Origin of the sequence: Aquimarina sp. RZ0 (assembly GCF_008370685.1) — a bacterium.
Lineage (GTDB): Bacteria > Bacteroidota > Bacteroidia > Flavobacteriales > Flavobacteriaceae > Aquimarina.
The window spans coordinates 173,015-230,685 of record NZ_VTZU01000003.1 but is presented as its reverse complement, the minus strand read 5'-3'; the positions used below and the strand labels follow the sequence as shown (position 1 = coordinate 230,685).

Sequence of the window (57,671 nt, the reverse complement as noted above, 5' to 3'; positions counted from 1 at the left end):
ATAATATTGACCAGTGGAGTATAATCCATAATAGTAGCTGCAGGCATACTACTTGTATTTACCATATTAACTGGTAATATTGTCAATGTGGAAGGTGCAGACCCAAAAGAGCAGGATATAATCGCTCCACTGCATACTTGATTTGCCATATTCTTCTATTTTTTTTAATTAAACGTTTTATTGCTTTTACTATATTCTCTTTTAATACCTTTCATAATCGTATTTAACATTATTCTTTTTTCTCCGCGACTCGCTGCCTTTATAGCGCAGTATCTTACCACATTAATCATTTCCCCTCCAGATAGCTCATATTCTTTTGCTATGGTATCAAGCACATCAGCTCCTTCTTCTATTTCAAAAATGCTTCCTACCATATTTTGCCATAATAGCTTTCGTTCTTTATATGTTGGTTTTGGGAAATCAATTGTAATCTGAAAACGTCTTAAAAAAGCTTCGTCTATATTACTTTGTAAATTAGTAGCCAATATTACCAACCCATCAAAATCCTCTATCCGTTGTAACAAATATGCTACTTCCTGATTGGCATGACGGTCATTAGAGCTGTTGGTTTGTGTACGTTTACTAAACAAAGCATCGGCTTCATCAAAAAACAAAATCCAATCTTTTGATGCAGCTTCATCGAATAAATGTCCCAGGTTTTTTTCTGTCTCTCCAATATATTTAGACACAATCATCGAGAGATCTATTCTAAAAACAGGAGTGTTAGTTGTTTTTCCCAATAATGTAGCTGCTAATGTTTTTCCGGTTCCCGGAGATCCATAAAACAATACCCGAAATCCGGGTTTCAGACTTCTATTGAGCCCCCATTGTCTCAATATAAGATCACTATGTTGCAACCACTGCTGGATTTCATCTAATTGTTCCCTAACACTTGGAGCTACGATAAGATCTTCCCAACTTAACTTTGTGGTGATTGATTGCGCAGGAAATCGCGAACTATATGTAGGTACATATTCTTTTCCGGTAATAATCGTATGTAATGATTCTTCAGAGAGTTCTAATTTTTCCTGTAATCTGATCGGATATTTTTCTGCTTGTAAAATACGGTCGCGATACAGGAAATGATCTTTATGAATCTTTTTCATAAATCTTAGTCTAATAGCCATATCATCAGCTCCTCCCACAATAAAACATGCTGTTTCGATAGTTGGTATAAAACCAACGTGTTTTGAGTCCTTTAGCCCTCCAAATTCTGAAAATTCTGTATCTATATTTTTATTTTTTATAAGAAATACATCCAGACACTGTGGTTTTATATGTGGAATTAGTGCCAAAATGAGTATTACGCGTTCTTCAAAACTAAGATCATATTTTCTTAATAACTGGGCATACCCAGCCTCTTCATTTTCTATAGGAGGAGGTTTTATTTCTTGTACAGAACCATATGGACTTTCATTTTTAAAATACAATGTTACTGAAGTATCGATAATAGTTTCGAGCCAGGCAATCTCTTGTAACAACTGTATTGTTATATTCTTCTCTGTTATTGTCTCCATAGTACTTCTAATAATTTTTGCATCCAACTCAATTTTAATTTAGCAATACTCCATGGGATTTGATCCAGCAACATATCAAATGATTTTTGCTCGACTGTAAGTATATAACTATCTTCTTCAATCACAATTCGCGCATCTCTACGCAAAAATGATTCTCTAAGCCCTTCAATTGACGTATTCTTAAGAATACTCCAATTCGTAATAATAGCTTGTAGTAATCCTTTTACCAATTCTTTTTCTTCCGGGGCGATATCTACATATTTTTGAACTGGGGTATGGATATCTATCCCACATATAATTTTATTTAATGCCAATTGTTGCTCTTCTTCATATGCCCTGCCTGTAACCGCATATTGCAGTATGTGTATTCCTTTTTGTATACAATCTTCATTTTTGAATTTCCCGTTTTCTGTAAATTTCAACCGATCAAATAACATGGGAATATACGGTCCCAAAATGACCATTCCTGCATTTTTGATATATATGGCATCGCCAATGATTTCTTCTGGTGTTTCCTGAAACACTACCTCCTCTTCTATTAGAAAAACTTCTTCTTTCTTTTGTACTATTCCTTCCCGTGTTTGCAACAGCACATTCTGTATCGCTCCCGCAGTCTCCGCTGCTATTGTCAAAAGAATAGTTTCTGGATCTATCGCATCTTTTAGCATCCAGACTGATTGTGTCAGTAGCATACACCATCTTTTTACAGACCAATCTGCAGGTTTGTCTATTGCGATGGTCAATAATACTGTTTCTATAAAATATGCCCAAATTTTTTGATATTGAGATCCTGTGATGTGCCTGCGTAATTTCTCGAAAACAGTCATCATATCTGTAAACTTAGATTGATTTGGTATATCCATAAATAATTGTACCAATACTAGCTGTTCTTTATGACTTAATGTGCTTATTAACTGCTTTCTGAAAGCCATCCGTTTTAGATTAAAAAGCAATCCTGCCGGCTTCGTTTTTTGAATGGTTTTGAGAATGAACAATACCTCTTTTCTGGGAGTGAATCTGATGACACTTTCCCAATCCTTTTGCTCCTCAATAAGTTTTTTTACTTCTATTACCTCATCCTGAGATGCTATTCTTTTTACCTGGGAATCCAGCCACGAAAAAACTTCGTCACAAAACTCGGTTGTTTTGTTATCTTTTATTTGTTCATTTAATAATATGTTGATGCTATCTTCTTCAATAGTAAATACTCTTGCAATCGCATTGATCAGATATCTAGTAAAATCCAACGTATGTATGCTCCCGTTTTTGAAAGCATAGCTAACTATCATATGCCGTATGTGATGAATATGATCCTGTGTAACTTGTCTGATCTGCTTAATTTTTTTTGTCAGTAGCTGTTCTATATATTCTTTAATCTGAAATACCTGACGACTAACAGATGAATTTATTTGCCCTAGAAAAGTATCATAAGTATGTTCTTTCATGATACCAATCAACAGGTATTGGTTTTTTGCCATTCTATACCAGTGCAAGAAGCGTTCTGGAAACTCGGTTATTACCTCTGCCAAGTATTCTTGTACTACTGATCGCTGTGTGTCTTTTGCCCACCAGGGTAATGTAGCCGTATCAGAGAAATACTGTATAACATCCAGCTTATATTGGATATTTATCACCTTTTGTTGTACTGTTATTGTACTCTCGGATGAAATATCTTCTATAATTCTTTTTATCAATTGTACATCTTTCCGATTAGCAATTTGTTTCTTTAATCCTTCTTTTAGGTAAGTAACTGATACTTTATATGTATTTGAAAATTCAAGAAACAGCGTAGTAATGCGCTCATGTAGGTTCTGCTCTGTTTGTTTATAAAATTGATCATAGATCTGTTCTATGAGTATTTTATAGATAGTATCCGGAATATTTCGGGATATTTCATCAGAAGATTTTATCGCTGGCAGCTGTTTGTTTTTTCTTTTCTGCAGAATCGTTAATGCTCCTTCTACACCCATAACTATGGTTTCGGGTATTCCTAATTGCCTTAATAACTTAAGGATTTCTCTTATCACAGAAGTATGATTAGCATATTTTCCTTGAGTTTTTAATTCTTCAACTCTTTTTACTACCCATTCGCTAATTTCTGTAGTAGTATACGTCTTGCTCTTAGCACAAAGCTCTAATAAAGTGTATACTATTTTTATGGTTTTCTCAATATGTATTTCTTTTTCTAAAAATACCTTAAATTCTTCTACACTACTTCTTTCTCTCTGATTATAAACATGATATAATCTTTCTGAAACCCCAACCTGAGAGAGAACCTTCTCTGAAACCTGAACCTCCTCTATTCCTGTTACTTCTATCCTATTAATTATTAATTCTGAGTACAGCATCTCAATCTCATTTTCTTGAGATGGAAGTAGGCTTTCTGTTTTTTTTAATACCTCAAGAAGTTCTGTATCGATAGTTATATGAAGTATGATCTGAAATAAGAATTCTCTCCACTCACTACCTGATGCATGGAGTATTTTTTTATAGGTTTTGAGAAGAATCATTCCCTGTATTTTTTTCAGAGAATTTGCTTCTATCAGTCTTTGTTCAGCTATTTTATGTACTAAGGACATAAAAGCTGTAAGTTTTAGTATTATGGTATTTTTTGAACGACTGAGTATTTTATAGAGTATTGCATCCGGAAATTGCTTAATTAACCGATCTATTTTTGATGATTGTTGTATCCAACCATCAATAAAGTCTGTAAATATTCTGGGATGATTATCGATATAAGACACTACTTTTTTATAAAACTCTTGAAAAGAAGAAATATCAATTCCCACAGGTAATGAACCGTAGTTCATAAAATATTGAAGGGTTTTTATAAAATCCTGTTCTTCTTTTTTTAGTCCCTTTTTCTGATAATCATTTCTTGTTTTTCCTTCTTTTTCTGCCTCTTCCTGAAGGGTGATCAGCAGTTTTTCAAAATCCAAAACCTTTCTTCCCTTGTCATGTCTATCTTTTATCCCCAATATAATTGTTCTGAGAAGGCTCTTATAGGTCAATCTATATTTTTGTGCAATTTTATAGATCAAAAGTTTTAGAAAGCTCTTTCTATTATAATATCCATTGGCTTCTACAAAAATATATGTCAGTACTATTTCCCAGGTAGCTTTTCTAAAATCAGCTGTTGCCGTTTCTATTAGTTTTTCACTCTTTTGCTTCCTGATAATATCCTGTCGGTATTGATTGATATAAATCCCTTCATTACCCGCAACTCCTTCTACTATTTGTTCTAAAAAAGAGTCTTTTAATTGTGCAATCATACGTGTGCGTATGACCTCTTTTTGACCTTGCTCTTTTACTAGTTTAATAAGTGCCTCTTTATTATTCGCTATCAGCTCCAGAAATAATTGTTCTGGTCTTTCTGTAGTGACAACCTGCCAATTTACATACCCATTTTTTAGAAAAAATGCAAACTGATCTATCTTTTTGTTATAGATCTGTACTCGTTTTCCTGTTTTTAAGGTTCCGTTATCAAAAGAATTGTTTTCTAAAAAAGTAGTTAGTGCTTCTTCTACCCTATAAAATATTTCTTTTTCAAAATTTGAAGGCGAAACTGTTCCTAAATCCAAGACAATTTCTTCAAATTGATCCAGAAATTCTTCTGAGCTATATTTATCCATTATTTTTTGCAACAATGACTGTATCTGATAGGTTTGCAGGTAGCTTATTTTAGATTGATAGCTATAGGCCTCAGATGATTGCTCCAATACTACTTCATAGCGCTGACTCTTAATAATATGTGTTTGCTCATTTTTCAAAATTCATCATATTGTTGCTCTAATTCCTGTAACATAGTTATCAACTGATATGCCTGATACACGCGGTCTTCATGACCCTGATCATCTATCATTAGTTCCTGCCATCTAAAATAATAGGCTTCAAATAAATGAACTACTTTATAGTCCAGCCAATATACCTTGGCTACTAAATGGATTGGCAGGTGTTCATATACAATATTTTCAAACATCATTCTGAAACTCTCATTCTGAAAACGTACCGGCCAGGATGGTAAAATAAAACTCATCCTGAAGGAAAAAAAATCTTCTTTTACCGCATGTGCCCCATAATATACATAGCACTGAACGATATCTGACAATTGTTCTTTATCCACAAGAGATAATTCATTTTGTAATTCTTTGATCACATCCTGCCATTCTTTTTCAGAATCGTACCTGTCTTTTGATATAGCCAGTATTTCTCCTTCTGAACTGACAATTTCTATTGTATAACAGTCATTCCTCAAGATTCCTTTATACTGCAATTCATCCAGATATAGTTGTTCTAATAGTGTATTTATTTTTCGATTTCGGTAGTTACATGAAGTTTGCTCATGATGCTGTATTCGTAAATTCACTTTTGTCATGAGTAAAGAAAAATCAAGATAAAAGCCAAAATAATCTCCGTGATATGGAGGTAGTAATAATAGGTGTTCTAATACAAAAAATCCTTCGCTTTTATGACTAAGCGCTACCAAATAATTAATCGCTTTCTTAATAGATGCAACCGCGTGTTCCCTGCTGTCACAGATGTGTGCTATATTGGAAGTCGTAATTCCTCTTTTATATAAAATATAATACTTATCATCAGTATTAGGATCTTTTTTAATGGTATAATTTTGTGATAACACTCCATTTTTTAATATTTCACTTAGAATACTATCTTCTGTCCCTACGTAGTGCATTGCCTTATACAAGTCTTCTTCTATCACTTCATTAACAACTACATCTTCTATAGTGACAATTGCAATATCTTCTTCTGGTGTATGGATATCTATTTCTCTAACCTTAAGTTCTATTTCTACAGCCTTGGGATGCACTATAACTCCAGAATCTTCCAGAATTTTAGTGAGCGACTGTATTCTAAAATCATTCATCCCTGTAAGAATTGCAATTTTTCTAAACAATCCTGGAATTAATTGTTTCTGATTTTTCTGTACACCTGTTTCTGATAAGGCATGATAATTAAAAGCACGTGCCCGGGTATAACTTATTGAATCATATGATGCTATAAAAGCCCTTTTCATTGCTAACGCTTCTTTCTCGAATCGATCAGATGTAAGAGCTTCTCCATAACTATTACTATTAATTTTGCGTAATGCGTAGGTTCTAAATTCTTCATTATATCTAGCTAATAATTGATCTGCAATGGCATCAAAACGTTCTAAAACACCTACATCAAAATGTGTATTAAGTGCTTTTACCAGGGTATCCCAATAGGATTTTACAACAGAGATATCGTCGTAATTTTCTGGAGGTCTAATCAGTTCTATCAAATCGTCTAAATCTGGTAATTCTTTTGTAAAATATGACCGTTCTATTGTATTATGAACATCATATAATGTGTATAGATTGCTTAATTGACTTAAAAAATTAACCATCAGCTGATCGATTGGCATCAGATATGCTTGTAATTGTTTTACCTGTGCTTTTCGTAATGGGGTAGCATTTGCACTAATACCAACATCTCCTATTCCGTATAGTTCTGGAAACTGTTTCCTGATTGGGTAATGATAGTTTATATCTTTATAAGTTCCTTGTGGTATAGGTATTCTATTTAAAGAAGTAGAAGCTGCTCTGTAATTTCCATAATCCAATGCCTGAATGAATGACAATTGTTTTTTTGTTTCTGCTAAATCAGGCTGAAAAAAAATCCCGGAATTCTCAAAAATCAATTTTTCGTTTGCCGCTGGAAAACTAACTACTGGTGCAGTATTTACCGGGATATTCAGACGATTTCTTATAGATACTTCTTTTCCGCTTTTTTTATCGGTATACTTTAGACAAAAATTAGCAATGCTCAGGATTCCATCAATTCTAGCTATAATTTTTATGATATCCGAAATAATAATCTCTTTTAAAGGGTCTTTTAGATCTTCATCCAGAATAAATCCATTGGATAATCGCGGACCATTAAAAATTTCATTGGCAGACATTCCTTTTTCCTGCAATTTCCATAATGGATAGTAGTTGACTTCTGGAGTCAGATAATTATTTATTTTGTTCAGTATTGTTGCCAATATTTCTTCTCCATCGACTTTCTCTGATAAAGATACTTCTAATTCAAGCGTGAGGAATAAAGGTTCATATATTTCTACTTTATAAATATCTTCACATAAATTTCTATGATCATTATATAAGGCTATTACTTCTTTAATAATGCGTTGATTCTCTATGAGTTCTTCCTCAGGCTCCTGTGCATATACATATTTCTCTACATAGACATACATGAATCCTTTAGCATTATTAACTGATGATGATTCAACATCCACAGGATGTATCCATACATTTTTTACATTTGTTATTTGATCAATCCATATTTTTCTGTAATCATTAAAGGTAATAGGATCTGTCGTTAGAATATCTGATGCTACAAATAGCCCATTATCCCCAGAACGTAATTCTTCTCCTTCTTTTTGTATAAGAAGATCTTGTATGGGCAGCTCTGTTTTATGTATTAATTCTGTAAGTGCGTAGGATATATTTTCTAATAAGGTAACCCCGGGATCATGTTCATTATAGTCTGTCCATACGGCACCACTCAACTTCTGAAGAACTTCTAATCCCTCCAGATGAAGATCTTCGTATAGACCTGTCCCTTTCTTCTTTTTCTTTATATATCCTTTTCTATCCACTCGTGTAAAAAGCTTACTGCTTATTTAAAAAGTTCCATGATCTTTGTATCCCACATTTTTGAAACGTGAAAATTAATTTTTTTACCCGACCCATAGTTTGATCGGGTCTTAAGCTGTAGTTTATAATTATAGGTACTACCTGTAAATCGTATGGCTATTTTATTCCAAAACCAGCCGTAATGTGCCTGCGTCTTTCTGATTTTATGGTGAGATTTACCAAAAGTACTTATTGCATGCGCGTGCAGCAAAGCATATTTACCTGTTTTTTCTTTTCCTACCTGCGCGACTATCTCAAAGGCGACACATCCATCCAATCCTGTAATGATATCATGCCACTCGCCGTCTGCAGGAACTGTATCCAGGATATAAGTTCCTACGCGTGCTGTCGTTCCCAAAATTCCATCAACCTCCAGGGCCGTTCTTGGTTTACTGGTTCCGATACCAATCGCTCCTGTTTTCTGTAAATGCATTACTTGCGTGACTTCCTTATCAGATACAGGAGAAACGATAGACAAGCCCTTGTCATCTTCTTGATTAAGTTCTATGCTCCAATGGGGTAATTCATCTTCTACGTTTTCATAAAAGCTAATCACCTTATCGGATTCTTTTCCTTGTGGAGCCAATACTAATCCATCTTCTGTATTTTTAGAAATACCATCATCGATCTTATTTATCATAGAATCAATAAGACTAGAGAAATTACTTTCTTTGGGTCGAGCTCCTGCACTAAAAAGTGCTTTAAGACTCTGTCTGTTTAATAGCTTTATTTTCACTTTGATCTTATTTAGGTAATGAGTATCCGTTCGTTATTTTTGAAGTCTTTGGGGATATGATATTGTATAGTTTCTAATTACTATTTCTCAATTGTAAATGTCAGTACCGTATTATATTTGTCATAAGGCACTATTTCTTTTTTGGGTTTTACTTCTGTTGTTGTATCTAGTACTGAGGACTCAGATTTCTCTAGTTCCTGTTTGCTTTCTTTTTCATCTGCTTCGATAATATAATCTATGCCTACCTGTAAGTTTAGCATTTCTTCTTCTGTGGCTTCTCCATGAGTTTCTTCTATTGCAGCGTGAGAATTGATATGATGTTTATGCATCGGGGCTAAAATTGAAAAAGGTTTTGTAGGGCGTATCATTTCACTTTCTTCATATACCTTCAATGTAAAATCATTCATCTCTTTTTTGACAATATGTTCTATATTTAATTTTTCAACTCCCTGTATATAAGGCAGGTCTTCTATATAGCTCACTAACATCCGCGGCTCTACGGTAGCTCCAATACCCTCAATATTAGTATTACCTAATGGCATTGGGCATAAGTATTCACTAATTACCTTATTTAATTCATTGATATAATATCCACCATCATCTTCTTCATAAAAGGTTACTATACAATTTACCAATAACCATTCTACTTCTGGGTTCTGGACTTTTACCTTTATAAATGAGTTTGATTTTTTCTGGATGAATTCTGCTATTTGTGATAATTCGTTTCCATTAAAGTAATGATGATGTTCATTTTCCCATTTGGCACTTAATACGATCAATCGTACATAGCCTGCCTGCGGTTTAAAATTATCGTTAAGATTGGTGCATTTTGCCGCAATTACTTCGTGAAAGTACTGCAATGTTAATCGCTCATAATCCCAAAGAGTAACTGCCCTATCTTTATGCCGTATTCGTTCACTTACTTCTGTGTACAGCATATCTGGTGTTCCCGGAAGCTTTCCTCCATAAGAAGGTGCTGGTTGTAGCACCTGTTTTATTCCAGGTATTTTCTTTACTATTTTAGTAATCCTATTAGCGGCTATCTGCTTACCAACAATATCAATATTTTCGGTTGTACAAGAGGCGGTTACAGCATTTACATAGATTCCTCTTATAGTGGGATATGTATAGGCTTGTTTTTTTGCTATGCATCGTATCTCGAATATATCTTCTTTGTTGATTGTAATATGGCTTGGTAATCTGAATTCTATAATACCTGATTTTGTCAGTTGATTGGTGCTATCAGAGATCATATATTTTTCTGTAAGTACTGTCCAACTATCTGATGTTTTGAATTGAAATACAATATTATTTTTTATTGAATTATAAGCTGTTGTTTGGTTTTGCAAATCAAAAAACAAAGAAAACCCAACACCTGTACTAAGCCCATCTAATCTTATATAAAAATATCCTTCTCCATCATAATCCGTGACTATTGTATTTTTATACACTTTACTATCACTTATTATTTTCTGGATGCTAAAAGGTGTTATATGCAGATAATCGCCTGCTATTACACCGGTACTATCATCATTAGAAAAAGAATTATTAAAATAAAGTACATCTTTTGCCTTATACGCCAGGGTTACTCCCTTTACCTTGGGTATAAAGGGTTTATTAGGTAATGGTAATTCTTCTTCATTCTTAGCATTATATGTGGCTATTTCTGTATAATTCTTCTGATATAGATCTTTCCCAAAAGCATATACCGGAGAATCCAGTGTAAGTTTTATAAATCCGCTTTGGGTATGTATTGTATATTTCAGAGGATCCTGAAGCCTGTAATCTCTGGAAAACTCATACTTCCCTAGGTTATTTAATGAAAAAGATTTTTTGGACGACACCAAGGTGCTATCATACCCTTCTGGAGTAAGACAATCCTCTGTTTCAAAAAGATTATGTTCTTCTACTAATGCTTCTTCTCTGGGAAACCAATATCCATTGCATAGTGTCTGTATTTTTACCTTAAAAAAATCATTTGCAAATGCTTCTGTATATTCCTGGTAATAAGTATCAAAACCTCCGTATTCTGCCGGTACTGCTTCCCAATCAATATCGATATCTATATGGGTTATTTCTTTTTTAAATAATTCACTTTTGCCTATCATGAGGTATCCTCCTTTTGCCGGTAGTGGCCCAAAAAGGTCAAATGCTTTAGTTAATGGCATTTTACCTATGTTATTATATACAGCCAGGTTTTTGATTTCTGTGACCTCAATATCAATAGTTATATCTTCGAGAATGACTCCTTTAAAGAAGGAATAGACATACACTGGAGCATACTCATCAAATATCACCCTGATCATTGGCCAAACAGAATGCTCTTTTTCTGAGGCTAATGCAGTAACTGGGGCTTCTGTATTCTGAAGAACAAAGTGTATTATAAATGTATTTTCTTCTTTGTTAAACGATACCTCATAAGAAGAAACTGTCTCCCAACTCTTTATGGATGTATATGATATTATAAATGCTTCTTCAAAAACTCTGGCACATACGACATCAAATGGTAATTTTTCATTGATTGTCATTTGCTCCAATAATTTCCAAAATATATGACTTGCAGAATTTTCTTCTAATGTACAGCTTAGGGTAACTTCTCTCTTTCCTTCTTCCAGAAATAACACGGGAGATCCTATCATAAATCCAACATCTGTAGTAATTATGGGGGCTATTTCAGAATTAATTAATGTATTTTGATCTGCTCCAAATAATGCCCAATTATTAGTTTCGGGATTCTTTTTAGCATTGAGTATTAATTGATTTTTTAGAATACTGGATATAATTGGAAGATCTGTGCCTACTTTTATAAAGGAACTTTTATTAAAAAATAATGTTTCTATAGATTGTATACTAATAGGATTTATTAATATGGCTTTATTGGTTTTAAAAAGAATTTCTTTTTTACTGCCAAATAATTTACCCGCAGAAAGCTCTGTCCCTTCAGGGATTGGAGTACTTTTTGATTTTGGGGTTGCCTCAAAACATACAATCGCAGTAGTGGGAATCGCTCTACTTATTGTCTGTTGCAGTATCTCTTTGTAATAAAAATCAAGGTGCTTTTTTGATAACTGGTTGATATGACCTTGCAATTTTTCATAAAGCATTACAAAAGTGATATACATGGCATTATTAGGCAAGTGGTCATCTCTTTTAAAAATATACGTCCTTAGATATTTTTTTGTAAAATCCTGAATATGGAGGATAATCTTCTTTAATGTCTCTACTACCTCGGGTAGATCTACCTCCCTTTTCTTTGGTGGTGGTTTAGAATATCGCTGAATTGCCTCAGAAAATGATTTGGGCTCTGGCTTTTCTTTTTCTTCAATACTATTGAGGTATTCTGACAAGTTTTCTCTCTGATATTGTAATACATCAGATACAATGTTTCCGATTTTGTTTGCTAAAATATCTTCATGAAAACCTATCAAATCTTTTTTCCATTTTTCTATTTTATCATACCACTTTAATATATCCTGAACTGTTTTCTTGTTATCGTCAATACTTGTGAGATTAACAACGGGTTCCTGTATAATTGTTACCATATACAAGATTGGATCATGTTCTAAAAGAACCTTCCAGTTACCATCAATATGATTGTCTATATTATAAAAATTAATGTATTCTGCATATGATATAAGATACCCCAACAAATCCTCAAAAGATCTATCATCTATTTTAAAATCCTGCCTAATCAGGTTTTCATTTTTTCTCTGATGCTGTATGGTTCCCTTCCGTCTTTCGATCATTACTGTTGTTACTTTAAAAAAAATGTACTTATCGATTAGGTAATATCTTCTAATGTTTTAGGCAAAACTTCTGATTTTTGTAATTGCTTTTTATATAATAAAGGTATATCTGTTCCCTCTACTTTATAGTATGGAAACACTAGATTAAATCTTGTATTCGTCAAAGGAATTATATAATCTAAATTTATTCTTATAATTCCGTCCAGATAATCAGACTCGTCTAATGCTATTTTTATTAATTTAATCCTAGGTTCGAATTTTACAATAGCAGTTCTGAGCATTTCCTTAATAAGATGTACTCTGGAGTTAGAAATAGATTCAAACAAATAACTATATAAATCAGTCCCATATTTAGGTAACATTATACGTTCTCCTATGGTCGTATTTAATAGAATCTCAAGAGATTGCTCTATATCCTTCTCATCAGATACCATAACGACACCTAATTCTTTTTCTTTATGAAATGTTGGAGGAAATCCCCATCCGGTTCCTAAAAATGATGTTTTATACTTCATATTAATTAAGGTTTACCATAGATCCGCTAATATTTGTTTCTCCGCTACTACTAATATCACATCCGCTACTACCGCTAATGGTCATTGATTGATCTGCTGATGCTGATACCGAACTACCACTCACTGTCAAATCATTATCTGCTGTAATCGTTACCGATGATCCTTGTATGGTAAGATCATCAGCAGCCTGAATAGTCATACTGGATTGACTTTGGATAGTAATCCCATCTGCATTCATCTGGATTTGATTACTATTCTCATCTGTAATTGTAATCCCCTGATCCTGATCACTAATAACAATCGTATTATTGTTTGGTGTTACTATGGTCATCACAATATTCTCATCGTCAAACTGTAGTTGCAACTGACTCTTGGTCATCAACGTTTTTATATAATTATTGGCATCTGCAATATCTACGGGAGGTGTCAATGCACTACTATATACACTTCCCAAAATTATTGGAAATCTGGGATCTTCATTCATAAACCCCAGTATAACTTCGTCTCCTACTTCGGGATAAAAAAATGCTCCAACACTACTACTGGCATAAAAAGTAGACATTCTCGCCCAGACAGTAGCTGTATCATCGTCTAATACAGGAATCTGTACCTCTACCCTATATTCTCCACCAGTATCTTCATAAATTTGTTTTACTGTTCCGGTTTGTAATCCTTTTACTCCCTGTAATAAGCCAGAGGCTATGGGGCCAGAGGTATTTGCTTTCTCACTAAACCATTCTGGAGACATTCCTATTTTTACTTCTGTATGCCATTGTCCATCATCTATAGAGTGTGTAACACCAGAGATGTATGCATCTCCATTAAAACGATCTCCCAGACCATTTAATGTAATTGTTCCATTTACCTTAGCCAAAGCTGAACCCTGGAAAGTAATACTTCCTCTGTATCTGGACATTCTGGATTTTAACAATACAGCATCTGCCCAGGCCTGAACAGCATCGGATGTAATAGGTACCGAGGCATTCAATACATTGGTAGCTGATAATACTTCGCCTAATGTTGACCCTGATAAATTACCCTGATCGTTAACCGTAGGTTCACTTGCTGTAGCATTGGTCAATGCCTGATTCGCCATGTCCCAGGAGTTACCTTCTACACTACTGTATTGACTTGTTGCATCAATCTCTGCATCCAATTCTATAATATCATATCCGTATTGTACCGTTAAATCAGCTGTTTCACTAACTCCGGGAGTTGCAACTGTCAATGTACCGCTATCCGTAAAAACCACCATCCCGTTTACCTCTGCCCTATTTACAATAAAATCCCAATCTGTAGCATAAAACTGAACTACTTCTTCGTGTGTAACAGTGGTAGCGTCAACAGCATTTTCAAAACTATAATTTCCTGCAATTTGTTCTATAATATCACTATCTGTAGCTGATAAAAACACAGCATTTTTTCTGGCAATAGTAGACTGCACCACTGTATCTTTACAAGTGATCAATAATATAGACCCAGAAGCATCTATTTTTATAGATTGCTTGGTCACAATCCCTGTAAACACGCTATCATTTTGATTTTCATAACCTAGTTTTATCTCTATTTCTGCTCCAGGCACAAAAGTATCTGCATCAGTAATTTCAAAAGTTTGTTCTGATGCACTGCCATCTCTGATTGTAATTTCGGCTTCTGCTATTTTATTGATTTCTTGTATTACTTTTATGTCCAGTACCTGGTATGTATCTGGAATATCCGAACCGCCGGAGGTAATGGTAAAAGTTACTAAGTGATTCCCTTCAACTATTGGTGAACTCGCCATGAGATAATTTATTTAATTGGTGGTAAATATATTTTTGTCCCTGGAGGGATATCTCTAAAATTGAGTAAATTATTATATTTTGCAACTTCCATATAATAACTGGTATCACCATACATTCTATAACAGATAAGAGGCAAGGTGTCTCCATCTTTTACTTCTACCAAATGTGTAAGATCAGGAGATAAATTACCCGCATCTTTAGCGATCAAATCAGCATCGATAGCTTCTTCAAAAGACACTGATAATTTAGCTCTTAATGGAGTACCATCACTCTGAAATAATGTATAAGATATGTTTAGAGAGGTTAGCTTGCATTTAAAAACTAATGTCCCCCAGGACACAATTAGATAATTAGGTTCATGGATATCTCCATTATAAGTGAAGCATACGTCTTTAAAAGTTTGTATCTGATCATCCACAGCTACTTGCGAATCTAGAATACTTGCGGTACTCACCGCTCCTGTAGCATCAAAATAAATATCAAAAGATATTTTTTCCGGCGAGATTCCTTTGAATTTTAAGGTTGCACCAGGTGCTCCCTGAGACACTGTGTTATTATACGATGTCCTATGTTCATGAGAGTAGGATGCAGGATTGATTTGAACCGTACAGCTTGAGGTGCCCGATCCAGAATATTCATTATCTGAATATGCTATAATCTCCATCAAATCTTTTGACATCTATCGTTCTTTATGTTTCTCCAATTGTTTCTTTACTTCTTTTTTACAAATAGAAGTGATCGATTTTCGCACCTCATCCATATCCAAAAGCTCTTGAGAAGTATTCATTTTCTCTTCTACTTTAACTTTGATAACAAGTTCTCTTATTTCTATTGGCATATTATAGTACTAAGGAATAATCATAGGTTAACTCAAGTGTTTCTATAACAATCTCATTATTCATGGAATTTAATGGCGAAAACTCCCATTTTACAGGCCAGGCGTTTACAAAGCTCCAGTTTTTAATAGGTAAAGAATTTTCGTCCATAAGACTCACAATAACGGTTTGCTTTATAATCGTAGAGGATAAACCACCTGCTAAGGTAGCCTCGCACCATAATGAAAGTGCCGATACACTGGTGGTCAATCCTCGTTTAAGAACCAGGTTTTGGTATTTTGCTCCAGTAGGAACCCGGTGCTTAAACCGGTTCTCCCCACCTTCTGCAATTTCTTCGATTCCCATTTCCATCGCCATCCCCGACACCTCTTTAAATGAAGTATCCAGTAATCCTAATTCCAAAGGAAAAGTTAGTCTAAAATAAAAACCTGTAATGGGATAATCACTACTCATAGTTACTCATTCGCAATTGTTAAGCCTTCATGCGCTAATTCTAGCGTCTCCACTGCTACCTCATTTGCTTCTGATTTTAAATCTGTCGCCGTAATTTTTGTTGGCCAGGCATTGGTTAATGTCCAGGTCATAGTAGGAGCTCCAGTCTGATCTAATAATTGAATGACTACTGTTTCTCTTTTGATCGTATTCATTTTTATAGCATCATACCATTTCCAGAAATTATTATCTTTTACAAACACTCCTTTTTTAAGCGTCACATTACCTGTTTTAGCAATTCCAGGCATTTTTATGGTGCTAAATGTTTTGCTATCTCCATGTCTGTATTCTACAATCTGTGTTTCTGTTTCTAATCCAGAAACTTCCTGAAAAGAAGCCGTGCTATCTTGTGAACCTAAACTTACTGTAAAATAAAACTTAGTCAACGGCCAAATTGCACCTTGTGCTGATCCATCATCTGCCATAATTGTATGTTTTTAAATATTAGTTTATTTTTTATTTTCTTTAATATACCTCCTTACCCTTTCTGCATTTCCTGCTGAAAAGTAATCTCAATAAATTCTGCAGGATGTGATACTGCAACTTTTACTGCTACAATCATTCTTCCATTAAGAACATCATCACCTGTCATAGTGCTTCCTAATCCAACCGTTACAGAAAATGCATCTGCAGGTTTAGGTCCGACCAGGCCTCCCTGATTCCATAATCCTATAAGAAAGTTACTGATCATACTTTTTACAGCTACCCAGGTTACGGCATCATTAGGCGCAAAAACATAAGCACTTGCTGCTTCTTTTACAGATTGTTCTATATATATGAGTGTTCTTCTCACATTGATATATCGCCAATCATTAGAATTACCATCCAATGTTCTTGCTCCCCATACTAAAACTCCTTTACCGGGAAAAGCCCTGATGGCACAAATTGATTTACCATCTAATGGCATATTAAGATCTTCCTGCGCCTGATGATCTACTTTTACAGCCGGCGTGATTACTCCTTGTACTCCTACATTGGCTGGTGCAATCCATACACCTTCATTATTATCTACTGTGGTATATATTCCTGCCATGGCAGCACTGGGAGGCATTAAATTAAGTTTCTCAAGCATGTGTTTTAACAATAACTTATAAGACGCACTTAAATTTTTAAGTACTCCATCTGCTTTATCTTGAGTAATACCATCTGCAGCAGGTTTTGCTGCAAATAATGCTGTTATATACTTAGTAATGGGATTAGGTACAGCACTTTTAGTCTTAGGATCTGTTACTGCCGGAAATTCTGATGTTAATAATGTTTTTACAGCAGCATAACTTCCTGGTGCAATATTTTTATAAGATACATCTCCTAATTGATTCACTGTAGTGTGTAGCCACGGATAATATGCAGCAGCATAACTATTAAACTTAGGAAGTGTAGGTTCTACTGCATTTCTGAATCCTTCTATACTAGTGGTTCCTACTAATGGCTCACTATATCCCCCTGGAATGTCTATAAGCGCCACTCTACTTGCCAATTCTCCACAATGATTGATCATCTCTCCCTGTAATGTATAACACAAAGCATACTTATTAGCCAGTTCAGCCTCTGTTGGATCCATTAATTCCACTGCATCCGGAATTACAATCATCGTTGGCTCTGTTTCTTTTGTCAGCACGGTTAATGCATCTTCAAAGGGTTTTGTAGATGATAATCCTGTCAACGAATAATCGTATCCTCCCGTAGATACAATATAACAGGTTCCTCCTCCATTTTCATAAAAGAATCGAACAGCACTATACAATCGATAATTTACAGTAGATGTTGCTAATGAATATCCATTAGTTCCCATTAGAAAATCAGGAACCGCAGAGGCTGTACTCGTATCTCCAGCTGGTTTTGAAGCTGCATCAGCTGGTTTCTTTTTTGGATCTGTTGCTGCCGGAGTAGCGGGTTTCGGTGGTTTGGCAGAAATTGCAGTGACACTAAATTGAATTAGAGGAGGTTTGCTCCCAAAAATTGCATTAAACTCTGCCAAAGAGGTTACTTTAACCGCTTTATTGACCAGGTCTTTACCATTATAGTTGGTCTGCGCCGTAAATCCGATAAAAGCCGGAATTGCCGTAGGCACAGGTACAACTGCATTTCCAAAGGCATCCAGCTCCTGGATATAGACCCCTGGGGTTTTCATTGCTGTTACTGACATTCTTTTTAATTTAAGAGTTATACATAGATTATAGTTTGAGAATAAAATAAATTCTCGTTATTCTGCTTTTTGGAAACAACCTTTGATGCATTCGGTACGGGCATTTTTAGATCTAATTCTAATACAGTATCAGAAAAATCATTATTATATTTTATTTTTAACAAAGGATGTTCTTTTACTTTTTGCTGAAACTTTATCATTTTTAATGAAGTAAATATTTTTGATGCTACTCCTCCAGCGATTTCTTTTTCTTCCGGACCGGTATACTGTACTTTATCCGACCCCTCAAGTAATAGTTCCCGAATGGTTATCTTTTTATCATCAGGAACTACCACAGCATATTGCCAATAGGTAGCTCTTGCAGGGAAATTAATTTTTAATGACGGCACTCTGTTTTCTTTTAAAGATTCTATAACAGATCTCATCTGTGTATGCAAAATCCCGTAACAGTTCTCATCCATTCTCTCAGAGGTACCAAAAAATGTTTTTATGAGTTTATCATCAATCCAAATCTCATAGATACCTGTCCCAAAAACCTCAATATCTACAAAAACACGGGATTTTTTTTCTTTAGAAACCTGTGTTTGTATACGCTCTCCTTTACTATTTTTAATACGTACGGTAACGAGTTTGTCTGATGGTACTGAAACATTAAATCGTAAAGGTTGTGCAGGTAAATAAGTATCTGGAACAATGGATTCTTGCTCCTGTACTCTATTGGCAACTATAGAATTTGTGATATAAAGTAAGGTATCTTCTTTTTTAGTAGTAGAAACATCGGTATAATTAGCAAAATTAGAATCCGTATGAATCAATTGAAAATATAAATCCTCTACGCCTTTTAATTCTTGCCACGTAGCTTTGGTATCTGAGACTCCCACATATCCTTTATAAACATTACCCAGTTGTTGTATATGAATAGTATAATTCTTCATCAATTGCTGAGTTGATGCAAAAGGCTTTACCTTAAAAACAGGACACAAGTGCATCTCAAAATACTCGTGTAGTATTTCCAGTTGAAACCATTCTTGAAGATCTTTATTCATCTAGTGTTATTTTTTAATATTGGTTCCCAGCCCGCTTACCGCCGATACTTCTTCTTTTATTATTCCTTTCTGGAAACAGATCATTCTTATCTTATATACCATTGATGGTACATACTTGGCACCAATACCACTCCATATGTGGCTTAATTCCTGGATAGGAATATTATAAATTTCAAAAGTCAATCGCTCGATTAAAGGATCAAGTTCGGGATGCGTTTTTGGCGTAAAAATGATCGAGGATTGAAAAAGACCTATAACAGCGGATAACATTTTTAGAGATTCCAGATAATTTTCAGAATTATAATTTGCCGAAACCAATAAATATAAATTAAGATATACCGGAGGATCTACTTTACCAAAAGAACCTTGTTGATTCGGTATATACCCTCCCATATTTTTTACGGTCTTCTCGTGTTCTAAATTAATAATGGAGAGTATGACTTTATTTTCGATATTTTTAGTAATGCTACCATCTAGATTTACTAGGCTTCCTAAAACTGCTACATCCTCATTCAACCCAAAAGTCATTTTTAGATTTTGGTTGAGATAGGATGCTATGAATGTTAAAGCCTTATCTAACATTTACCCTTTTTTTAAAGTTTCTAATTGCGTCTTAATGGCATTGGCAATAATTCTTGATATATAAATCCCAATAGCACAGATTGCATAAATCACCATAAATGTTGGTTGATCACCGGCTACAATTGCAAATATTTCTAGCACCTCATCAGACCCGTAGGTATGAATTACATATGAAATTATCAAGGCAATCGGAATAGATACAATAGCAACCAGCAGAAACCAAAGCAATTCTTTGGATACTAATTTCTTAACTGTAGCAAGTATTTTTTTAAACTTGCCTTCTTCAGCTTTCAGCTTTTTTTCACTTACCGTTATTGTACTACTCATGGTAATTCTTTTTTCTTTCTTTCAATAATCTTATTAGCCAGATAAAAAGCCAATATCCCTAGTAAAAAACCTACTGTAAGCATCACAGTATTATCTTCTATCCATCCTATCATTCTAAAAACAACAATAGCCAACAGTAACATCAGACCTATATAATATCCTTTTAAAGAAGCGTCATTGAAAAAACTCGCCCGGGTATTAGGTGTACACATCGCTCCCAAAAAACCTACACAGGCAAAAAATAATATGAATGACATGGTATATAGTAGAATATTTTTATAATTCGTTATAGATATCAGTTTCTTCTCTACAGTATTAATTTTGCTATCAGGATCTGTAAGTCCTAATTTTTTGGTAATGCCTGAAAAAATAGAATTACTATCATTGTTACCAATGGAGTCATTAGTAGCAACTGCCGTTTCTTCATCTATTGATTTTTTAGCAGGTTTAGACATTTCTGCACTGATAACTTTCCATATATCGTTATAGCCTTTGTCATACCCTAAAGCCCATAAGCCTATTCCTGCTAACTTTTTATCTTTGATAAGCTTCGTTTTATATACAAAACTGGAGTCATTCTCGAACCAACATTGCCTATATTGTTTTTTATTGCCTTTAATGCTATAGGTACTATAGGCACTTTTACTAAGAGGTTCTATATAAATTTGTTCATTTTTTTCTATTTCAGTTTTGATATAACTAAATGTTCGATTTCCTATAAATGCCTTTGCTTTAGACTGTAAACTCTGAGTTTTAGTTTCCCAGATGCTCCCGTAAGTAGGTAATGCCAAAAGAAGTTTTTCACCTGGTATTTTGTTTTCTAAATAATAATCTACAGAAGTTGTAAGATTATAGGGCTCCCATTCCTTACCACTTTCTAAAGGAGATACAGGACCAGCTACAGTACTGGTTTTTCCATAATAATCGTACCCCATGATCACAAACTTATCTACCGATTGATTTATTGATGCAAATTCTAATGCTTCACTCCAATTGACACTAGGTAATGTTATGTATACCAGATAGTCTTTATTTGCTTTTTTTAGTTCATTAGATAGTGTGAGCAAAAAAGAGGTATATTCTTCTTTTTCTTTCTTGGCAACTCCTTCAAAATCAATACAGATTCCATTTCCCTTTCGATCAGCTAATAACTTTATCAGATTTTTTACCAATTGATCAACTGCCTTGGTATTATTAAGAAAGCTTCTATTATTCTTCTGTCCAAAATTACTTACAGTAAGTAATATTTTTTTATCAGAATATTGTTGAATAGAATCAATCAGAGGTGTTGTTGACCAATCGTGCGTAGTTATAGCATTTCCTGTTTTAGGGTTCACCTCATATGAAAAATATGCTACTGTAGACAATAATGAAAAGTTAAGATATTTGTAGTAATCCTTTTCCCAATAAGGATACCAGCCAAATACTTCGTATCCTAATTCAAAATCTTTTCTGGTTTTAAAAACAGAATCTTTATGAAGTATCTTTTTAATACCTGTAGCAAAAGTAGATTTCTTAGTATCTTTTAATAATTTATGATGCTGATGTATAAATTTCTTAGCTAATTTAGACGAATCATTGTGATGAAATAGCTTCTTAATAAATCCCAAAGCTCCTTTGGTTTTCTTTGTAACCTCAGAAGTATCTTGCACAAAAGAATACGCTTCTATCAAAGTCAACGAATACACGCTACTCTGAAATAAAAGAAAAAAAAACATTGCAATAAAAGCCCTTTTACTACTCATTTAAGACTTGTGTGATCTATATTAATAGGGTTCGCATACTATGTTATGTATACCTTTACTTGTCTATAGTCAAAACTACTTATATCACTTAAAATCCTAAATAAGTAAAAACACCTGTTTATGAAGGGAATATTATGAATTTACCAACTAATCACGTAATTTTTTATCTTATAGGCTGTGTATATAAATAGAATAAATTCACTTATTACAAATTGAGTGAAAATTTCTGACAATTTTATACGGTATAACCACAGTATTTATACTTTGTTTATACAAAAAAACAAGTGTAACCACTTAATTAATTGTGCTTCTAATTTTATAGCTTTAGCAAATCAATACTATTTAGTATCTGGTCAGAAATACAGCAACATCAAATGTGTGTCTTTTTGCGAAATTTAGAATTTATTTTTACTTGTTTGATGCATAGCATCTACTTCAAAAAATAAATTCTAAATTTCATCAAAAATCTTTCAAATTATGAAAATCGTCTATTTCTGACCAGACACTATGTATAAAAACTATATAATGACAACTCCAAGTAATACAGACGTACAGCCCGAAAAAATTTCAAAAAAAACAATTATAAAAACAGAAACATCACCTGGTATTTCTAAGAAAATAATTGATGAATTAAGTCATGAAATTAATAATATGTTATCCTTTGCGGTATATAATGGTATCCTTATTAATACAGAAATAAATGCCCTTGTACAGAACAGTTCTGTAGATGATTTGATCAATGCTCATAACCTACTTTGCAAAAATATCGCTCCAGCTACTCCAAAATCGATAGCATACACCAGGGAATTGAATCAAAAAGAAAAAAATAAGTCACTTTTTGGTAAACTTCCCTTAATTAGAAATCTAATACTGCTCACCCTTTTATTTCTGATTACATTTGTTCTTACAGGGATCTCGCCAGATGTAAATAATGATTCTCTTGATAAAGGCGTCATGGATAATAATGGAATGCCGCTATTACTTAATATGGGATATCTATCATCTGTAGCAGGATTAGGTGTATTGTTTTATTTACTAAAAAATGTAAGCACTTCTGTAAAAAACAGCACACTCGTGCCAGAAGATACTGTATACTATATCGCCGTTATTATATTAGGTGTTATCGCAGGACTCATTAGTTCTGAAATAATTTCTTTCTACAAAATCGATCCCCAAGGAATCAACTTATTTAATAAAAGTATATTGGCACTTATCGGCGGTTTTTCTTCTGATGCAATTTTTAGTATTTTACAAGGTATTATCGACAGAATAAAAACTATTTTTATTCCTGCAAGTTAGTCGAATTAGCATATGTATCAGGTTAATCACACCTTATAACAAATCATTTTGATCAGTTATTTGAATATTTTTTGAGATTCTCTGATTACAATCATATTTTTGTAACAAGAACTTTTTTACATTTACTACGTACTGAGGTGATCTACATTTTTTTCAATTCTTTATACCCATAAAAATGTTCCTTTTCACTCAGTTTTTGTATTTTTCTTACTTCGTAGCACTGTTGTGAAGTCAAAAAACAACTATTTTTCGTCAGAATAAAAAAAAACTTACATCACTTCACTTTTAAAATATCAATGAATTCTTCAATGAAAATACTGCACTTAGATAAAAACCATCCTTTATTGCTTACACAGCTAAGAAATTTAAAATTCGAAAACCTGGAAAACTATACCGATACCAAACAAGAAATAGAAACGATTATAAGCGATTATGACGGCATTATAATCCGAAGTCGTTTTGAGATAGATAAAACATTTCTCGACAAGGCTGAAAAACTAAAATTTATTGGTCGCGTAGGGGCGGGCTTAGAAAATATTGATGTTGCATATGCTTTAAAAAAAGAAATCAAGCTTTTCTCTGCTCCAGAAGGGAATCGCAATGCTGTAGGAGAACACGCTTTAGGAATGGTTTTGTCACTATTCAACAAACTTAACACCGCAGATCAAGAGGTAAGAATAGGAAAATGGCATCGAGAAAAAAATCGAGGCATTGAACTTGATCTAAAAACTGTTGGCATCATTGGTTACGGAAATATGGGACGTGCTTTTGCAAGAAAATTAAGAGGTTTTGATGTAGAAGTAATCTGTTATGATATCAAAGAAGATGTAGAAAATAGCGATGCTACTCAGGTAGCATTAGAAGAGCTTTTTGAAAAAACAGATGTCCTAAGCCTTCATACTCCCTGGACACCTCAAACTGATAAAATGATTAATACACAATTCATCAATAAGTTTAAGAAACCATTCTGGTTTATTAATACTGCCCGAGGAAAAAGTGTTGTAACCAAAGATCTGGTAGAAGCTCTCAAAACAAAAAAGATTCTGGGGGCTGGATTAGATGTACTGGAATATGAAAAATCTTCTTTTGAAGATTTATTCACCTCAGAGAAAGAAATGCCGCTACCGCTAAAAGAATTACTTCAGTTAGAGAATGTGATATTAAGTCCTCATATTGCCGGCTGGACTATGGAGTCTAAGGAAAAATTGGCTCAGACCGTCATAAATAAAATAAAAACCGAGTTTTGCTAGAAGAAGTTTTCTTTTCATTGATTTCTAACTATTCTGAAGATAGTAAATACATCGCATTGCTTTGGGATGAGATCGTCAAAAACCATAGCAAAAAGGGAAAGTTTTATCATACACTGGACCATCTGGAGCATGTATATCAAAACCTACTTCTGGTTAGAAAAGATAGTACCGATTGGGATATGATAGTGTTTTCATTGTTCTATCACGACTATGTGTACAATATTTTGAAACAAAATAATGAAGAAAAAAGTGCGCTAAAAGCTATTGATGTCCTGTCATCATTGCATATAGAAACAAAAAGAATTGAACTTTGTAATCAAATAATTCTCGCTACCAAAGGTCATCATATATCAGAAAACAGCGATGTCAATTATTTTACAGATGCAGATCTTTCTATTTTAGGTAGTAGTTGGAAAGTGTATGAATCTTATTTTAAAAATGTAAGAAAAGAATATAAGTATTATCCGGATTTTGCCTATAACAAAGGCCGGATCAAAGTATTAAAACATTTTATTGATATGCCCAGAATTTTTAAAACTGATTATTTCTATCATAAATTCGAACATCAGGCAAAAAACAATCTCCAAAAAGAGATTAATGTACTTAAATAGTCTGGTCAGAAATAGATGATTTTCATAATTCTAAATTGCGAAAAAAGATACAAATTTGATTTCGCTGTATTACCGACCAGACTAAATAGGTAACTTACAGTTTTATTACTTTTATACCGTGAGAAAAACTGTGTTCATTTTTGGGGCCTTAGCCGTAGCATTACTTATGCTTTTTCAGATAAGTAAGTATAGTTTTATTACTGGTGATACTTCTATAGAACTTATAATATCAGGCATTGCAATTATTTTCTTTATCATAGGAGTTATTATTAATAAGAAAGTACTTCAACTTCATAATAGTAAAACTCCTCGTATAGAAATAGATCATAAAAAAATCGAATCTTTAGGGTTAAGTAAGCGAGAATACGAAGTGTTATGTGAAATAGCATCCGGATTATCTAATAAGGAGATTGCCGATAAGCTTTTTGTTTCAGAAAGCACCATAAAAACCCACGTTTCAAAAATCCTCCTAAAATTAGATGCAAAACGTAGAACACAGGCAATCCAAATTGCCAAAGAGCTCCGGATAATACCATTTTAAGCGATTTAGTCCAAAAGTGTTATACAATTCATACTTTAGTATGAGTTGTTTTTTACTTTTCGAACATACTTTTGGTCTAATACCAGTTGTTGTTTGAATTTACTGTAAAAGAAAATTAAGATTTTTTTTATCTCGGTGAAGAATAAAAATCAAGCATAGCAGCGCTACGGTTTATTTTTATTCTGAAACTGAGGTGAAAAAGGAACATTCTATTCCAGTAAATTCAAATGGCAAATGGTATAATCATTCATTCAAAAACTTATATACATATGAAAAACACAGTATTACGATATGGAATATATAGCGCCATCACCATATCTATATTATTTTTATTAGGTTGGTTAATCGGTAAAAACCTATCCTATGCCACCCAGGAAATTATTGGCTACACCACTATGATTGTTTCTTTGATGTTTGTCTTTTTTGGGATTAAGCAGTACAGAGATAAAGAAAATAATGGTGCTGTTTCTTTTGGAAAAGCATTAATTATAGGAATGCTAATTTCTCTATTTGCCTCGCTGGCTTTTGGGTTGATTGATGTTATTTATATAAAATACATCAATCCTAATTTTGCAACAGAATACTACACACATATCGTTGAAGAAATGGAAAATTCACTTCCCGAAGCTGAGTTTAAAGCTAAACTAGCAGAAATAGAAGCACAAAAAGAATTGTTTTCCAGTCCTGTGATGAACTTTTTATTAATGTCTGCTACCGTTTTTATTATTGGATTTATAATTTCATTAATTTCAGGTTTAATTTTACAACGCAAACCAATAATTACAGATTAATCGATAAAATACTATGCAATACGAAGCAAAAACACCGGATGAATATATTAATGCCATTCCAGAAGAAAGAAAAGATGCGATGAATACCTTAAGAAAGGTAATTAAAGAAAACCTTCCAGAGGGTTTTTCTGAAAAAATAAGTTACGGTATGATAGGATACATAGTACCTCATACAATTTTCCCAGAAGGATACCATTGCGATCCCAAATTACCATTACCTTTTATGAATATTGCGTCACAAAAGAACTTTATTGCAGTATATCATAGCGGAATCTATGCTAGTCAGGAATTAATGGATTGGTTTGTGGCTGAGTATCCAAAATATGTAAAGACAAAACTTGATATGGGAAAAAGCTGTATTCGATTTAAAAAAATTGATCAAATCCCTATGCAACTTATCGGAGAATTAGCTTCTAAAATGACTGTGAATCAATGGATCAATATCTATAAAAGCAATATCAACAAAAAATAAAAAAACAGCAGTATCAATGAAAAATAGAGTCACAGGATTAGGTGGGTTTTTCTTTAAAACCAAAGATCCTAAAACAACAAAAGAATGGTATGGTAAACACCTCGGGTTACCCGTAGATGATTATGGATGTACCTTCTGGTGGAAAGACAAAAAAGGGAATGATTGCTCTACACAATGGAGTCCTTTTAAAGAAGATACTTCCTATTTTCAGCCTAGTAAAAAGGAGTTTATGATGAATTTCAGAGTAGAAAACCTGGTAACATTACTAAAGGTGCTAAAAGAAGAAGGTGTAACGGTTATTGGGGAAATAGAAGAATATGAATACGGTAAATTTGGTTGGATCATAGATCCAGAAGGAAATAAAATTGAACTTTGGGAGCCCTTCGATAAAGCTTTTACATAAAAACCCTACAGAACGTTTTTTTTTGTAACTTTCTACACTATAATCAATTACTATAAATTATAATTTTTATGAGTGAAGAAAACAAAAATTTAGGGGATGATCTAAAAAAAGGAGCTGAAGACGCTATGGACAATGCAAAAGAAGCTACAAAAAACATTGGCGATAAAGCAGAAGATTTTGCAGAAGAAGCAAAAGAAACTGCCAGTGAGTTTGTGGACGAAGTAAAAGAAACATTTGCTTCCAATAGTGGCGAAAACAAAAAAGTACTTGCCGGAATTCTGGGGATTTTATTTGGTGGTCTGGGAATACACAAGTTTATTTTAGGATATCAAAAAGAAGGTTTTATACTGTTAGGTATTACCTTAATTTCAATCCCTATGTTTTGTATTGTAGTTGGAGCGTTCACCATATATATTCCTGCAATTATTGGACTCATAGAAGGAATCATATATCTCACCAAATCAGATGAGGAGTTTTTTCAAACCTATCAGGCTGGTAAAAAACCCTGGTTTTAAATAAACGTATCTGGAGGAATGTTTTTTGCTTGTAAAATTTACATTTTCAGTTTAAAAACCACAACTTCAAATGATTTCAATATATATAATACCATTTTTGTTTTAAAATTACCCAAATAAAATACAGTTGCTTTTTCTTTAGGCAAAAGAAAAGTTAAGCATAGCCTAATCGGTTAATTTTATTTTGAAGCATAAGGGGAAAAGAACAAATTTTAGTCGGTAATTTTAAGGTAGAAATGGAATAAAAGCCGAAAAAAATAGTATTCGGCTTTTTTATTTCATTTTAATATCGTAATATTGCGATATTAAAATATCAATATGGGTATAACCAAAACACAAATATTTGACCAGCAGCAAAATGATCTGGCACAATTTTTTAAAATTTTAGGTCATCCGGCACGCATTGCCATTTTACAGCATATCAGTACACAAGACTCTTGCATATGTAATGACCTGGTAGAAGAAATAGGGCTCGCTCAGCCTACAATTTCGCAACATCTCAAAGAATTAAAAAGCATTGGATTATTAAAAGGTGAGGTAGAAGGCAAGAGCATGTGTTATTGTATCGATATTGAGCGCTGGAATGAGCTACAGCAATCGTTAAATTCGTTTTTTAATACCACTAAACAAAATTGTTGTTAAACAAATACATAAACTAATAAAAACAGAAACATGAATACAACAGAATTTATATCATTATTGGGTGAACATCAAGACAAGTCTTTAGTTTTTGAGTACGCCCCCGGAATGTTGGTAGGCACTAATTATCATATTACAGAAGTTAAGCATGTAGCCATAGACGCTGTAGATTGCGGTTCGGGAACAGATTCCTGGAAAGAGACTATTATCCAGTTATGGGAAAGTCCCTCAGAATTAGGCAAAAAAGAATACCTAAGCACTTATAAAGCGCTGGCAATACTAAAAAAGGTAGGTACGATGAAAACCTATGAGATGGATGCCATTGTGAAAATAGAATACAGTAACGCTATGTTTCATACTGCCCATTTACATATTACCGATTTTGAAATTAAACAAGGCCAGTTACTTATGAAACTTGCTATTCAGCCTACTGATTGCAAAGCCAAAGAAGCTTGTGGGGTTTCTGAAACAAATACAGTTGAAGCCAATGCCTGTGCTCCCGGAAGTGGCTGTTGTTAATCTATCTCAACCCTATTCCGCATATGTAGGTAGAACAAACTTTAAATGAATTTATGAATAACAAAAAATATATCACAAAAGGAAAAGGTCTTCCTAACTGGTCAAATCCTATCAGCCATGCGGTAGTCGTCAATAATATGTGTTTTGTGAGTGGCCAATTATCTGTAAATATTGATGGAAAATATATTTCTGGAACAATCCTGGAAGAAGGAAAACTCGCATTCTCTAACTTTTTTTCTGCGCTAAGTAACGCTGAATTTGAGAAAGATGATGTTGTTTTTATTGATATTGCTTTTGACAACTTAAAAGACCTTCCTGAAATCAATACATTATATATGCAATTATTTCCCAAGGATAAACGACCAGCAAGAACAATATATCAAGCAGAAGCACTACCATTTGGAGGAAAAATTAAAATTACGGGAACTGCCGTTAAAGAATTATTTTAAATTGAGTTTTTTGAGAACGTAATTTTAAAATATGAAGATAAATTTATTAGTCATAAGAACAGTTACTCCCGAAATTCTAAAAAAGCAATATGAGTTATTAGGATTTGAGTTTAATTATCACCAACACGGAAATGGACCTTTTCATTATGCATCTGAACAAAATGAGTTTGTTTTTGAGATTTATCCTTTAACTAAATCTATGAAAAAGGCTGATAATTCAATAAGGCTTGGATTTGATATAGAAAATATAGCGGCCAAAATTATTGAATTAGAGAACTCTGACTGGAAAATACTATCAAAACCTAAACACACTGAATGGGGTTTGACTGCATTGGTTAAGGACTTAGACGGACGAAAAATTGAATTAAAAAATAAATGAAACGCGCTGTAACAACCTTTTCTATAGTTCATTTCTACACCCATAAGATACAAATGTATCATACAAAAATGATCTATTTCTCAATTTGATACTATGAATATTGAAATACAAAATTTTGATCCATCAGACTGGGCAGCAATTCGCCAAATCTATCAGGAAGGTATTGAAACAGGAATGGCAACATTTGAAACACGCATACCAACCTGGGATCAATGGAATCGGTCTCACCTTATTTCTTGCAGATTAAAAGCGACAGTCAAAAAGACACTTATAGGTTGGGCAGCCCTAGCTCCTGTATCCACACGGGATGTATATCGCGGTGTAGCAGAAGTTAGTATTTATATAACATCAAAATATAGAAATTCAGGAATTGGAAAACTACTTTTAACAAAACTTATTGAAGAAAGCGAAAAAGAAGGGTTGTGGACATTGCAGGCAGGAATTTTTAGTACTAATATTGCCAGTATTAACTTGCACAAATCCGTAGGTTTTAGAGAAATTGGTTTTAGAGAAAAAATAGGAAAACTAAATAACACCTGGTATGATAACACCATTCTTGAAAGAAGAAGTAACATAATAATATAATCACATAAACACCACAAATTTCCCTTAGAGTATGTTTAAAAAGAATACAAATTGAAAATCAATAGTTTGAGGTTCTAGGACACTTCAAATGATGAGAATATCGAGATATTTTAATTATTTGAAGTAAGCTCACGGTTCTTAAAATATTTGTTTTCAGGAAGTAAGGTTTTTAAACAAGCTCTTATTAGGAAATACTAAAAACAAAAGGAATGACAAATATTTTAGTACTTTGTACAGGTAACTCTTGCAGAAGTCAAATGGCAGAAGGATACCTTAAACATTTTGCACAAGATACTGCTACTATATATAGTGCAGGAGTAGAAACTCATGGGGTAAATCCCAGAGCCATTGCTATTATGAAAGAAGATGATATCGATATTTCTAATCATACTTCTAATAATCTGGAAGAATATTTAGACATAAACTTCGATTATATCCTGACGGTCTGTGATCATGCGAAAGAAAAATGTCCTTTCTTTCCTGGTAAAGCAGAAAGATTGCATTATAACTTTTTTGACCCTTCCAAAATAGATGGTACCGAGGAAGAAATTCACGCGGCTTTTACCAAAACTAGAAATGAGATTAAAACGTATTGCAAAAACTTTGTAGAAAAAACGGTTCTCAACCTTTCTAATTAAAACATACATAATATAATAAGGGAGTTACTATTCAATGCAACTCCCTTATTATCAATTATCATATTCTCTACTTCTAGCGTCTATAAATTCGAATTATATATACCGAATACGTACTATTTAATTTTTATAAATTTTGTATTTAATTCAATTCCTTTAGCGTTTTCTGGTCTTACCTTTAGGATATACATACCATACTGCAGTTTCTGCACATTAATCAATTCAGAATCATTATGTTTTAGGTCAAAATAACCTTGAGCTACAGTATGTCCTGTTATATTGATAATGGAATATATAATTGATTCATTCATATAATTACTTAAATCGAGTCTAAATTCATATCGAGCAGGGTTTGGAGAAATAACAAGACCTGATTGCGCAGTTCCCAGATCGGTAGCTCTTACACTATTAACAGGTACAAGTTCAAATCCTTGATTAGTATTAGCTGTAGAATACTCCCATAAATGTACATTACCTGAGTTTCCGGAGTTTTTATCCAAGGCAAAATTTTTGCAATGTACTGGTCGTAAATAATAATTGTCGCCTTTTTTAGTCACAAACCATTTTTTATGATTACTATTTGAATCTGTCCAGCTATTAATATTTGCACCTTTCTCACAAAGCCCTCTTTGCACCTCTAAATACCTGGAAGTCCCTATATTTTTAATGGTATGAATATTACCTCCAATATGTGTAAACTCCCATTTCTGATCATTAAACTCCTTTGCTTCATTCATTCTAACATTAAAATTATCCCAACCAGGAGCGATTACATGCTGACTATTAGCCAAACTACGTATATAGTATATTCCAGACATCTGAATATCTCCATCCACTTGTACAGGAATAAGTGTAAACTGTTGATTCCCATTATTGATATTATAGTCCCAGGTATGTACGCTCTTATCGTTTCCACTTCGTTTATCTAATACCTGAGAAGTACAATGCGCAGGTCTAAAGAAGTAATTTTCTCCTATTTTGGTGATGAACCATTGCGTATTTTCATCAGTAGCATGATCAGAAGGTGTAATATCAGCTCCTTTTTCACATTGCGATTCTTTTACAGTAAGATACCTTCCAGTACCTTCATTCTGAACTGTAAATTTTCCTCCTCCTATATCCTCTATTTTCCATCTATGCGGATCAGAAGTATTCTGATCTACCATTAAAATATCATTAGTATTGGCAAACACATATTGGCCAGAAGCAGTAGACTGTATATAATAGGTACCGCTCGATATATCCGAAGAAACGTCACCTACATTAAACTCAACACATTCACTGATAACAGCTGTACCTTTTCCATAAAAAACTTTGATGATCACTTCTTTTTTTCCAGCAGCAGCATTTTCTAACAGGTAATTAAATGGAGTCGTAGTTTTAGTAGCTACCAATTCATCATTGATATAATACTCAACACTTTTTACATTAGTGAAGTTAGATGACATGGTCAATGTTATATCATCTCCTATATCAAATTGTTGTCCTTCTGTAGGTGCTGTAATTGCGATACTAATAGAAGAATCTAATGCCGCTGGAGTGCTATCATCTAATTGTTTTAAATATGCTATCAAATCATTCATATCACTGGCACTTAACTCTGAAATATCCACATGTTTTCCATCAGGATTCTTAGTCGTCAATACGTCCCGTATAGTAGCGGCAGAACCATCATGTAAGTATGGTGCTGTCGCCCATAACCCTTTTAAAGTAGGCACATCAATACCTAATAGTTTTTTGCCAATACGTTTACCACTTGTGGGAGATATGGTCCCTACATCATACAAATAATTTTCTGTACTACTTCTCGTATAGGTTTTACCACTGTGACATTCATAACATTTTAAATTATTAAATACCTGCTGCCCGTTCTGCCCTTGTGTTGTTAAATCACCGTTTGACTTTTTATAGGGACTTTCAGAAAAGGTGTTTAGTGAAGTAATATATGCAGCCAGGGCATCCAAATCTGCACTTAATCCAGCCTTTTTTGTATCAAGAGGATCTTTGCTATTAGCAAACTGTTGATCCGATAATAAACCAGTTCCATTATTTAATGTTCTAATTTGATTTTCAAAATCATGTACTTCATCAAAATTCCCTGTCCAATGTAATCGCCCGTGTTCCGTACCTCCTTTTCCTCGTAAATCTATCGTATTACGAAAACCTTCTCCCAGATTAGATATATCCCAGATTTGTCCATCCCCGCCTCCATCAAGATGGCAACTGGCGCATGCCATATACCCTTCTTGAGTCAACCTGCTGGAAGTAGCATCATAGAACAATTTTTTTCCTTTTAAGACTTGCGCTGTAAGTAATTCATTTGATACTGTTTTTATATCACTGAGTTTTGAAGACGTTGATCCACCATTGATAATTCCTTCTACATCAAATACTGATACTGATCTGCCTAAAAAATTATACACATACAACCTTTTGGTATCAGGATCATATAAAGTATATGTGGGTGTTTCCTGAGTTTTCAATCGGGCAACCTCCAGGTTATTTTGGTCATCAGCCACAAATATTTCATTATTGCCGGGCATTGCAATAAATACAATATCGCCTTGATCACTGTAGGTAACAGAATGACAACGATCTGTATTATCAATATCCAGTCGTTTAGGCAACACCTCTGTATCATTGTCTAAGTTGACAAAAGAGGTAATCGCTCTAACAGTGTTATCGTGTTCTAAGGCTAATCCATCTCGTAAAAGCCCTCTCTTGATATTATCTTTTTTAGAAGCTACCCTCATAGATTTTCCATCAGGTGATATGGCCATATGTGTAAGATAATTTGGTATTCCTCTGGCAAACAAAGCGCCATCAGTCCCTGTAGATTCTTTTAATGAAATGGTACTATAACTATTAAAGGTTGTAGTAGGTATTTTATAAATTTCGGATACTCTCTTTTCTGATACCAACCTAGTTACATATAGATTATTACCCTCTGCATCAAGGGCCAGGGCGCCTAACTTGGGTAAAATGCCATTTTTATCTGTAGCAATCTGTAATTCATTGGATATTGAAATTGTAGCAATGCTAATTTCGAATATTTTACCTAAAGACTCTGAGCTAACATATGCTTTAGAAAAGTTATTATCTACAATCAATCCTGATGGTTTTGAACCGCGAGCTAATCTGATTTGGTTAACGACTTTAGCCGTGCTAGCATTAATAATACTAATAGTAGCATCTTCTTTATTAAGAACCCAAAGCCTATTATTAACCATATCTGATATAGCTATCGGCTTCTTACCTACTGCGATTTCATCCACTTTTTTTAAAGTACTTTCAGAAATAGAGGTAATGGTATTCGCATCTTCATTAGTTACCCAGATTTTATTCCCTTTTTTAACCAGTTGGTTACTAGATTTTGGCTTTTGGGTAGTTGTAGAATTATTAACAATCTGTGTAAAAGCAACTGTGCCAATTGGTGTGTTAGCGGATTGATTTCGAGTAATTTTAAAAGAATCAATATTACCGCCTTGACTTCCTGCTGTTGCAGACAACTTTATAGACACCTCTCCTGCCGGAATCGTCACATTGGGCACGATAACTTCCTTGTATGTGCTCCAAGATCCGGTAGAAAGGAAATCAACCTTCCTATTGACCCCATCATTAATTGATAAATTCAGGGGTCTGTTTCCAGAAGCTCCCATAGCATACCTGATTCTTAACTCTCCGGTAATTCTTGTAGCAGCATTAAATTTTACTTCACTAAAAACATTCGCACCGGTGGACGAAGGAAAATCATGATAGCCAGATCCTGAGTAACCTGTATTTGAAGAACCTGTTCTTACACCTCCTTTACCTTCTCCATCTTCAACCTCTATAACTATAGTTTCATTCCCAAATGCGGATAGAACCACATTGTATCGCCCGGGTTGCTCATAGCTAAAATCCGGATCAATTCCGGTTACCTCTTCTCCATTTCCTGCATCCCATCGGTATTCATATGCCGGGTTTGGGTTTACTATTTTCCAGGATACTTTTTCTCCTGTTCTAATGGCATTAGGCTTTTCTACAGCAATATTATTATTATCGATAACAGCACCTTTGGTAGTAAACGTAGATCTATATCTATTGGTTAACTTATTACCTACCAGGTCTTCAATCCCATTAGTTTCGAGAATAACTTCATATTGAGTATTCGCTTCCAAAGGTTCTGATGGTTCAAAAGTAACGGTAGTATAGGTCCATCCAAATGTTCCTTCTACAACAGCACCATCGACTTTACGAACTTTAAAAGCAGAATTATTTATTTTATTAAAATTAATCCAACTCGAAAAGGAGATTCCTATTTTAGAATTTACAGACTGCTTTATTGATTCATTTGTCGGGTTTACATATATTACTTCGGGCGCTTTGGTATCACGTTTTGTATCGTGAACTGCAATTATTCCTCCTACATAACCTCCTACATTTTGATCATCAGCCACAACAACTATATTACCTATAGGGCAGCTAAATTGATCATCCCAGCGTCTATCTCTCCCCTTAATTCTACTAACAAGTCTAGGATTACTAATATCAGAAATATCATATTTCCAGATACCTTCTGTACCTCCTCTTTTTCCTCCAAGAAATAGATATCCATCATCATACGATACGTACTCTGAAACTTTTAGGGATTTTTCATTTACTACCTTAATATTAGAAGGATCTGTGGTAACGTCTATAGCTCTAAACGGTGTAATTAATGTAGCATGCTTACCATAAAAACCACCTATATAACTTTTTTTATTGGATTTATAACTATCTAGTAATACAGGGTTAAAGGAATCACTTATATCCAAAGTAGCAATCCCTGCTCTGTTCTTTGGGGTTGTAATCACTAATAAATTTCCGATGTTAAATAATGGTCCTGCAAAAATCCCTCCTATTTCTGTGGTTGAAAGTTTCTTAACCAAAACGGGGTTGGATTTATTTTTTGCATTGATCACATACAAACCATTATTTGTTGCACCTACATATATTACACTCCCCTGACAGGAGACTCCCCATACTGCATTTGACACATCGCCGTAATCAATTCCTGGTAATTCTAATGCCGCCAGATATTTTGGATTTTTTATATCATTAACATCCCATATATCAATTCCTTTTCCTGAAATAGTAACAAGGTAAATTTTTCCATTGTTATCTTTCATATATGATACCTGATGACTCTCTGCTTCTCCAGAAGCATGTCTGCTTATCATTTCGCTCACAAAAACAGGATTGTAAGGGTCGCTAATATTCCAAATTTCATGTTTTGCATTTCCTGCGAAAACCACATGACCACTAATAACCGAGGGTTGATTAAAATGGCGCCTGCTCATTTGAGGGCTGATAATTTTTGACAACTCGTTATCAGTATAGCTTTGATTTGGTAACTGAGCTTGAACGTGTACGCACACTAAAATAAACAAGTAAATAAGTTTTTTTCTCATAGTAGGGTTTTAAGTCTATCCGGAATACTGATCAGCTTCAAATACTATTTTGTATGAAATAGCATATTAATTCCAGAAAAATGGATGCTTTATGTTAAGTCTAGTAAAATATTGATCAAAACTATATAGGAGTAAATAAAAGGGTGGGAAGATATTTAGGTTAAGAAAATAATCTAAACGCAGCTCCTATCGTATAATCAATACACAAATATACAATAGAAAGAAAAGAAAAGAAAAGCAATCCTACATTTTTAAAAAAACTATTGCACTATTCAATCAAAAGGAAAAAGAAATTATGAACAAACGAATCTTATGGGTGTTCATTAGCATATCACCGGAGCTATTTATCTACATTTTTAAAATATTTCTGCTCCAGTTCAGTTTGAAACTCTTCCATTACAGGTTTTACAGTACTATCAGGTAAATCTGCAATTCTAATATACATTAAACCATCTACAGCGTTATTAAATAAAGGATCTACATTAAATGCTACAACTTTTGCATTTTGTTTGATATATTTTTTGATCAATACAGGAATGCGTAGACTTCCTGGTTCTATCTCATCAATAATTTTGTCAAACTTATTAAGATCACTCCTACTAGCATCAAAAACAAAGTCTTTATCTGCATCTTTAAGTTTTACTTTAAACTCTTTTTTTGGACGCACATATTGTGCTACATACGGGTCATAGTAATGAGATTTCATAAATTCGATCATCAATGATTTAGAGAAATTACTAAACTTATTACTTATACTTACACCACCGATCAAATATTTATGGTTAGGGAAACGCAATGTACAATGTACAATACCTTTCCATAGTAAAAATAATGGCATGGGTCGTTGTTGATATTCTTTAATTATAAAAGCTCTTCCCATCTCGATAGATTCGCTCATCATTTTATACAATTCTGGCTCAAACCTGAAGAGGTCTTGTAAATAGAATCCATTAATACCATACTTAGCGTAAATTTCATTACCCATCCCCATGCGATATGCTCCCACAATTTTCTTGGCACTATTATCCCAAAGAAACATATGATGATAATAGTCATCAAAAGGATCTAAATCTATAGATTGATTTGTTCCTTCTCCTATCTCCCTAAAGGTAATCTCTCTTAGCCTACCTATTTCGTGTAAAACATTTGGGATACATTCTTTGCCTGCAAGAAAAACTTCATAATTCTTACTTGCCAGCAACCTCATATCCTTTGCCCTGCAACATTCTAATTCTACTTCTATTGAATTAATACTACCTTCGACAGCAATTTGTTTAGGTAATTTAGGGAGTTTTAAGTTCTGAGGAATGGTTTCTCTTAATGTTTTCTTCTCATAAGGATTCGCCAACATATAGGTTTTCTTACGCAAAAAATTCGTGAAATCTACCAAATTATCGTATTCGTCCTGATCTTTTACCGAAATAGGATTCCCGATTCTGACCTTTATTATTTTATTTTCTTGAGAAAATAATTCACTAGGCAATTTTGCCGTTCTCAAGGTATCATTAATAGATGCCAATTTGTAAAAGAGTCTGCTATTTCTGGCATGGAAGTAAATAGGTATTACCGGTACTTTTGCTTTTTTCACTAATCTCATAGCACCAGGCTCCCAAAATTTATCCACATAGTGTTTACCATCTTTTACGGTAGACACTTCACCTGCAGGAAAAATACCTAAAGGATGCCCTTTTTCTAGATGAATTACAGATTCTTTGATCCCGGCAAGACTTGATTTGACCTCTTTTCGATCTTCGAAAGGATTCACTGGCATAATATAAGGTTTTAACGGAGTGAAATTATGCAACAAAAAATTTGCAATAACCTTATAGTCAGACCTATGCTCTAGCATTAGTTTTAGTAATAAAATACCATCCAATCCTCCGAGAGGGTGATTGGACAAGGTAATAAAAGCCCCGTTTTTAGGCAATCTTTTAAGATCTTCTGGAGGAATTTCGAATGTTACTCCGTACATATCCAAGGCAGCATTTACAAAATCAGTACCGGATAAATGGCTAATATCATCATACTGACGATTAACTTTGGACAGTCTGGTAATTTTCAGAATTAGCCAACCAATAAAAGTGCCAATAAAACCAAGTTTATCTATTTTTAGGCCTTTGGCCACTTCTTTTGAGGTTACTACCGCCATTAAATACGTTTTGTGCTAACTACAAATATAACAAAATCATGGAATACCGCATCTTACTGCTTTACAACCATTTGATAGGTTTCTTTAGTGCTTTGTTTAAGTAAAATATTCTTATTTCTTTCTAATAAACTGATAGCGTCATCAGTAGCATGTCTTATGGTAAATAACGAAACATTTTTTTCGCAAATAACTCTAAATTTTGCCTTTAATTTAGTATGCAATTGATCAAAAGTATTAAACTTATCATCAAGACACACAGAAAAGCTTATGGCAGAATTCTGGATCAGATCTACTTTTAATTGATAGTTATAAAAAAGATTGAAAAGCTCACTGATATTGTCTTCAACAATAAAAGAAAAATCTAACGAAGAAAGGGATAATAATATTTGATTTTTCTTTACTATATAACAAGGTATAAAAGGTATTAATCTTTGTCCTTTTTTAACTGAGGTTCCCTCATTTTCAGGATTAATAAAGGATTTGACATATAAAGGGATTTCCTTTCTTTGTAAAGGTTGTAGTGTTTTAGGATGTATTACAGAAGCTCCATAAAAAGCAAGTTCTATGGCTTCTTCATAAGAAATCTGAGAAAGTAATTTTACATTTTTGAATACTCTGGGATCTCCATTTAATACTCCAGGTACATCTTTCCAGATACTTACACTGGCTGCTTGTATACAATAGGCAAAAATACCAGCAGAATAGTCACTACCTTCTCTTCCTAAAGTAGTCGTAAAATTATTAGGATCCGAAGCTATAAAACCCTGAGATACAGTAAGCCCAATTTTACTGACTTTTTCAATTATATTTTGCTGTGTCTTATCCCAATTTACAGTGGCGTCTCGATAACTATTATCTGTTTTAATAAGATCCCTTGCATCCAACCAGTGGTTTTTATATCCCTGATCCAATAAATATTCACTAACAATAGTGGTAGAAATCAACTCTCCGTAGCATACAACCTGATCATAAACATAATCATATTGTGTTGATTTATTTCTATCAAGTGTTGTCTCCAGATCGGATATGAATACTTCTATTTTCTCAAAAACAGGGTGCCGTCCATTTTTAAAGAGTTCTCGCAAAATTCCCTGATGATAGTTCTTAATATAATCCAACGAATCTTTAAGTTCAGTTGTTTGATTTAAATAATTATGAACTACCTGTTCCAGAGCGTTTGTGATCTTTCCCATCGCAGAAACGATAATTATTGCATTAGAAGTATCTGTTTTTTGTAATACATTGATTACATTTTGTACTCCTTTTACATCTTTTACAGAGGCTCCACCAAACTTAAAAACCTTCACTAATTTAAATTTTAGAAATAAACGCTTCCAGACTCTTAGCATCCATTTGAACAACCTGCCAACCTTCTAAAATTCTGGCTCCGCTTTTTATGTAAAAATCTACAGCTGGTTTATTCCAATCAAGGACATTCCATTCTACTCTCTTTACTCCTTTTTCTTTTCCATATTGCAACACTCTTTTATACAACGCTGTGCCAATACCTGTTCCTCTCATTGATTCTTTTACAATTAAGTCTTCCAGATGTACTGTTCTACCTTTCCAGGTAGAGAAACGGAAATAGACCAATGCAATTCCTACAATTCCCTCATTCGTTTCTGCAACAAAACAATGAAATAAAGGATGTTCTCCAAAACCTTCTCTAATAAGATCCTCTGCCGTCACTTCTACTGCTTCTGGTTCTTTTTCAAAAATTGCCAGTTCTTCTATAAGCATAAGAACTTCTGGCATATCACCAGCCATCGCATCTCTAATTAAATAATCCATAGATCAAAAATTTATCAAAACTATAAAATTATACCATAGAAACCAGAGAATTTCCTAATGTTATTATTTTCTTATTATAAATTATCATAACTCATAAAAAAGATTATTCATTTAAACTTACGAAAACGATATAGTAATGTAAAAAATAATACTTTTGCACAGCATCAACACAACAGAAATGACAGGAAAAAATCAAACCTTAGGAGAATTTATAATTGAAAATCAAAAAGATTTTCCATATGCCAGTGGAGAGCTTTCTCGATTGATTAACTCAATCCGCTTAGCAGCAAAAATGGTAAATCATGAAGTAAATAAGGCAGGTTTGGTCGATATCACGGGAGCTGCAGGCGAAACAAATATCCAAGGAGAAGATCAGCAAAAACTAGATATTCTTGCTAACAATACTTTTATAAACACACTCACAAACAGAGAAATAGTTTGCGGGATTGCCTCTGAAGAAAATGATGATTTTATCACTATAAAAGGTCAGAATAATGATCATAGAAATAATTATGTTGTTCTTATGGATCCATTAGATGGTAGTTCTAATATTGATGTTAATGTTTCAGTAGGAACTATCTTCTCCATTTATAGAAGAGTTACTCCTACCGGCACACCAGTTACAATTGATGATTTTCTACAACCAGGAAATCTGCAAGTTGCAGCAGGCTATATTATTTATGGCACATCTACCATGTTGGTATATACTACTGGTCATGGTGTTAATGGTTTTACATTAAACCCAGCACTTGGCACCTATTATCTGTCACACCCGAATATGAAATTTCCAGAAAATGGGACGATCTACTCTGTAAATGAAGGCAACTACATCCATTTCCCTCAAGGAATTAAGGATTATATAAAGTACTGTCAGGAAGAAAAAGATGATAGACCCTATACCTCCAGGTATATTGGTTCACTCGTAAGTGATATACACCGCAATATGATCAAGGGTGGTATATATATGTACCCCAGTACCTATAAATCGCCTAATGGCAAACTTCGTTTATTATATGAGTGTAATCCAATGGCATTTATAACTGAGCAAGCCGGAGGAATGGCTAGTGATGGATATAAACGAATTATGAATATTAAACCCACAGCATTACACGAACGTACTCCTTTTATATGTGGAAGTAAAAACATGGTAGAAAAAGTAGCGTCATTTATGAAGTCTAAAAAATAAGAGTGATCATTTAAACCAAATAATCTTATTTTTTTTAGTATTCTTGTAAAAGAAATTTATACCGTGTATAGTCTATCTTTCTTTCCCCCCATTTTTACACCCTATAACCGCATAAATTCTATTGCATTTTTGTACGGCTACTGTATATTTTTTGATAAAATTAACATTATCAAAAATTACTAGTCATTTTTAATATTTTTTATGTTAATTTTACGTAAAGCTCACATAGAAAACTTATAAACTGATCAACATGTCTAAAGAAAAAAAAGCTGTTGAAGAACAGACAGTAAATGATCCTTCTTCTAAAATAGAAGCTATAAAAAATCTGATTTTTGGAGAAAACATAGCCGCCTATAATTCTGAATTCGAAAGTGTAAAAAAAGATATTTCTTTAAAGAAAAAAGAGCTTGAAGATTTTATTGATGACACACGTAAAGAATTACATCAGGCAATAGACAACCTTAGTACAGATATAAACATACGAATTACAGAATTAGAAGACAATCTAGCTGATAAAGTAGAGATGCTGGATACCAAAAAAGTTGACAAAAAGACCTTGGGTGATCTGCTGATTGCCATGGGAGAGAAAATTAACAAGTAATAACCCAGCTACCAAAGGGTATGGAAGCGCAGGATAAACTCAAAATTCTTAAAGAACTTCTTCTTACAGAGGAGAAAGAATATACTGATTCCATTGCTCAAAAACTAGAGGATTTAAGTAAAATTGTTCATCAAAAAAAAGAGCTTTCGCATAAGGTCGACCCTATTATTGAAGACAAATTAGAGGAATTTGTACAAGAAATACCCAAAACATTAGGTCCTACTATTACTGCCGCTTTAAAAGAAGAAATCAAAAATTCTCAGGATGCCGTTGTAGAAGCACTATTTCCTATCATTGGTAAAATGATTAAGAAATACATTGCTCATGAAATGAGATTATTGAGTGAGAATATTAGCAGAAAAACTAAAAGTGCTTTTTCTTTTAAAAACTGGTTTAGAAAAACCAAGGCCAGAGCTCAGGGAATTAGCGAAGGAGATCTCGCACTCTCTGATTACGCAAAACCCAGGCTAATCCAGCTATTTGTCATCGAGAAAAACTCAGGATTACTAATTGCAGATTATAGTCCGTTATCAGAAAACACTGTCGATAAAGATATGGTAGCCGGAATGCTAACGGCTATCAAAAGTTTTGTAGAAGATGCTTTCCAGGGAGGAGATCAAAATCTTCAAATGATAGAATATGAATTATATACAATACATATACAAAACTTTTATTCGTATTATATTGCAGCCGTAATCTCTGGTGCATATAGTATCATGTTTAAAGAAGTATTAGAAGATCAAATTATTGATTTTGCTCAGCATCATATCTCCAAGAGAGATTTAGAAGATAGTGAGTTATTTACTAAAAAATTAAAAAAACATTTTGAAGATGAAATTGTCTAAAAAAGTTGTGCTTTTAGGACACTTCGGTGTAGGAAAAACGTCGTTATTCAGACGTTTTATGGATAACGAATTTTCTGAAGACTACAAAGTTACCCTAGGTGTTCAGATAAAAAAGAAAGTTATAGAAATGCCGGATGGCAGAGAGCTCTCTATGATCATATGGGATACCGAAGGTCATACCAATATAGAAGATACCCGAAAATCCTACCTTTTAGGATCACACGCCTTTATCTATGTATTTGATCTTACCCGTACAGATACATATCAGGATCTAAGCAAAGATATAGACTATCTCACAAAAAATTATCCCAAAGTAAAGACTAAAATCATAGGTAATAAACTGGATTTAGTAAATGAAAAAGACATTTTGCAACTATTCAAAGACAAGCAGATACAATTTGATTGTCTCACCAGTGCCAAAACCAACAAAAATGTGCAGAATTTTTTCTCAGATCTCGCTAAAGAAATAACTAGCTGATACTATGGAATATCAAGAAGATACATTACTGTTTAGTGAGAAAACTCAGTTTATATTAGTTACCGTAGAAGGGATTATTAAGAAAACAGATGCCAAATTATTTGATTGGAAAGTTGGAGGTTCTATATATGACTGCCATCCTTTTTTCGAAATACTAAAAAGCCTCATTGATTCTTTTGAAAAAGAAGAAACTACCTATAATTTCCCCTGTATCCATCTGGAAGAAAATAATACTGAAAAAATATGTGATATTACTATAATTATTAATACACAGGAAATAACCGTTATCCTTTTTGAATACACTTCAAAATATAGAGAGCTTAATAAAATAGCACAACAAAGAAATGAATCTGTACTAAAAGCAAAAGAATTAGAACTTAAAAACAAATATCTCCTTGACAAAGAAGAATTTAAAAACAATTTTATAACCAATATAAATCATGAGGTCAGAACACCTCTAACCAGTATTCTTGGTTTTGTAGAAATATTAGAAAAAACTAAATTAAATTTTGAACAAGAAGAATTAGCGCGTATTATAAAGAGACAAAGCATTCATCTTAATGCATTGATTGACGATATGGTCGATATTTCTAAAATCGAATCTGGGAAAATACAAATTGTTGATCAGCGATTTTTATTTGTAAATCTTATTAAAGGGTTTGATGAAACTTACTCAAAACTAGCAGAAAAAAAAGAAATCGAATTCAGTACATACATTGATCCCAATATACAAGAATATCTGATTGGCGATAGAACGCGAGTATATCAAATATTAAATAATTTACTGGGGAATGCTTTTAAATTTACTGAAGAAGGAAGCATACATCTTTCGGTCACAAAAAACTATCAACGAACCAATAAATTAAGTATCAATTTCAAAATTGAAGATACCGGATTCGGGATACAAGCAGAAAACCTGGAGCGTATTTTTGATCGTTTTACACGATTTAATGAAGACAAACAGATTTCAGGTACTGGATTAGGACTGGCGATTGCAAAAAACCTGGTGAATCTTCTGAACGGTGAAATAAAAGTAACCAGCCAACCAGAAAAAGGAACTACTTTTGAAGTAAAACTGCCGTTTAAATTCGAAGTAACAAAAACAACATCACAAAAGAAAAAGAAAAAATATACATTGCCAGAAACTAAAAAGAAATTTAGAATTCTTTTGGTCGAAGATGAAGAAGCCACACAATATCTGGTCATGAAAATACTGATAAGTCAAGGCAATTTTTTTATAGATGTTGCCCTTAATGGAGAACAAGCTATTAACTATCTCGAAAGAAGAAACTACGATTTAGTCTTAATGGATCTAAAAATGTCTAAAATCGATGGGTATCAGGCAACTCGCATGATTAGAAATAATTATGGCGACAAAATTATTTCAGAAATCCCGATTATAGGCTTTACAGCAAAGATTGGAGAAAAAGAAAGAGATAAATGTCTAAGAGCTGGAATGGATGATTTTATAGCCAAACCTTTTGAACAGGAAGATTTACTCTACAAAATAACAAAACAAATAGCTAAAAAAGCCGCTGTATAAGCGGCTTTTTTTGATTTTTTTATACCAGTGACCTATTGTTTATTTATCTATTCATATTTTTAATCTCCTCGGCAAATGTCTCTCTGTCCACACCTTCATTGATCAAAATAAGTGCTTTATCCACTACATACTTTGCATTATCTGCTTGAAACCCTAAACCAATGCTTAATTTCTCCAAAAGCACTACCTGATCATTTCCTTTGATAGAATCCGCATAGACCATTTTGGATAAATCATATAACCGCTCCAATCTAATATCATAACTAGTTGGTGGATTAATTGGATGCTTTTCATAATTTTCAAGAATCTCACTATAGTTACTATCTGATATATTAAGATTACGAGCTGTCCTGTCTAAAAAAGCTTTTTCTTCATCAGTTATTATACCATCGCTCATAGCTACTCTCACGATAGCTGCAAAATGATCCTGGTTTCTTTTCTTAAAACCGCTATCAAACAAATTAGATATTGACATGTATTCTTTTATTTAATTTGCCGCAAATATAAGTAAACTAAAAGTCCTTTTAAAATTTAAAATTATCGTTTTTATTTCCTCTTATTTTACTGATTAAAAACGAAGTAATACCCGTTATTAGATAAAATAACCGTAAACTGAATCAAATTATTTTTTAATTCAGACGAGAAATAAAATTCACAGATAGCAACGCTATTGATGCCATTTATTTCGAAATGTGAAACAAAAAGAAATGATTTTAGCAAGTAATTTCATTTGAGGTTTGGTATAATTCCTAATATTTTCACAAACCCTTTTTCATACACTTAGGAAAAAGTAATTTTATTGTTTAAAACAAATTCTATGCAAAACCAAAAACAGTTGTTTGATCTTTCTGATGATGTTACATACCTCAATGGAGCCTATATGTCACCTCAACTCAGATCAATTACCGAGATAGGGTTGCAATCTGTTGCCAAAAAAGCAAGACCTGATGAGATATTGCCTAAAGATTTTTTTATACAAAAAGAAATCTTAAAACAACGTTTTGCTTCTTTGATAGAAGCTTCTGATTATAAAAACATAGCAATCATACCTTCTGTATCTTATGGTATTGCGAATGCTGCCAATAATATCCCTATAAAGAAAGGAGATGAGATAATACTAGCGGACGAACAATTTCCAAGTAATGTGTATATCTGGCAGGAAATTGCTAAAAAAAACGAAGCTATTCTAAAAATCATCAAATCTCCTACCGAATTCGAAAATAGAGGTAAAAAATGGAATAAAAATATTATAGAGGCAATAAACCACAAAACAGCAGTAATTGCTATGCCACATGTACATTGGGCAGATGGAACTTTGTTTGATTTAAAGGCGATTCGGGAAAAAACAAAAACAGTACAGGCCATGCTGATTATTGATGGAACCCAAAGTGTAGGTGCCTTTCCTTTTTCTATAAAAGAAATTGAACCAGATGCATTAATCTGTGGAGGATATAAGTGGTTATTAGGCCCCTATTCTATAGGAATGGCTTATTACAGTGATGCGTTTAATGATGGTACACCTATCGAACATAATTGGATGAATCGCTATAACAGTGAAGATTTTGCGAGTCTTACCCAATATGAGAATAGGTATCAGGAAAAAGCTGCTCGATACTCTGTGGGCGAATCCAGTAATTTTGTTCTAACCCCAATGATGATTAAAGCTATAGAACAGCTAATAGAATGGCAGCCAAAAAATATTCAGAACTATTGTGAACAAATTTCAAAAGAAATGATCAATAAACTTAGAGATCTAGGCTATTTTATAGAAGATAGCCAGTATAGAGCTCATCATCTTTTTGGGATTTACCTTCCTAAGCATATCAATTCAGAAAAATTAAAAACATCTTTAAAAGAGGCAAAAATCATTGTTTCTTTTCGTGGAAATGCAGTGAGGATATCTTGTAATGTGTATAATTCTAAAGATGATTTTATGAGATTACTAAACTGTTTTAAATAAGAATGAAAGTTTTCGCCTCTTTTGGGATTAGCTTCTTACTGTAATTTTAGAAACGTAAAAAAGCCTCAAGTATCTTAGTTTTTTATTTTAGTATTTTTAAATCAAATAGTATTGCAGCTATATAATGCAGAGGTTATTTTTATATTTATTATGGCTCTAGTTTAAATTAGCGTTGTTATCTAAATAATGCTGAACATCCCTCTAATACGATTTATAACTAAAAATTTCGCATATTCATCGTTTCTTTTTCCTTTCTACTTCGTTTAAAAAATAAACCGTAGCTATAGCTATGCTTGATTTTTTTGCCTTGCATAAAGAAAAAATAATTCAATGAATTTATACGAATTTTTTAATCACAAATCGTATAAACCTCCCTTCGAAGGAAGGGCTGGGGGAGGATATTTTTTAGTGACATTAAATTACAAAAAACTGAATATCAATAATTTATACATAAGATTAATTTCGCTAATTTAAACTAGAGCCATTTATTATCTAATAATCCTTGAACTTATTGTAAGATTTACTGGCTCTAATAAATCATCAACATTACTATCTCTATATATTCTGGTATAAAAAACTGCGGTCGTTGTATAAGTCCCTTCGGGAAAACTGGAATTTACAATAACATTTATATCCGCACTTTCTCCAGGTTTCAATCCTTGAGAAGGAAAATTTCTACGTGCAGTAATTACATTAAAAGTGGGAGTAATAATCGGGCTCATATCTTTATAAGTTGGTGGTTTTTGATACCCTAATTTCTGATTACCTTGATTAACCCACCTAGTTACACCTCCAAAAACTTCTGATAAATAGCCTCCTATAACATCTGGAGTCGTAACTGATATTGTTTCTATTCTAACTGGGTTAATAACATCTACAATAACTTTAGTTGTTCTAAACTGATCATTATTTTTATCTCTAACCATTAATATGAAGGACTTGGGATATTTAAAATCAATACTCATATCTACATCTAGAAATTCTTCGTTTATGTTTTCAGGTGATACTGACGAGTCTTGCGTGTAATATAATTTTGCTCCGTCATATGTAACCGTCGGTACTAAATTTGTAAAATCAGTTCCTAGTGGGACAAAAACATACAAAATATCTCCTCCTGGTTCTTCTATAGTTCTAGAAATCGTAATATCCTCAGCCAAACCAGGGTTTTTACTTTTCTCAAACTTAAAACTGGTAATCTTCAATGTTTCAGGGTCAACAACTGCTTCTTTTATAATACTCACCTTATAATGAAGTAGTTCTTCTTTATCACCTATAGCATTATGGATAGTAAATATCTGTATCTTTTCGTCTTCAAAAGACAACTCTATATCATTACCTGGTGAGATACTAAACTTACTCAAATTAAGTTCTTCTGATGTTATAGACGCATGTATATTGCTCAGAGAGATAATTGTACCAGGAACAGTAATTTTAATCTCTCCATAAGTGACTGCTTTATTGTCTACAATCTCTGGTTGTATAATATCTATTGCTGTACGCTGAATTCCTAATAATGGGAAATCTAAAAGTCTAGCTTCTTCTATCTTAACCCCAGATACCCCTATGATACTTGCGGAATTATCATCAGAATCACAACTCATTACAAAAAATACAGATACCATTATTGTAACTATAGTAATTATTTTGATACTATTTTTCATTACTTCTTTTTTAAAGTTTGTAACAAAACTATCAAGTCATTATTGCATTTCTAAATTAATATGGTATTCCGTATTATTTTTATGGTGAATACTCCAAAAAAAGGGGTAAACACTATGGTTATTTTGTATTTATATATTCTTCTTGAATGTAATAATATAACAAGCACCTGGATTAGAGATAATCTCTACCGTACCCTTAATCTGTTTTACCAGTCCCTGTATAAGTTGCATCCCTAAAGTTTGACAATCTTCTATTCTAAAATTTTCAGGAAAACCAACTCCCGTATCTTCTATTGTAAGTATACATTCGTCCTGATTTCTAGATGCTTTTATATTAATCTGCCCATTCGAACCATCCAGAAATGCATATTTTATACTATTAGCAAGTATTTCATTGACAATTAAACCGCAAGGAACCAGATAATCCATATCCAGATCAATATCATCCATAACTGTATTAATTGTTATATTTTGTTCTGTAAGATTGTAACTGGTATTAAAATAGGTCAATAAGTTACCCAGGTAAGTTCGTAAATTAATCAATGACAAATTACTGGATTTATATAACCTTTCATGAATAATAGCCATTGCCTGTATTTTATCCTGAATCTCCTTTAGAATCACAGTAGAACTTTTATGATTGCTAAAACTATGCTGAAGTCTGAGTAAACTAGATACAATCTGCAAATTATTTTTGACTCTATGATGCACTTCTTTTAATAATATTTCACGGTCTTCCAGAGCTTGAGAGATTTCTTTATTCTTTTCTGCAAGAATTGTATTGGCCAGTTTTTTATTTTTATAAGCATAGAATAGCGTTAAAAGAACTAAAGTCAGCGCAACTAATCCTATTATCAATATAATTTGAGTAGTTCGCTGATTCTTATTCTCTATCTTTTTTATTTTATTTTCATTGGTTAATAATTGCACTTCTTTTTCTTTACTCTCCCAATCAAACTGCGCTTGTATTTCTTTTAGTTTTTTGTCTTTTTCTATGTTAAATAGGGAATCTTTGACTTCGTTATATTCTAATAAATACTTATAGCTTTCCTTATGTTCTTTTTTCCTATTAGAATACTCATGTAAGGCATGGTATACTTTTGATAATTGTGGTAAGGCTTGTGATTTTATAGCTACTGATAATGCTTCATTATAGTTTGATGTTACAGCATCATTATCTCCCAGTTTTTCATAGATTTCTGCCAATGTTAAATAGGATAATGTACTATCCTCAGAATGACCTAGTTTCAATCTAAGTTTTAATGCTTTTTTGGCATAGTTCAATGCTTCATAAAGTTTATTTTCTTCTAGGCTAATTATAGACAGATTACTCCAACCAGAAATATTAATTTCAAAATAATTTGCTTTTTCAGCAGTAGAAATGGATTCTTTTAGATTTTTTTTAGCTTTTAAAAAATCTTTTTGCCTCATATACATTTCCGCAACAGCTCCCAAAACATGAGCTCTAAATTTATCATTACCAGCTTTTTCAGACAATTCTAGTGCCCTGTTATAATATACCAGCCCATTCTCATCATCTTTTAATCTACAAGAATATAGAGAACCGATATTACCTGTAATACCTACAATTAGGCTTTGTTCATTATACTTTTTATATATTTTAAGTGCTTTTAAATAATAATCAAGTGTTTGATCAAACTGACCCATTTTTATGTGGGTCACTCCAATATTTTGGTAGCACTTCCCTATTCCTAATTCGTATTTCAATTCTATTGAGACTTCTAATGCTTTTTTATGGTATAAGAGTGCCTGCGCATGTTGAGATTTTTTATTATAGAAATTTCCAAGTCTCATGTAAAAATAACCAGCATCTTTACTGTTTTTATCCTTTAGCAATTCTAAACCTTGCTTGGCATAATTAACAGCTTTATCTATTTTTATTTCACCATACTTAGTAACTAGTTGTATATATATTTCTACTTTATCTTCTTTAGAAGCTTTTAGCAATTTTTGTTCTAAACTATCAATTTGTGCAGTTGATGAAATACAGAAAAATAATAAAAAGAGAGAAACGTATTTCTCTAAAAAAAGTACTACTCTTTTCATAGTTATAGAATATCTAACCGCTCTATTAATTGGCTTTTATATGCTTTACTTATTGGAATATTTTTATCCCCAATAAAAACAAATCTGTTTTCTATTTTATCAATTTTATCCAGCGCCACCAGATAGGATCTATGAATTCTCAAAAATTTATCTTGTGGGACTTTTTTATAAAATTCTTTCAAAAACATATTTACCAAAACTTTTTTGTCTCGGGTGATAATCTGTGTATAATTATCCATAGCTTCTACCCATAAAATTTTATTTATTTTAACACTTATGAACTGTGATCTATCTTTGACAAATAGAGTATCAGATATTTTATTATCAGACAGTATGGGCACAAAGGTTTTATTTTCCAGATGTTTTTGTAATGCTATTTGTAGTGTAAAAGACAACTCTTTTATATTAAAAGGCTTTAGTAAAAATCCAAAAGGCTTAGACTCTAATGCTTCTTTAAATGTATTATCATCTCCATAAGCAGTGAGAAAAACGATCGGAATTTTATATTTACCATAAATCTCTTCTGCTGCAACAATACCATTTTTATCTCCTGAAATATTGACATCCATAATAACCACATCGGGCATTGCTTCAGTAGCATATTTGATAGCTTCTTCATAATTACTAGCAACTCCCACTACAACAAACCCTAGTTTTTCTAAACTAATTTTAATATCCAATCCAATGGAAAACTCATCCTCTACTATTAATACTTTTTCATTGTTGATCATAAAAACACATTAGTTTTAAGTTGCAAATCTATTTAAATATCAACTCAAGGATATTAAAAAAATACTAATAATTTAGAACTATAATATCATTTAAACTTATGGGGAGAAAACCTTAATTTTTAGTCTCCAAAAACATCCTCTTTCTTTCTAGTAAATTCGAATAACAATAGTATAAATACATAATGCAAGTAATCAAATTTAGGATAATGGGGCAATCTATCTAAAAAATTAGGCCTTAGCAAAGGCTTAATCTCTACTCTATTTATATCACCTTCAGTTCTGATTGTCTTATATAAAATTACTGAAATACGCAATTAAACTATTTTGATTTCAGACAAAGAAGAAAACTGATTGATAGCCTATGGTTATCAATCAGTTTTATAACGAAGTGTCAAGTCAAAAGAGGCAATCTTATTCGGTTATTTCATATTGGGATGGTATTACCAAACTATTAAGGTTTTCAGTATTCGCAGAACATCTATTATTAGACTATCTACTTATAACTTTTGTTTTAACATTTAATTCTACTTTAGTAAAGATATCTTCTACTGGGTTTAAGTCATCAACTTCATCCCAAATAAACGCTCGATTTACATCATATTTTGGAGAAAATACAATATCCACATCATAGTCTCCTATTACAGCTTCATTAGCATCAACTATAACTCGTACTCTTCCTTCTTGTCCTGGCATAATGAAAGATGATATCCCGTTTGCTGGTTCTAAATATGCTTTGCTCAATATATTCCCTATACTATTAGTTGTATTATCAATAAAATCAATTGCTTTAATATTAGTCAATATTGGATGATTTCCTTTATGTATCCAATTTTCAAAAATAAAACTTATATTGGAAGTACCTTCAGTTACATCCATAGTTGACACCGAATTTTGTTGTAAATCTACTGGGTTTTCAATATCTACAATTACACGATATTTTTTTTGTTTTCCTGAACTATTAACTGATAGGAAAAATTGATTCTTATCCTTCCAAGATATAAAATCATAGTTACTGGTAAAATCAACCTTAAGTGCTGTTATTGGATATGGAACAAAACCACTATCTCCTTGCTTATATGTTAGCGTTTCTCCTTCAAAATAAATAGTTGGAACTAAATTAGTCAAATCTGTATCAACAGGAACAAGAACAAATATTGCATTGACGCCCAAAACTGGATATTCTACTATTTTTACTGCTTCAATATCCATAGGTAATCCTGAGTTTTTACTTTGTTCAAATATAAAACCTGTAATTTTCAACTCTTCTATAGAAGAACCTGTCTTGACTACAGAAACAAGATAACACATGCTTTTCTCCGGGTTTTCTAAAGAGGTTATCGTATACACAATAACACTTCCTTCTTCAAAGGATTGTACTGATCCTACTTTTGGAGAGATTGTAAATTTGGATTCATCAAAATTAACTGATGCCAGACTCAAATTAAGCTCATCCGCTGATCCTGGAATTGTAATGATTATCTGCCCCCTAGTTTTTTCTACTCCATTAACAATTTCTGGTTGCTGTATTTGAATATCTGTATATGTTACCTCATTAAATTTAAAATCACTTAGGTTTCCCATTGTTAAACCTAAGTGATTATTACTATCAAAGTTCTGATTGTCATCATCAGAATTACAGCCGAGAAAAAAAATAATTAATAAAAATGTGCTTGTTTTAAATAAGTTTTTCATCTTTTTTTGTTTTATCCACTACAAATTTATTATTGTAAATTACTCAGATAAAAAAAATTGGTGAACCTTATCATTTTCTTGGTGAATGAATAATAAAAAAAGGAACTAATTTTAGAACAGAAAATATATCAAGGTAATTAAGTATTTATTTTTTCATAAAAACCCCTCTTAACTCATACATAACTAAAGGCTAACACTTACATTATTATATCCTGAATTATATCACTTACATTCGTGAAAATTTAGCTGGATTCTGGCCAGAGTCTCTTTTAACCTTTTTTAAAATCAAACTCATGAATTTCTTACAACTAAAACGCATTACCTCTTCCTTTCTTTTAGGTCTATTTATTTCCTTATTCTTTACCTCTTGTGAACAACCAGACGCTTCTTTCATTGAAGAGATGCAACAATATTCTGATCTCGAAGACACTTCTCTTCAGCAAAAAAATGCTGGTTTCTTACGACAACAAGAAAGATTAGGAGGTCACACCATAGAACGCCACGTAGGTAAATCAACGACATACCTGCGCAATAGATTAAACTCCAGCTCCATTAGTGCCGCCAGTACTTTTTATGAATTAAATCAGGCAGGACAACTTATTGTGAATACCATCAATGCTAATAGAAGCAGAATAAATAATTGGATTACTAACGGAAGCTCCCGTCTTACACTAAGTTACACTCATAGAAAAAATGTCGGGGTTGTACTGCGCCGTGGACAAAATAATCCAAATCCTTCCAGAAAGTTTAGAGTAATCCTTCAAAAACGCTCAAATGCCCCAAACGGTTATTATGTATTAACATCTTATCCTAATTAATCCTTTTTTACTGAAACACTACCGGATCTATATGTGATTTTATACTTTTAGGGTCCGGTTTTTATAAATCCCTTTTTATGCTAGAAGAAAAATATCCGTATTTGTTTCAATTTTTCACGGGATATTTCCCCGAGTCCGATCTGGATCAATTAACCGATTATGAAGTGGTGCAAAAGTATCTAAAAGAAAATTCTGAAACCGTTTTAACCAAAACAAAAAAAGAGTTGCAGGAATTACTTAATGATGGTGACATCTGGAAAGAAATTGGTATTGAGATCAATCGGTATTTTGGAAATGACAAGGAAATTAAAGCTTGGTTAGAAATGGTATCCTCACAATTTGATAATTGGCAGATACATCTGTAAAAGTAAGGATGATCTGTTTTATTGTATTTTTCTGCACATCTCGCAATGCCTAAAAATAGTATATTTGCTATAAAATTGTTGCTACGTGAGTAAAAATTTAATCACGCAAACTTTTGCACAGTCTCCGCAATTGCAGAAACTGGGGAAAGCTATTGCCCAGTCAGAAAGTAAAATTCATCTCCAAGGACTTGTTGGATCATCTTTATCTTTTGCTATCGAAAGTAGTTTTAACGCTACCGAAAAACCCTTTGTTTGCATTTTTAATGACAAAGAAGAAGCCGCATATTATCTAAACGATCTTGAACAGTTATTAGGTGATAAAAATGTCCTTTTTTATCCCGGTAGTTACAGGAGACCTTACCAAATTGAAGAAACCGATAATGCAAACGTCTTGTTGCGTGCAGAGGTACTTAATCGTATTAATTCCAGAAAAAAACCGGCATTAATCATAACATATCCCGATGCGTTGTTTGAAAAAGTCGTGACAAGAAAAGAACTGGAAAAAAATACCTTGAAGATTTCAGTAGGAGATATCTTGTCATTAGAGTTTGTGAATGAAGTATTATTCGAGTATCAGTTTAAGCGAGTTGATTTTGTTACAGAACCTGGAGAATTTTCTGTGCGGGGAGGTATTGTAGATGTATTCTCTTTTAGTAATGATGAGCCATATCGTATAGAATTTTTTGGAGACGAAGTAGATAGCATACGAACCTTTGATGCAGAAACACAACTATCGACTGATCAAAGAAAAAAAATAGACATTATTCCTAATGTAGAGAATAAAGCACTCCAGGAAACACGAGAAAGCTTCCTGAAATATATTGCCCAGAAAACTGTAATCTTTGTTAAAGATATTGATCAGCTTTCTGTGAGAATTGATAAAAATTTTGAAAAAGCCAAAGAAGCTTTCAAAACCCTTTCTGAAGATATTAAACACGGAACTCCAGAAGAACTTTTTGCCTCTTCAGAATTAATTAGAAAACAATTACTGGATTTCTCTCTGGTAGAATTGAGTAATCAACCCTTTACAAAAGCAGATTATGCCATTAAGTTTGACACATCACCTCAACCTTCTTTTAATAAGCAATTCGACTTATTAATTAAAAACCTTAATGAAAATAACCAAAAAGGATATAAAAACTATATTTTTTGTGCTAGTGAGCAACAAGCAAAACGTTTTCACGATATTTTTGATGATTCTGATCTGGATATAAAGCAATATGAGACTATTGTTTTTGCTGCTTTTCAGGGGTTTATTGATGATCAAAGAAAAAATGTGTGCTATACAGATCATCAGATTTTTGAGCGTTACCATAAATTTAATCTCAAAAGCGGATATGTCAAAAAACAAGCGATTACCCTAAAAGAATTAACCAATCTTGAGGTAGGTGATTATGTAACACATATTGATCACGGAATAGGAAAATTTGGCGGATTACAAAAAATAGAAGTAGAAGGTAAAAAGCAGGAAGCTATTAAATTAGTGTATGGAGAAAGAGATATTTTATACCTGAGTATACATTCGCTACATAAAATCTCAAAATTTAATGGAAAAGACGGAAAACCACCTCAGATCTATAAGCTAGGTTCTAAAGCCTGGAAAACACTCAAACAAAAAACCAAAGCGCGCGTAAAACACATTGCATTTAATTTAATTCAATTATATGCAAAACGAAGATTGCAGAAAGGTTTTCAATATAATCCAGATAGTTATTTACAGCATGAATTAGAAGCATCTTTTATCTATGAAGACACACCGGATCAAAGTACAGCAACTGCAGATGTAAAGGCTGATATGGAAAGCGAAAGACCTATGGATAGGTTAATTTGTGGAGATGTAGGCTTTGGTAAGACCGAAGTTGCTATCAGAGCTGCATTTAAAGCGGTAGATAACGGGAAACAGGTGGCAATATTGGTTCCTACAACAGTACTCGCTTTTCAACATGCCAAAACATTTAGAGAGCGATTAAAAGATTTTCCTGTAGTGGTAGATTATGTCAACCGTTTTCGCACGGCAAAACAAAAAAGAGAAACACTAGAAGATTTAGCAAACGGCAGCGTAGATATTATTATTGGTACCCATCAGCTAGTCAATAAAAATGTGAAATTTAAGGATCTTGGTTTATTAGTTATTGATGAAGAACAAAAATTTGGGGTTTCTGTAAAAGATAAATTAAAAACAATTAAAGAGAATGTAGATACCTTGACGCTTACCGCAACGCCCATCCCAAGAACTTTACAATTCAGTCTGATGGCCGCACGGGATTTATCCACAATTACTACGCCCCCACCCAATCGATATCCAATCGAAACCAATGTCATTCGATTCAGCGAAGAAACCATTAGAGATGCTATCAGTTATGAAATCCAGCGAGGAGGTCAGGTATTCTTTATTCATAACCGCATTGAGAATATTAAAGAAGTAGCTGGTATGGTACAGCGTTTAGTCCCCGATGCTAAAATAGCGATTGGCCACGGACAGATGGAAGGAAAAAAATTAGAAGGTCTAATGCTTTCTTTTATGAATGGAGAGTTTGATGTTCTGATTTCTACGACGATTGTAGAAAGTGGGCTGGATGTCCCGAATGCAAATACTATTTTTATCAATAATGCGAATAATTTTGGGCTTTCTGATCTGCATCAGATGCGCGGTCGTGTAGGTAGAAGTAATAAAAAAGCTTTCTGTTATTTTATAACACCTCCATTATCTGCAATGACAGAAGATGCCAGAAAACGTATCACAGCATTAGAGCAGTTTTCAGAACTGGGCAGTGGTTTTAATATTGCTATGAAAGATTTAGAAATTCGTGGTGCGGGTGATCTGTTAGGCGGAGAACAAAGTGGTTTTATTAATGAAATTGGCTTTGATACATATCAAAAAATTCTGAATGAAGCTATTGAAGAATTAAAAGAAAATGAATTTAAAGAACTCTATGAAGATGTGGCTCAGAAAAAAGTATATCTAAAAGACACTCAAATTGATACTGATTTTGAATTATTATTCCCTGATGATTATATTAACAATATTACAGAGCGACTAAACTTGTATACAGAACTTAATACTATTAAGGATGAAAAAGGATTAGTAGCCTATGAAAAACGGTTGGTTGAT

49 protein-coding genes (2 of these 49 running past the window's edge) are annotated in these 57,671 nt (G+C 33.1%); 23 read left to right on the top strand and 26 right to left on the bottom strand.

Translation table 11 applies throughout. The annotated features are described in order from the left end of the window. The 17 genes from F0000_RS02830 to F0000_RS02755 all read right to left on the bottom strand — a co-directional run. Positions 1-149, bottom strand: the 5' end (the start) of a protein-coding gene (locus tag F0000_RS02830) for a DUF4280 domain-containing protein (RefSeq protein WP_149623184.1). It extends 241 nt beyond the left edge of the window; only the first 149 of its 390 coding nucleotides appear in the window; its start codon is at positions 147-149; its stop codon lies beyond the left edge, outside the window. Positions 150-164: 15 nt separating this feature from the next. After that, positions 165-1,517, bottom strand: coding sequence for an ATP-binding protein (locus tag F0000_RS02825; RefSeq protein WP_149623183.1), 1,353 nt, complete (start codon positions 1,515-1,517; stop codon positions 165-167). Beyond that, complete coding sequence (locus F0000_RS02820; protein ID WP_149623182.1) at positions 1,505-5,287, bottom strand: contractile injection system tape measure protein; 3,783 nt, start codon at positions 5,285-5,287, stop codon at positions 1,505-1,507. Before F0000_RS02820 ends, F0000_RS02825 begins: the two co-directional genes overlap by 13 nt. Next, the gene (locus F0000_RS02815) at positions 5,284-8,160 is read right to left on the bottom strand and encodes a hypothetical protein (protein ID WP_149623181.1); all 2,877 of its coding nucleotides are present in this window, start codon (positions 8,158-8,160) and stop codon (positions 5,284-5,286) included. The genes F0000_RS02820 and F0000_RS02815 overlap by 4 nt, the downstream gene beginning before the upstream one ends. Before the next feature lie 20 nt (positions 8,161-8,180). Next, entirely contained in the window at positions 8,181-8,933 is a 753-nt protein-coding gene (locus F0000_RS02810) for a hypothetical protein (RefSeq protein WP_149623180.1), read from the bottom strand. Positions 8,934-9,013: 80 nt separating this feature from the next. Then, complete coding sequence (locus F0000_RS02805) at positions 9,014-12,679, bottom strand: hypothetical protein (protein ID WP_149623179.1); 3,666 nt, start codon at positions 12,677-12,679, stop codon at positions 9,014-9,016. Positions 12,680-12,714: 35 nt separating this feature from the next. After that, positions 12,715-13,194 carry a GPW/gp25 family protein gene (locus tag F0000_RS02800; RefSeq protein WP_149623178.1) on the bottom strand — a complete coding sequence of 160 codons (480 nt, stop codon included), beginning with the start codon at positions 13,192-13,194 and terminating at the stop codon, positions 12,715-12,717. A 1-nt stretch (position 13,195) separates the two neighbouring features. After that, a complete protein-coding gene (gene vgrG / locus F0000_RS02795) occupies positions 13,196-14,977 on the bottom strand; it encodes a type VI secretion system tip protein VgrG (RefSeq protein ID WP_149623177.1) in 1,782 nt (593 codons plus the stop codon). An 8-nt stretch (positions 14,978-14,985) separates the two neighbouring features. Next, positions 14,986-15,657 (bottom strand): LysM peptidoglycan-binding domain-containing protein, encoded by a 672-nt coding sequence (locus tag F0000_RS02790; protein ID WP_149623176.1) that lies wholly within the window; start codon positions 15,655-15,657, stop codon positions 14,986-14,988. Further along, positions 15,658-15,816: a DUF5908 family protein gene (locus F0000_RS27595; protein WP_188112004.1), complete on the bottom strand. Its 159-nt coding sequence runs from the start codon at positions 15,814-15,816 to the stop codon at positions 15,658-15,660. 1 nt (position 15,817) lies between these two features. Beyond that, on the bottom strand, positions 15,818-16,267 hold the full coding sequence (locus F0000_RS02785; protein ID WP_149623175.1) for a phage tail protein: 450 nt from the start codon (positions 16,265-16,267) through the stop codon (positions 15,818-15,820). A 2-nt stretch (positions 16,268-16,269) separates the two neighbouring features. Beyond that, positions 16,270-16,731: a phage tail protein gene (locus tag F0000_RS02780; protein WP_149623174.1), complete on the bottom strand. Its 462-nt coding sequence runs from the start codon at positions 16,729-16,731 to the stop codon at positions 16,270-16,272. Between the two features lie 53 nt (positions 16,732-16,784). Beyond that, positions 16,785-18,452: a phage tail sheath C-terminal domain-containing protein gene (locus F0000_RS02775; RefSeq protein ID WP_149623173.1), complete on the bottom strand. Its 1,668-nt coding sequence runs from the start codon at positions 18,450-18,452 to the stop codon at positions 16,785-16,787. Positions 18,453-18,469: 17 nt separating this feature from the next. Then, on the bottom strand, positions 18,470-19,498 hold the full coding sequence (locus tag F0000_RS02770; RefSeq protein WP_149623172.1) for a hypothetical protein: 1,029 nt from the start codon (positions 19,496-19,498) through the stop codon (positions 18,470-18,472). Between the two features lie 6 nt (positions 19,499-19,504). Continuing rightward, positions 19,505-20,080, bottom strand: a complete 576-nt coding sequence (locus tag F0000_RS02765) for a DUF4255 domain-containing protein (RefSeq protein WP_149623171.1) — start codon at positions 20,078-20,080, stop codon at positions 19,505-19,507. Further along, positions 20,081-20,407: a hypothetical protein gene (locus tag F0000_RS02760; RefSeq protein WP_149623170.1), complete on the bottom strand. Its 327-nt coding sequence runs from the start codon at positions 20,405-20,407 to the stop codon at positions 20,081-20,083. Then, the gene (locus tag F0000_RS02755; RefSeq protein WP_149623169.1) at positions 20,404-22,152 is read right to left on the bottom strand and encodes a glycosyl hydrolase family 18 protein; all 1,749 of its coding nucleotides are present in this window, start codon (positions 22,150-22,152) and stop codon (positions 20,404-20,406) included. The genes F0000_RS02760 and F0000_RS02755 overlap by 4 nt, the downstream gene beginning before the upstream one ends. A 525-nt stretch (positions 22,153-22,677) precedes the next feature. On the opposite strand from F0000_RS02755, the gene F0000_RS02750 reads away from it, so the two are divergent. The 14 genes from F0000_RS02750 to F0000_RS02685 all read left to right on the top strand — a co-directional run bounded on the left by F0000_RS02750 (position 22,678) and on the right by F0000_RS02685 (position 31,243). Then, positions 22,678-23,451: a hypothetical protein gene (locus F0000_RS02750; protein ID WP_149623168.1), complete on the top strand. Its 774-nt coding sequence runs from the start codon at positions 22,678-22,680 to the stop codon at positions 23,449-23,451. 308 nt (positions 23,452-23,759) lie between these two features. Continuing rightward, positions 23,760-24,701, top strand: a complete 942-nt coding sequence (locus F0000_RS02745; RefSeq protein ID WP_149623167.1) for a 2-hydroxyacid dehydrogenase — start codon at positions 23,760-23,762, stop codon at positions 24,699-24,701. Further along, positions 24,695-25,312: a hypothetical protein gene (locus F0000_RS02740; protein ID WP_149623166.1), complete on the top strand. Its 618-nt coding sequence runs from the start codon at positions 24,695-24,697 to the stop codon at positions 25,310-25,312. Before F0000_RS02745 ends, F0000_RS02740 begins: the two co-directional genes overlap by 7 nt. 130 nt (positions 25,313-25,442) lie before the next feature. Further along, positions 25,443-25,853, top strand: coding sequence for a response regulator transcription factor (locus tag F0000_RS28520; RefSeq protein WP_304505292.1), 411 nt, complete (start codon positions 25,443-25,445; stop codon positions 25,851-25,853). A gap of 269 nt (positions 25,854-26,122) precedes the next feature. Next, positions 26,123-26,644: a DUF4199 domain-containing protein gene (locus F0000_RS02730; RefSeq protein WP_149623164.1), complete on the top strand. Its 522-nt coding sequence runs from the start codon at positions 26,123-26,125 to the stop codon at positions 26,642-26,644. A gap of 13 nt (positions 26,645-26,657) precedes the next feature. After that, positions 26,658-27,116, top strand: a complete 459-nt coding sequence (locus tag F0000_RS02725) for a DUF1801 domain-containing protein (RefSeq protein ID WP_149623163.1) — start codon at positions 26,658-26,660, stop codon at positions 27,114-27,116. A gap of 16 nt (positions 27,117-27,132) precedes the next feature. Further along, entirely contained in the window at positions 27,133-27,519 is a 387-nt protein-coding gene (locus F0000_RS02720; protein WP_149623162.1) for a VOC family protein, read from the top strand. A gap of 68 nt (positions 27,520-27,587) precedes the next feature. Next, on the top strand, positions 27,588-28,034 hold the full coding sequence (locus F0000_RS02715) for an NINE protein (RefSeq protein ID WP_149623161.1): 447 nt from the start codon (positions 27,588-27,590) through the stop codon (positions 28,032-28,034). Positions 28,035-28,352: 318 nt separating this feature from the next. Beyond that, positions 28,353-28,676 carry a helix-turn-helix transcriptional regulator gene (locus F0000_RS02710; protein WP_149623160.1) on the top strand — a complete coding sequence of 108 codons (324 nt, stop codon included), beginning with the start codon at positions 28,353-28,355 and terminating at the stop codon, positions 28,674-28,676. 30 nt (positions 28,677-28,706) lie between these two features. After that, entirely contained in the window at positions 28,707-29,192 is a 486-nt protein-coding gene (locus F0000_RS02705) for a DUF6428 family protein (RefSeq protein WP_149623159.1), read from the top strand. A 53-nt stretch (positions 29,193-29,245) separates the two neighbouring features. After that, positions 29,246-29,641 carry a RidA family protein gene (locus F0000_RS02700; protein WP_149623158.1) on the top strand — a complete coding sequence of 132 codons (396 nt, stop codon included), beginning with the start codon at positions 29,246-29,248 and terminating at the stop codon, positions 29,639-29,641. A 31-nt stretch (positions 29,642-29,672) separates the two neighbouring features. Continuing rightward, positions 29,673-30,020, top strand: a complete 348-nt coding sequence (locus F0000_RS02695) for a glyoxalase/bleomycin resistance/extradiol dioxygenase family protein (protein ID WP_149623157.1) — start codon at positions 29,673-29,675, stop codon at positions 30,018-30,020. Positions 30,021-30,113: 93 nt separating this feature from the next. After that, positions 30,114-30,605: a GNAT family N-acetyltransferase gene (locus tag F0000_RS02690; protein WP_149623156.1), complete on the top strand. Its 492-nt coding sequence runs from the start codon at positions 30,114-30,116 to the stop codon at positions 30,603-30,605. Between the two features lie 209 nt (positions 30,606-30,814). Then, entirely contained in the window at positions 30,815-31,243 is a 429-nt protein-coding gene (locus tag F0000_RS02685; RefSeq protein ID WP_149623155.1) for an arsenate reductase ArsC, read from the top strand. A 113-nt stretch (positions 31,244-31,356) separates the two neighbouring features. Here the strand turns inward: F0000_RS02685 and F0000_RS02680 are convergent, their stop codons facing one another. From F0000_RS02680 to F0000_RS02665, 4 genes are all read right to left on the bottom strand, one after another. Then, positions 31,357-36,672: an RICIN domain-containing protein gene (locus F0000_RS02680; protein ID WP_149623154.1), complete on the bottom strand. Its 5,316-nt coding sequence runs from the start codon at positions 36,670-36,672 to the stop codon at positions 31,357-31,359. A 340-nt stretch (positions 36,673-37,012) separates the two neighbouring features. Then, positions 37,013-38,821, bottom strand: coding sequence for a lysophospholipid acyltransferase family protein (locus F0000_RS02675; protein ID WP_149623153.1), 1,809 nt, complete (start codon positions 38,819-38,821; stop codon positions 37,013-37,015). 53 nt (positions 38,822-38,874) lie between these two features. After that, a complete protein-coding gene (locus tag F0000_RS02670) occupies positions 38,875-40,128 on the bottom strand; it encodes an aspartate kinase (protein ID WP_149623152.1) in 1,254 nt (417 codons plus the stop codon). 4 nt (positions 40,129-40,132) lie between these two features. Further along, the gene (locus tag F0000_RS02665; protein WP_149623151.1) at positions 40,133-40,612 is read right to left on the bottom strand and encodes a GNAT family N-acetyltransferase; all 480 of its coding nucleotides are present in this window, start codon (positions 40,610-40,612) and stop codon (positions 40,133-40,135) included. Positions 40,613-40,790: 178 nt separating this feature from the next. Between F0000_RS02665 and fbp the strand changes: the two genes are divergently transcribed. From fbp to F0000_RS02640, 5 genes are all read left to right on the top strand, one after another. Then, positions 40,791-41,798, top strand: a complete 1,008-nt coding sequence (fbp, locus tag F0000_RS02660; protein ID WP_149623150.1) for a class 1 fructose-bisphosphatase — start codon at positions 40,791-40,793, stop codon at positions 41,796-41,798. A gap of 250 nt (positions 41,799-42,048) precedes the next feature. Beyond that, a complete protein-coding gene (locus tag F0000_RS02655) occupies positions 42,049-42,399 on the top strand; it encodes a fructose 1,6-bisphosphatase (protein WP_149623149.1) in 351 nt (116 codons plus the stop codon). Positions 42,400-42,419: 20 nt separating this feature from the next. Then, positions 42,420-43,244: a cell envelope biogenesis protein OmpA gene (locus F0000_RS02650; RefSeq protein ID WP_149623148.1), complete on the top strand. Its 825-nt coding sequence runs from the start codon at positions 42,420-42,422 to the stop codon at positions 43,242-43,244. After that, positions 43,231-43,722 carry a Rab family GTPase gene (locus F0000_RS02645; RefSeq protein ID WP_149623147.1) on the top strand — a complete coding sequence of 164 codons (492 nt, stop codon included), beginning with the start codon at positions 43,231-43,233 and terminating at the stop codon, positions 43,720-43,722. Before F0000_RS02650 ends, F0000_RS02645 begins: the two co-directional genes overlap by 14 nt. Before the next feature lie 4 nt (positions 43,723-43,726). After that, positions 43,727-45,265, top strand: coding sequence for an ATP-binding protein (locus F0000_RS02640; RefSeq protein WP_149623146.1), 1,539 nt, complete (start codon positions 43,727-43,729; stop codon positions 45,263-45,265). A gap of 43 nt (positions 45,266-45,308) precedes the next feature. On the opposite strand, the gene F0000_RS02635 is transcribed toward F0000_RS02640, so the two are convergent. Further along, positions 45,309-45,740, bottom strand: a complete 432-nt coding sequence (locus tag F0000_RS02635) for a TerB family tellurite resistance protein (protein ID WP_149623145.1) — start codon at positions 45,738-45,740, stop codon at positions 45,309-45,311. 342 nt (positions 45,741-46,082) lie between these two features. Here F0000_RS02635 and F0000_RS02630 point away from each other — a divergent pair, with 342 nt between their 5' ends. Beyond that, positions 46,083-47,225 (top strand): aminotransferase class V-fold PLP-dependent enzyme, encoded by a 1,143-nt coding sequence (locus F0000_RS02630; RefSeq protein ID WP_149623144.1) that lies wholly within the window; start codon positions 46,083-46,085, stop codon positions 47,223-47,225. Positions 47,226-47,713: 488 nt separating this feature from the next. Here F0000_RS02630 and F0000_RS02625 read toward each other — a convergent pair whose 3' ends face one another. From F0000_RS02625 to F0000_RS02610, 4 genes are all read right to left on the bottom strand, one after another. Beyond that, positions 47,714-48,886 carry a hypothetical protein gene (locus tag F0000_RS02625; protein ID WP_149623143.1) on the bottom strand — a complete coding sequence of 391 codons (1,173 nt, stop codon included), beginning with the start codon at positions 48,884-48,886 and terminating at the stop codon, positions 47,714-47,716. 129 nt (positions 48,887-49,015) lie between these two features. Next, positions 49,016-50,953 carry a tetratricopeptide repeat protein gene (locus F0000_RS02620; RefSeq protein ID WP_149623142.1) on the bottom strand — a complete coding sequence of 646 codons (1,938 nt, stop codon included), beginning with the start codon at positions 50,951-50,953 and terminating at the stop codon, positions 49,016-49,018. A 2-nt stretch (positions 50,954-50,955) separates the two neighbouring features. Next, positions 50,956-51,684 carry a LytTR family DNA-binding domain-containing protein gene (locus F0000_RS02615; protein WP_149623141.1) on the bottom strand — a complete coding sequence of 243 codons (729 nt, stop codon included), beginning with the start codon at positions 51,682-51,684 and terminating at the stop codon, positions 50,956-50,958. 489 nt (positions 51,685-52,173) lie between these two features. Next, positions 52,174-53,376, bottom strand: a complete 1,203-nt coding sequence (locus F0000_RS02610; RefSeq protein WP_149623140.1) for a hypothetical protein — start codon at positions 53,374-53,376, stop codon at positions 52,174-52,176. A gap of 293 nt (positions 53,377-53,669) precedes the next feature. Between F0000_RS02610 and F0000_RS02605 the strand changes: the two genes are divergently transcribed. The 3 genes from F0000_RS02605 to mfd all read left to right on the top strand — a co-directional run. Beyond that, positions 53,670-54,194 (top strand): RNase A-like domain-containing protein, encoded by a 525-nt coding sequence (locus F0000_RS02605; RefSeq protein ID WP_149623139.1) that lies wholly within the window; start codon positions 53,670-53,672, stop codon positions 54,192-54,194. Between the two features lie 77 nt (positions 54,195-54,271). Beyond that, complete coding sequence (locus F0000_RS02600; protein WP_149623138.1) at positions 54,272-54,559, top strand: contact-dependent growth inhibition system immunity protein; 288 nt, start codon at positions 54,272-54,274, stop codon at positions 54,557-54,559. Between the two features lie 85 nt (positions 54,560-54,644). Next, on the top strand, positions 54,645-57,671 hold the 5' portion of the coding sequence (mfd, locus tag F0000_RS02595) for a transcription-repair coupling factor (protein WP_149623137.1). 345 nt of this gene lie beyond the right edge of the window; 3,027 of the gene's 3,372 nt are visible here — the first part of the coding sequence; it begins with the start codon at positions 54,645-54,647; its stop codon lies beyond the right edge, outside the window.

Excerpts from the sequence above, each read along its gene's own strand:
- F0000_RS02690 (WP_149623156.1), top strand. The coding sequence starts at position 30,114 with ATGAATATTGAAATACAAAATTTTGATCCATCAGACTGGGCAGCAATT.
- fbp (WP_149623150.1), top strand. The coding sequence starts at position 40,791 with ATGACAGGAAAAAATCAAACCTTAGGAGAATTTATAATTGAAAATCAA.
- F0000_RS27595 (WP_188112004.1), bottom strand. The coding sequence starts at position 15,816 with ATGCCAATAGAAATAAGAGAACTTGTTATCAAAGTTAAAGTAGAAGAG.
- F0000_RS02645 (WP_149623147.1), top strand. The coding sequence starts at position 43,231 with ATGAAATTGTCTAAAAAAGTTGTGCTTTTAGGACACTTCGGTGTAGGA.
- F0000_RS02655 (WP_149623149.1), top strand. The coding sequence starts at position 42,049 with ATGTCTAAAGAAAAAAAAGCTGTTGAAGAACAGACAGTAAATGATCCT.
- F0000_RS02750 (WP_149623168.1), top strand. The coding sequence starts at position 22,678 with ATGACAACTCCAAGTAATACAGACGTACAGCCCGAAAAAATTTCAAAA.
- F0000_RS02695 (WP_149623157.1), top strand. The coding sequence starts at position 29,673 with ATGAAGATAAATTTATTAGTCATAAGAACAGTTACTCCCGAAATTCTA.
- F0000_RS02765 (WP_149623171.1), bottom strand. The coding sequence starts at position 20,080 with ATGTTAGATAAGGCTTTAACATTCATAGCATCCTATCTCAACCAAAAT.
- F0000_RS02725 (WP_149623163.1), top strand. The coding sequence starts at position 26,658 with ATGCAATACGAAGCAAAAACACCGGATGAATATATTAATGCCATTCCA.
- F0000_RS02640 (WP_149623146.1), top strand. The coding sequence starts at position 43,727 with ATGGAATATCAAGAAGATACATTACTGTTTAGTGAGAAAACTCAGTTT.
- F0000_RS02805 (WP_149623179.1), bottom strand. The coding sequence starts at position 12,679 with ATGATCGAAAGACGGAAGGGAACCATACAGCATCAGAGAAAAAATGAA.
- F0000_RS02610 (WP_149623140.1), bottom strand. The coding sequence starts at position 53,376 with ATGAAAAACTTATTTAAAACAAGCACATTTTTATTAATTATTTTTTTT.
- F0000_RS02775 (WP_149623173.1), bottom strand. The coding sequence starts at position 18,452 with ATGTCAGTAACAGCAATGAAAACCCCAGGGGTCTATATCCAGGAGCTG.
- F0000_RS02760 (WP_149623170.1), bottom strand. The coding sequence starts at position 20,407 with ATGAGTAGTACAATAACGGTAAGTGAAAAAAAGCTGAAAGCTGAAGAA.
- F0000_RS02675 (WP_149623153.1), bottom strand. The coding sequence starts at position 38,821 with ATGGCGGTAGTAACCTCAAAAGAAGTGGCCAAAGGCCTAAAAATAGAT.
- vgrG (WP_149623177.1), bottom strand. The coding sequence starts at position 14,977 with ATGGCGAGTTCACCAATAGTTGAAGGGAATCACTTAGTAACTTTTACC.
- F0000_RS02790 (WP_149623176.1), bottom strand. The coding sequence starts at position 15,657 with ATGTCAAAAGATTTGATGGAGATTATAGCATATTCAGATAATGAATAT.
- F0000_RS02780 (WP_149623174.1), bottom strand. The coding sequence starts at position 16,731 with ATGGCAGATGATGGATCAGCACAAGGTGCAATTTGGCCGTTGACTAAG.
- F0000_RS02785 (WP_149623175.1), bottom strand. The coding sequence starts at position 16,267 with ATGAGTAGTGATTATCCCATTACAGGTTTTTATTTTAGACTAACTTTT.
- F0000_RS02700 (WP_149623158.1), top strand. The coding sequence starts at position 29,246 with ATGAATAACAAAAAATATATCACAAAAGGAAAAGGTCTTCCTAACTGG.
- F0000_RS02625 (WP_149623143.1), bottom strand. The coding sequence starts at position 48,886 with ATGAAAAATAGTATCAAAATAATTACTATAGTTACAATAATGGTATCT.
- F0000_RS02615 (WP_149623141.1), bottom strand. The coding sequence starts at position 51,684 with ATGATCAACAATGAAAAAGTATTAATAGTAGAGGATGAGTTTTCCATT.
- F0000_RS02730 (WP_149623164.1), top strand. The coding sequence starts at position 26,123 with ATGAAAAACACAGTATTACGATATGGAATATATAGCGCCATCACCATA.
- F0000_RS02650 (WP_149623148.1), top strand. The coding sequence starts at position 42,420 with ATGGAAGCGCAGGATAAACTCAAAATTCTTAAAGAACTTCTTCTTACA.
- F0000_RS02715 (WP_149623161.1), top strand. The coding sequence starts at position 27,588 with ATGAGTGAAGAAAACAAAAATTTAGGGGATGATCTAAAAAAAGGAGCT.
- F0000_RS02665 (WP_149623151.1), bottom strand. The coding sequence starts at position 40,612 with ATGGATTATTTAATTAGAGATGCGATGGCTGGTGATATGCCAGAAGTT.
- F0000_RS02770 (WP_149623172.1), bottom strand. The coding sequence starts at position 19,498 with ATGAATAAAGATCTTCAAGAATGGTTTCAACTGGAAATACTACACGAG.
- F0000_RS02710 (WP_149623160.1), top strand. The coding sequence starts at position 28,353 with ATGGGTATAACCAAAACACAAATATTTGACCAGCAGCAAAATGATCTG.
- F0000_RS02600 (WP_149623138.1), top strand. The coding sequence starts at position 54,272 with ATGCTAGAAGAAAAATATCCGTATTTGTTTCAATTTTTCACGGGATAT.
- F0000_RS02620 (WP_149623142.1), bottom strand. The coding sequence starts at position 50,953 with ATGAAAAGAGTAGTACTTTTTTTAGAGAAATACGTTTCTCTCTTTTTA.
- F0000_RS02800 (WP_149623178.1), bottom strand. The coding sequence starts at position 13,194 with ATGAAGTATAAAACATCATTTTTAGGAACCGGATGGGGATTTCCTCCA.
- F0000_RS02680 (WP_149623154.1), bottom strand. The coding sequence starts at position 36,672 with ATGAGAAAAAAACTTATTTACTTGTTTATTTTAGTGTGCGTACACGTT.
- F0000_RS02720 (WP_149623162.1), top strand. The coding sequence starts at position 27,133 with ATGAAAAATAGAGTCACAGGATTAGGTGGGTTTTTCTTTAAAACCAAA.
- F0000_RS02605 (WP_149623139.1), top strand. The coding sequence starts at position 53,670 with ATGAATTTCTTACAACTAAAACGCATTACCTCTTCCTTTCTTTTAGGT.
- F0000_RS02755 (WP_149623169.1), bottom strand. The coding sequence starts at position 22,152 with ATGAGTAGTAAAAGGGCTTTTATTGCAATGTTTTTTTTTCTTTTATTT.
- F0000_RS02825 (WP_149623183.1), bottom strand. The coding sequence starts at position 1,517 with ATGGAGACAATAACAGAGAAGAATATAACAATACAGTTGTTACAAGAG.
- F0000_RS02635 (WP_149623145.1), bottom strand. The coding sequence starts at position 45,740 with ATGTCAATATCTAATTTGTTTGATAGCGGTTTTAAGAAAAGAAACCAG.
- F0000_RS02745 (WP_149623167.1), top strand. The coding sequence starts at position 23,760 with ATGAAAATACTGCACTTAGATAAAAACCATCCTTTATTGCTTACACAG.
- F0000_RS02630 (WP_149623144.1), top strand. The coding sequence starts at position 46,083 with ATGCAAAACCAAAAACAGTTGTTTGATCTTTCTGATGATGTTACATAC.
- F0000_RS02705 (WP_149623159.1), top strand. The coding sequence starts at position 28,707 with ATGAATACAACAGAATTTATATCATTATTGGGTGAACATCAAGACAAG.
- F0000_RS02685 (WP_149623155.1), top strand. The coding sequence starts at position 30,815 with ATGACAAATATTTTAGTACTTTGTACAGGTAACTCTTGCAGAAGTCAA.